Source organism: Pelosinus propionicus DSM 13327 (assembly GCF_900114615.1).
In the GTDB taxonomy this organism is placed as follows: Bacteria; Bacillota; Negativicutes; order DSM-13327; family DSM-13327; genus Pelosinus; species Pelosinus propionicus.
The window spans coordinates 57,672-109,970 of sequence record NZ_FOTS01000015.1 but is presented as its reverse complement, the minus strand read 5'-3'; the positions used below and the strand labels follow the sequence as shown (position 1 = coordinate 109,970).

The window sequence follows — 52,299 nt, the reverse complement described above, 5'->3', positions numbered from 1 at the left end:
TTCATCCTGAGGTAATCCTTCATTCAGATCAGGGCTTTCACTATACACATCCAGACTTTCAACTTTCCTTAAAAGACTTACATATCAAGCAGTCTATGTCCCGAAAGGGAAACTGTTTAGACAATGCATCCATGGAATCTTTCTTTGGTCATATGAAGGATGAAGTCGATATTAAAAGCTGTCAAACTTTTAACGACCTTAAAGAAACCATTTATAATTATATTGAATACTATAACTGTCATCGCTATCAATGGGGATTTAAAAAAAATGACCCCGATTCAATATCGGGATCATCTCATTGTGGCTTAATTTAGGCTTTTTTCTATAATGTCCTATTTCTAGGTACCAGTTCATTATATCAGCAAAGGTCTTTAATATTATAAAATCTATATTTTTACTCAGCAAATTCCTTAATAACTACCTTATCAGCTTCATCAACAGGCATTAATTGTACTCCAACCACTTCTTTACTAGAAGTAGGCACATTCTTCCCTACATAATCTGCACGAATAGGAAGTTCACGATGACCGCGATCCACAAGGACGGCTAATTGAATGACCTTAGGCCGTCCAATATCAATAATCGCATCAAGAGCAGCACGTACAGTACGCCCAGTGTATAATACATCATCAATAAGCACAATTGTTTTACCACTAATATCAATAGGTATTTGTGTTTCATGTACGATTGGCTGATAACTAAGCGTAGATAAATCGTCACGATATAATGTAATATCTAAAATTCCTACTGGCAGCTCTGCACCTTCAATGCGCTTTATTTCAGCGGCTAACCGTTCTGCTAAAGGGACACCACGGGTTCTTATTCCTACTAAAATTAAGTCCTTAATTCCCTTATTATTCTCAATAATCTCATGAGCAATACGAATGAGTCCCCGTCTTATAGCTTGCTCATCCATAATTACAGTTTTCTCTACTAAAGTACTCATATCCCTACTCCTTCCTAATTCTATGTATTTTTTTGTCGTAATACTTTTAAAATCATTTCCATATCTTCCGGTAATGGTGCTGTAAATCTCATAATCTCTTCCGTAACAGGATGAGAGATTCTAAGTTCAGCGGAATGTAAAGCTTGCCCTATAATAGAAAAAGGCATACGACCAGGCCCATATTTGGGATCGCCAACAACAGAATGACCAATATAGGTCATATGCACCCTAATTTGATGCGTACGTCCAGTAAGCAACTTACATTCTACTAAGGTATAATCACCAAATCGCTCCATCACACGAAATTTTGTAGTTGCTTCCTTACTATTAGTAAAGGTTACTGCCATTTTTTTGCGATCACTAGAATGACGCCCAATTGGCGCCTTAATAACACCATGATCTTCCTTAATATTTCCATATACAATTGCCAAATAACGCCGACTGGCCGTACGATCCTTAATTTGCTTAGCCAGGCTGACATGTGCTCTATCACTCTTGGCAACCACCATAACACCTGAAGTATCTTTATCTAAACGATGAACAATCCCTGGACGAGCGACACCATTGATGCCTGACAAATCTTCACAATGTTCTAATAAAGCATTTACTAATGTACCATTATAATTCCCTGCAGCAGGATGTACAACCATGCCCCGGGATTTATTAATAATTATAATATCTTTATCTTCATATAAAATGGTCAGTGGTATTTCTTCCGCTGTTAATTCTAACGTTTTAATCTCAGGTATATTTACTTGAATATCATCTAGCTCTTGCACCTTATAATTGGCTTTTGCTACTTTTTTATTGACTGCAACGTCTCCACTGCTGATAAGCCTTTGTACTGCAGAACGAGATGTATCAGGCATCTGCTTGGTTAAAAAAACATCTAAACGCTCTCCTGCTTGTGATTCACTTATATGATAACAATACACTTCATTGCCCATTCGCTTCATCCTCTTTATGTAAATAAACCATAGTAAAAATAATACAACCTACGCCACATACAATGGCCGCATCAGCAATATTAAAAACAGGCCAAATACGAAAATCAAAAAAATCAATTACATAGCCTGTTTTTATACGATCAATCACATTACCAATTGCTCCTCCTACCAATAAACCAGTACCAAAGCGCAGTAAACTATACGTCTTTGGTATCCGCGGATAAAAATAAATCGCAGCTGATACTAAGCTAACTGCCACTATTAAAAAAAACAAAGTTTGATGTTCAAACAACCCAAAAGCAGCTCCCGGATTTAAAACATAGGTAATATGAAAAATATCATCAATCACAGGTATAGACATCCCCAGAGTCATATGTGATTGAATATAAAATTTGGATAACTGATCCATTATTACCACGAATACTACTATTAATATAGGCACTAATCTTCTCTCCTATCCTATAAATAACATATTTCTTGCATATAAATAGATTTCATCACCAATTATTATCGCACATTATAAACTTACTATATATAATAAACAAAAATTGGTCAAAGGTAAAGTTTTTACTTACGTATCTTTACCTCCGGCCAATTAGTGGTTGAACTTTTGTCAAAAAGAAAAGCTCAGAAAATCTGAGCTTTTCTAGTGAAATCATTTTTAAATTTCACTCAAAAAATGACTAAGGCTTGGTGCCTATGTCTATGACTCATATACTCAAGTCATTTACTTTTATTATGTTACTTATTCTGGGCTAATTGCGCCCACTGGACAGGTTGCAGCACAAGAACCACAGTCAATACATTTTTCATCAATAACATATTGAGCATCACCTTCAGAAATAGCTTCAACTGGGCAAACAGAAGCACAAGCACCACATGAAATACAGCTACTATCAATTTTATACATGAATTTCACCTCCTATGTAGATCACTGTATACCATTATACTATATACTAGCAAGAAATCACATAACTAATATCATATTTAATATGATATTTTTACATTATACTTATACTCTCCTTCTAATAACTTATAAATTTTATTTTATAGGTCCTCATAGTTACTCTTTATCAGGGAAAAACCTTCGTTCTATATCGTCTCGGAAATAATGCCCCAAAGCACCAATCGCAATTAACAGGAAAGTAATAATAACCGCAGCACGAAGATTATAGGTAAGATTTTGACCAATAACAGAATATATGAGAATTGCAGGTGCCTGCCCAATCGCTGTTGCTATTGTAAATTGACCAAAAGAAAGAGTCGTTAAGCCAACGCCATAGCTTATCACTTTAAAGGGGATAATAGGTGTCAAACGAGTAATGAAAACAGCAGCTATACCATGCCTACGAAGAAATTCATCTGTTACCTTTAAATACTTGTTATTTATAAAGTTTTCAACAATAGGTCGTCCATACCATCTTGCAATAGCAAAATCTAAACATGCTCCCAATAATGCGCCTAGCCATGAATAGACAGCTCCATACTGCCAGCCAAAAACCCAAGCATTAGTTATGGTAATTGCTAATCCTGGAACAAAAGGGATTAGTGACTGCAGCGTCATTAGCAGGATACTGCACAAAGGTGCCCAAAAGCCATAGGACAAAATAAATTGGCGTAATCCGTCAAAGTCCCTGTCCCATAATAAGGAAAGCCCACTTTCAAAAAATCCTTGTATGCCAGGCAAATAAAAATATCCAATTACAGCAATAACCAATACCCCAAGTCGATACATCATGCTTTTCGCTATCATCATTGGTGTTGCCATAAAAGCACCTCCTAGCAAAACTATCCCTTCACGATGGATTTATAACATATTACGCTACTATCTTTATACTTTAACACACGTAACTCCTGCTGCGAATTAAAAAACTGGGCTCTAAAATTATCGCCCAGTTTTTTAAAGTTATAATCTATGCCTTTACCGACTTCCATCTTTTTCTTTCTCTGGAATGGCATCTATCGGATCAACAATTCCCTGCTTTTCATCACTATTATTGAATAGTTTCTTGTAATTATGGCTTCCAGGAATGTCCTGAGGTGTATCAGAGCTACCATAACGCATGACCGCTTGTAAGGCATCCTCACCATCAAAACCAATAAATTCATTTTTATCATGATCTAAAAAGTTTTGTTGAAAAGGCCGCGTTAGCACCTCCTCTTCTAAAGGCCTCGGAGAAGAATCTACAACATCGTATTGCTCCTGACACCGTATGCATTCATTTGCCCAAGGGATAGCCTCTAACCTGGCCACAGGTATTTCTTTGCCACAGGTACTACAATATTCATAGTTTCCATTATCCATTTTTTTAAGAGCTTTCTCCACACGCGACAGTAGAACCCGGGCGTTATCTTTTAAAGCAATATCTTTGCTGCGTTCAAATAATTCATCACCAATATCAGCAGGATGATTATCACAGACCGATAACTCTCCCGTTGAATAGGATAAACTTGTTTCTGATCCTGATTCTTCCAAAGAAGTAATTTGCTTTAGTAACTCCTGCTTCTCTTTGTCTAATCGCTTTGCTAATTCTTTATATATTACAGCATCCAAATTACCCTCTCCTAATGAATAATCTTTGTTACTTCACCGATTCTAAGTCTTTCTTTGATAGACTTATCGGTTTCGTTGCTATACCCTAAACATAGAATAGCTACTGCTCGAAGTCTAGGAGGGGCCTCCACTGCTTGCTGGATTTTGATTTCATCAAAAGCACCAATCCAGCAGGTAGAAATCCCCAGTCCATAAGCCGCTAATATCATATTTTCCGCGGCAACCGCAGTATCTTGCAAACAATATAATTGAGCACCACGCTCACCATATTTCTCATTAGAGCGAGCTGGATCAGCTAATATAACAATACTGACTGGAGAACTTTCAATTTGATTTTGCTCAAAGCAAGCTTCAGCCATTTTTCTTTTAATTTCTTGATTCTTTATTACATAAAAATACCATGGCTGCAAATTTCCTGCGCTAGGGGCCCAACAACCCGCCTCTAAGATTCTCGTTAGGGTAGGTTCAGGTATATCTTGCTGCACAAAATTTCTAACGCTATGACTTTCCCTCATACAATCAAAAACATCTTTCGTCATGCATAAACACCCCTATTTCTTTAATATTTAATATTTTCCATTTTTCATCTCTACAATGTGTATAATATCTGCTACGAAATTTCCAATACCCGGTATGTTGAGTAAAATAAGTTGATGTAATAAGTTTAAAACCATGGCAAAAAATACAGATGCACCAATAGCAATGCCTAATCCTCGCGCGATTCCGGCAATAAAATTGATAAGTATCAGCTTTCCTGGTCGTTCGAGAAGTTCCATATATTCAGCAATACGCATTGACTCTAAATGACATATCAATCTTTTTAATTGTACTGTAATTACATCTTGCTTTCCTTGCTGCTCCACTTAACATACCTCCAATTCTATTATCTCCATCTTATAAAAAAAAAACCGGAAATAAGTTCCGGTTTTTTACGTTCATTATAATTTCACGACTACATCATTGCAACGACTGCAAAGTGTTTCGTGCTTCTCCATCTTTCCTACAGTATCACTATAAATCCAGCAGCGTTCACATTTTTGACCTTCTGCTTGAGATACGACAATTGACAATGCCATGTCCTCTACTTGATATGCATTATCTGGTGCTTTTTCAGTATCTTCTACAACATGAATCTTTGATACAATCAAAATATTTGCCCACTCTTTTTCCATAGTTGATAATTGAGTAAAAACCTTCTCATTTGCATACAGCGTAACGTCTGCATCCAAAGAATGTCCGATCACTTTATTACGCCTAGCAGTTTCTAAAGCTTTTGTAATTTCACTGCGCATTGCCAATATAGAAGCCCATTTTGCTTCTAAGTCAGCATTGAGATATTCATCATGGGCTATTGGCCAATCAGCCAACTGCACACTTTCTGGCATATTCTGTTCTTGTTTCATATGCTGCCACACTTCTTCAGCAGTAAAGGTAAGAACAGGTGAAATAAGACGTACCAAAGTATTTACGATTTCATACATAACAGTTTGTGCTGCACGCCGCTCTCTGGAAGCAGGCAATGCCGTGTATACGCGATCCTTTAATATGTCTAAGTAAATTGAGCTTAAATCAACAGTACAAAAATTATGTACCGTATGATAGATTAAATGAAACTCATACTCTTCATACGCTTTTGTAACTTTTTCACGAACTTGTTCTAATCGTAAAAGTGCCCACCGATCGATCTCTAATAACTCATTATAACCCACTTTATCTGTATCTGGGTTAAAATCATGAATACTGCCTAGAATGTAACGGAAGGTGTTGCGTATTTTTCGATATACTTCAGACAACTGTTTCAAGATATCGTTCGAAACACGAACATCCGCCTGATAGTCAGCAGAGGCTACCCATAAACGCAAGATGTCAGCCCCATATTTTTTAATAACATCTTGGGGAAAAATAACATTACCAACGGATTTAGACATTTTACGACCATCACCATCTACCACAAAACCATGAGTAAGAACCGCTTTATAAGGAGCAATTCCCTTTGTTGCCACCGATGTTAATAAAGATGACTGAAACCAACCGCGATGCTGATCACTTCCCTCTAAGTATAAGTCAGCTGGCCATGCAAGTTCAACATGCTGCTCTAGTACAGCTGCGTGACTTGATCCGCTATCAAACCAAACATCCATAATATCCGTTTCTTTGCGAAAATTATCGTGACCACAATGAGAACAAGTAAAGCCCTCTGGTAATATTTCACTTGAATCTTTGGCCCACCATGCATCAGAACCTTCTTGACGAAATAAATTCTTAACAGCTGTAATCGTTATATCATTGATGACATGTTCATTACATTGTGTACAATAAAAAATGGGAATTGGAACTCCCCAAACTCTTTGACGGGAAATACACCAGTCATGACGATCCGCCACCATATTATGTATTCGATCTTCACCCCAGGCAGGAATCCATTGTACATCTTTAATCGCTTGCAGCGCTTGTTCCCTAAACCCATCCACGGATGCAAACCACTGTTCCGTTGCTCGGTAAATAACAGGATTCTTACAACGCCAGCAATGAGCATATTGGTGTTTGATTTTGCCCTTGCCCAATAGCATACCGCGTGCTGCTAATTCTTTGATCACAGGGACATCAGCATCATGTATTAACATGCCTTCAAATATACCACCTTCAGCCGTAAAGCGCCCTGCATGGTCCACAGGATTAATGATTGGCAATCCGTGCCTTATACCCGTTTCAAAATCGTCTGGGCCGTGTCCTGGAGCCGTATGTACGCAGCCAGTACCTTGTTCTAGGGTAACATAGTCGGCCAAAACAATGATAGACTCCCGATCGATAAAGGGATGGGAGAAAACCACACCTTCAAGATCAGCCCCCTTTAAAGTGGACAATATCGTATAATTTTCTAGTTTATTATCTTTTGCTACCGCTTCAATTAATTCTACTGCTAAAAGATATATTTCACCTTGGGATTCCACCCATGCGTATTCTAATTCCGGATGAACAGCAATGGCAACATTGGCCGGCATTGTCCAAGGCGTGGTTGTCCAAATGACACCAAATACATTTTCAGCATTTATTCCTACAGGCAAAGTCTTTTTATCATCCACTAAAGGAAATTTAACATAAATGGTATGAGATTTTTTTTCTGCATATTCAATTTCAGCTTCTGCCAAAGCAGTCTCACATGAAGTACACCAATACACCGATTTTAAACCTTTATAAATATGACCTTTCTTAGCCATTTCCCCAAAGACCTCAATCTGCTTCGCTTCATAGGCAGGCCGCAATGTTACATATGGATTGTCCCAATCAGCACCAATACCTAAACGTTTGAAGTCTTGACGCTGGGTATCAACAAATTTCAAAGCATAATCTTTACATTCACGACGTAAATCCAATGGTTTTAGTTCATGCCTATTTAGACCGAGTATTTTTATGGCAGCATGTTCAATCGGTAGACCATGCGTATCCCAACCAGGTACATAAGGAGTATTAAATCCGCGTAATGATTTATATTTCAAAATCATATCTTTTAAAATTTTATTTAAAGCATGACCAATATGAATATCACCATTCGCATAAGGAGGCCCATCATGTAAGATAAATTTCGGCTTTTCCACCTGCGTTGTACGTTTCTCATAAATCTTTTGCTGTTTCCAGTAATTGAGCATTTCAGGCTCTCTTTCTGGTAAATTTCCTCGCATTGGAAATTCAGTTTGCGGTAAATTAAGGGTTTTACTATAATCCAACAATAACACCTCCAAAAAAATAAAACCTCTTCATCCCTAAAGGGACGAGAGGTTGTTTCCCGTGGTACCACCCTAATGACTTTCCAGCCACTTTAGTAACGATATAACGCTCGTTAAACGGCAAATCTTACTGTATTTCAGTTTGCAGTTCAGGAGTGATCTTCACTAAACTTGATTATTAGGCTCCCACTATTCCCAACTCGCTGTAAAATCAGTTTTTTAGCTACTGTCTCCATCATCACTTGTATTCATATTAACATTCCACAATAAAACTGATTATAACCAATAAAAGGTACATTGTCAAATTACGCTATTCATCCTCACCAGATTCACCTAATATCTCCAACTGTGCTTGTACAAGGGTACGCATACGAACACGATATACGTCCACCTGTTTTTTCAAATCCTGATATTCACTAGCCATGCGGCGCACTTTGTTGGCAGCTTCCTCTGCGAGTTTCTGAGCGTTGATCTCTGCTTCTTTTATCATTAGCTCTGTTGTCTTTTTAGCATTTAGCTTTACCTCTTCTGCTGTCTCCTGAGCAACAATTAATGTATTATGCAAAGTATTTTCCATATGTTGAAAATGTTCTAATTTACCATTAAGTCGGTCCATATTCTCTTTCAACTCAATATTTTCCCGATATAATAACTCATAATCTTTTATGACTCGATCAAGGAATTCATCAACATCTTCTTCGTTATATCCTCTAAAACTTCTTTTAAATTCTTTATTATGAATATCCAATGGGGTTAGCATGAATACACCTCCTTTTATCTACATAAAACGTTTTAATACAATACTCATTCGTCCTTTTCTGGTTTGCCCCAGTACTTCACAAACTTCGACTCTCCCCCGTCCCCGCATTGAAATAACATCATTTTCTTTAATGGATTGAGCACTATTTTTAGCCTCCTGCCAGTTTACTTTTAGTTTTCCAGCCACGATTTCTTCCGACATTCGGCTACGCGAAGTACCAAAACCAGCTGCTGCTATAACGTCCAATCGAAGAGAGGCCACAGTCGTTTTGATTTCCTTTACTTTTTCTTCCCGAGGAGCAATATCTGCGATCTCCAATTGCGTAATACTAATAGGCGCCGCACCAATCTTGCTTAAATTTTGCATAAGAAAATTTAAAAAAGATGAATCGATAATAATTTGGCATCCATGCCCGCACATAATGAGATCACCAATAATTTCTCGCTTAATCCCAAGTGCCATCAATGCTCCCAACACATCTCGATGAGTAATTTGATAATATCTTTCATCCCATGTTACAGAGACAGCCTCTACTGCAGCATCAGAGGTACCTCGAAACTCTTCATTTATAAAAACAGCCTTGACTCGCTCTGCCCCCTCATAGCCGCCGCTGGATACTAGCTTTAAACGATCATAATGTGCACTGATCGTTTCTGCAATACTATAACCGTAAGGATCCAGAAACTCTGTTACTTTATACTTTCGGTTACGCAATGCTGCTTCAGCTAAATCCAATAATTTAGCTGCTAATTCACCTTCACCGCTAGCCTGATAATATCGTATAATTTTTTCTCGGTCACCCATGTGATTTTTTCCCCATCTCCTGTGAACGTTTCGTAGCTGCTTGTACTGCATCAATTAAAGCTGCTCTTACACCTTTTTGTTCTAATACATGTATACCCGCAATAGCAGTTCCACCTGGGGAAGTTACCATATCCCTTAATTTTGCGGGATGTTCCCCTGTTTCCAGAACCATCTTAGCTGCTCCTAATAAGGTCTGCGCTGCCATAACTAATGAATTTTGCCTGGACAAACCAACTCGGACACCTGCATCCGTTAATGCATCAATAAGTACAAAGACATATCCAGGACCACTACCCGACAATCCCGTAACTGCATCCATAGCATTTTCATCCATAATAATAGCTCTACCTACAGAAGAAAAAATAGTTAATACTAATTCGCCATTTTCTTCACCTGCATAATGCCCCAAAGCAAGAACAGACATCCCTTCCCCTACTGCCACCGGAGTGTTTGGCATAACTCTTACAATTGGAATCCGTACCAATTTACTCTCAAGTATTCCAATTGTAATTCCTGCTGCAATTGATACGACTAAGGTTGTAGGTGAAAGCAGCGGTGCAATAGCATCCAATACACCATTAATAATTTGAGGCTTTACAGTTAAAAATAAGATATCTGCTGCTTTTACAGTATCCTTTATACTCAACGTCGTAAGTACACCAAATTTCCCAGTCATATGGTCTAGACGATTTTGAGAGATATCATTCACTATAATCTGACTCGGCGTAACTAAATTAGCTTTTAATATTCCATCAATTAAGGCTTCAGCCATAGCTCCGCTACCGATAAAACCAATTTTTTTATTCTTCAACATCTGGTAATCCCCCGTATTTCAACTCTTTATTTATTCCATGGTAAGAATTCTTTATCACTGCCTTCTTCATGAGGACTATAAGTAACATCTACATTATTTGGAGCACAGAGAAATATATTGTTACCAATTTTTTGAATGCTCCCAGCTAAAGCATAGGTTGTCCCACTAATAAAGTCAATCATGCGCTTAGCAACTTCTTTATCACAATTCTCAAAATTCACAACAACAGGTTTTCGATTTTTTAAATGATCAGCTACATGTTGAGCATCATCAAAAGAGAATGGCTCCACCACCATAACTTTCATTTGTTTCTGAGCAGTGGGTAAATTTACTAGGTTATTATTTTTTTTCCCTTTCCCTACTTCTAATTCTTCTACTTTTTGCTTTGGATCTTCCTCAGCCTCTACAGGTTCAAATAAGCCTAAGCTTCCCCAGACTTTTTCCATAAACTTCATGTTCCTTTATACCTCCCTTTAATATTGACGCTGTCCAAATATCCCAGTACCAATACGTACTAAATTTGCTCCCTCTTCAACACCTACAATATAATCATTTGTCATTCCCATAGATAGCCACTCTATTTTTGTATTCGCCAAATTCATATCTTTTAGTTCCATAAACAATTGATACATATTGCGAAATAGAGGTCTGGCCTGCTCTGCATTGTCATAAAAAGGTGCGATCGTCATCGCTCCGCATAATCGGACATGTTCTAGATTACTAATACACTTTGCTAATGTTAAAGTATCTTTGGAAGCAATCCCAAATTTGGTATCTTCATCAGCCATATTAACCTGGATCAGAATATCTTGCCTTTTCCCTAAGGTACCGGCGATACGATCAATTTCCAGAGCTACTTTTTTACTATCTACAGAATGAATCAGGTCAAACAGCTGGACTGCTTGACGAACCTTATTGGTCTGCAAATGACCGATAAGATGCCATTCCACTTGCTTCTGAATTATTTGCGCTTTTTTAGCGGCTTCTTGTATTCTATTTTCACCAATTGCCAGCACGCCAGCAGCAACCGCTTCTTGAATGGCTGCTACATCATGATTCTTTGTTACAGCTACCAATTTAACATATTTAGATTCATTGATTAATGTCTTACTTCTCTTATGTACAGCATTATGAATATTTTCTATAACTTGGGTTAGGTTTGTTTGAATAGACATGGTAAACCCTCCATTATATGCATTATTCGCGAATAAACATTAATTTCCTCTTAAGTATCTCCTAAACATTAAAAATATATTGACATTACAATAATAAGAAAAATGCTCCGGCTCCTTTAAAACATATAAATTCTAAAAAAAATCTTGTAAGCATTCGCTTACAAGACAATAACAGCTCCGATTCTTCCAGTAGCCCCATTTTCTTTTCGATAAGAAAAAAATAATTCATGATTACAAGCAGTACATACACCACTGGTTACCACATTGCTTCCTTTCACACCTATTTCTTTCAATTGATGAACGTTGGCTTTCCACAAATCAAAATACCATTTGTCTTTTTCTTCGGTTTTTTCTATTAATTCTTCCCAATTATTGAATTGTTTTTTCAGTTTATTGATTACGATTTCATCAACAACATAACAGCAAGGACCAATAGAAGGAGCTATCCCAACTAAGCAATCTTCAGGCTTCGTGCCAAAATTAGATTGCATAGATAGAATTGTCTTTTGCGCAATCCTTTCCACCGTTCCTCTCCAACCTGCATGAACTGCGCCAATGGCTCGCTGTACTGGATCTACAATTAGAACAGGGACACAATCAGCAAAAAATAACATTAAAGGAATTCCCGGAACATTGGTTATTAAAGCATCTGTATTGGGGATTGCATCCTCATAGCTGCCTGCTCCTCTTCCTTCTTCTTCCTGGGTTACCACTGCAATATGATCCGTATGAAGCTGTTGAGCAGTCACAATATGTTTTGAATGAATCCCGATCCCTTGGCAAAAAAGCTGCCGATTTATAATAACACTCTCATCACAATCACCTGTATGCAGCGCTACATTCAAGGAACGAAATGGTGGCTTACTTACCCCACCAAATCGACTCGATATACCATGTTTAATAGCTAATGCACTGAAATGGGTAAACGTTCCATACCACTGCCCGCTAGTTCCATAGTTTAAAATAAATCGCTCCAACACTATACACTCCCATCAGCCTTTTTTACATATTCCACACCGAGTACAGCCTTGCGCACATGGAGCCGTAAATTCTTCTTTTTTAGCTTCTTCTAATTCTCGTTCTAAGTACAATGAATCCAGCCCCATATCCAGCACTTTCCAAGGCAAAATCTCACTTCCTGGCTCCCGCTGACGATATAAGTAATCTTCCTCACGAAGCATGTTCTTTTTCATCGCCTGCTTGAAACCTTTACTGCCGCCCTTCTTGTGAGCATCTAGCAATACAGCAGACAACCGCCGATCTCCTCTAGCTAAAACACCTTGAATATAGGCTTCTTTTGGCGATTCAACCAATACTTCTATTCCTCTTTGTTGTCGCAAACTAGAATTGATATACTTTAATCTTTTTTCTACTACTGAAATCTGAGTCATAGGCATCCACTGAAAAGGTGTAAAAGGCTTCGGAATAAAAGGGTTAACGCTTAAGGTTAACCTTCCTTTACTCCCCAAAGATTCCATATATGCTTTGATATTTTTTGCCATAGTAACGATTTCTTCAATGTCTTCATCTTCCTCATAAGGTAAGCCAATCATAATATAGAGTCGAATATGGGGTATACCTGCGTTAACCGCCATTTTTATGGAATTAAATAGATGCTCATCTGTAATGGTTTTATTAATCACTTTGCGCAATCGGATACTTGCTGCTTCCGGAGCTAAAGTAATGGTACGATGCTTGCTAACAGCCAACGCATTGACTAAATCCAAAGTAAGAGTATCGGCTCTTAAAGAGGCCACAGACATATGCATTCCTTGTTCTAAAATAATATTACATAACGAATCAATTTCAGGATAATCAGAAATTGCAGCCCCCATTAATCCAACCTTACTGCGATATTCTTTTGCCTTTACAACAGCCGCTTCTAATGTCTTTAGCGATCTTACTCGAGGGTTTCGATAGCAATACCCTGCCATACAAAAGCGGCAATGGCGGCCACAGCCACGTGCTACCTCAATCAAAAACATATCTTTAAACTCAGTATTTGGAGTTACAACCACCGTCTGTGCCTCATATTGATCCAACTCTTGAATCCAGCGCCGCTGTACATGCTGGGGCACTCCCCCAGAACAAGATACTTTTTTAATCGTACCATCTGCTTTATATTCCACTTGATAAAAACAAGGCACATATGCACCAGAAATTTGTGCTATTTGGAATAAAATTTCCTGCCTAGAGATATTATTGTCACGTGCCTGGTAATAGACATCTAATATTTCGTGTATGATTTCTTCGCCTTCACCAATGATAAATACATCAAATAAATCAGCTAAAGGTTCTGGATTAAAGGTCGCACACGGACCGCCTGCAATAACCAAAGGATCTCCTTCTCCCCGATCAGCAGCTAATACAGGGACCTTTCCAAGCTGTAAAATACTTACTACATTAAAATAATCCATTTCAAATGTTAGAGCAAAGCCAATTAAAGAAAATCCATATAATGGACGCTGCGTTTCAATTGTCATTAACGGTGTATTCGTACGAATATATTCAGGCTCTGTTTTTCTGTCAGGTAAAAATAACCTTTCACAGGCTGTATCTCCCCTAGAATTGACTTGTTGATAAATAATTTGAAATCCTAAATTGGACATTCCTACATGATAGGTATTTGGATACACTAATGCAAAGCCTTGACGTGAACCAGGAGGAAAAACCATTGCCCCCTGCTCTTCAGCCAAAGTTTTCTGTAACTTTTCTTTTAATTGCCAAGTCAAAACTTATCACTCCATCTTAAATACGATACATTCCTTGTAACCATCTTATTACAGATGTGCTACACGCTGCTCTAATTCTTCATGCTTTGCATCATTAAAGCGATCAATGGTACTCAGGTAACCAGTGATGCGTCGTACTCTTTTGATGTCTGACATAGAACATACAGGACATACATCTCCACCAATTACACCGAGATAACCACAACTCTCACAAAAATCTACGGGAAAATTAATGCCTGCATATCCAATATCACATTGCTGCATATAACGAATCACATCTTCGACTGCCTTAAGGTTATTTACAGGAGGTGCTGTAAACTCCACATAACTAATATGACCTGCATTTGTATATTTATGATAAATCGCTTCTATTTTTATTTTATCATATACACTAATAGAATAATTGACAGGAATATGAAAAGAATTAGTGTAATATTCTTTATCTGTTACGCCAGGAATTAAGCCATACTCACGGCAATCCATTTTGACGAAACGTCCTGCTAACCCTTCTGCTGGTGTTGCCAGTAATGTATAATTCAACATGTATTTATCCGTAGCCTTATCAACTTTGTTGCGCATGAATGCCACTATCTCTTCACCTAATATTTGGGATTCCTCCCCTTCGCCATGGTGATAACCCGTTAAAGCAATCAAGGCTTCAGCTAAACCAATAAAACCTACCGATAACGTGCCGTGCTTGATCACATTTGCAATTGTGTCATTTGCAGCTAATTTATCTGAATCCAAATATAAGCCTTGCCCCATTAAAAATGGCATATCCTTTACTCTTAATTTTCCTTGCACCTGATAACGATGTAATAACTGTTCACAAGTTAGATCAATGAGATCAGATAAACTCTGATAGAACTTCATTAAATTTCGTTCTGCCTTAATCGCAAGCCTTGGTAAATTGACTGTAGTAAAACTAAGATTTCCCCGCCCGTCCGTTACTTCCGATCCACATTTATTAGACATAACTCTAGTACGGCATCCCATATAACCAACCTGATCACCATAAGGTTTATTAAATGAAGCATCCATGAAGCTAAAGGTAGGATTCAATCGCTGAGATGCTACACGGATTGCCAGCTTAAATAAATCATAATTAGGGTCTTTCTTATTAAAGTTAATTCCATCCTTTACACGAAAAATAATATTGGGGAAAATAGGATTTTCTCCATGACCTAATCCTTTCTCATATGCCAATAAAAGATTTTTAGTTACTCTTCGTCCTGCCGGTGTAATATCTGTACCGATATTCAGACTAGAAAAAGGAACTTGTGCTCCTGCCCTGCTATGCATAGAATTGAGATTATAAATAAATGCTTCCATAGCCTGATAAACTTCTTCTTCTTTTACGCCTTCCATAAAAGGAGCCATATCTGAATCAAAAAAAGCAAAAGACTGACCACCATGCATATCATTTTGCGAACTTTGCAAAATAATAGCAGCTAAAGCCGCTGCAGATGCTGGGCGCTTCGGTGGCCGAATATAGCCATGCCCGTTATTAAAACCATTCTTTAATAATTTACCAAGAGGAATCTGTACGCAAGTTAATGTTTTGCCATAAAAGTCTAAATCATGAATATGGATGTCGCCTTTGATATGAGCATTCGCCATGTGTTCAGGAAGTAAGCGATTCAAATAATAAGATTTGCTGGCAGCGCTGGCAATCTGCAGCATTTTCGCTGAAGGAGAATTGGAAATATTAGCATTTTCCCGATTCGTTTCTACTAGAATGTCTGCAACAGCATCCATCAAATAGGATTGCCCATCCCGCATGCGAGTTCGTTTATCCCGATACAAAATATAAGCTTTTGCCGTCTTGGCATGTCCTTTTTCAATTAATATTTTTTCTACAGCGTCCTGGACCTCTTCAACACCAAAAGCCCCCCCATTATATTCTTGTTTTAAAAAGCGCAAAACATCTAATGTTAATTCCATTGCTAATTGCTTATCCGCTCCACCTACAGCCTTAGCAGCTTTAAAAATAGCTTCTGTAATTTTATTTTCATCAAAGGAGACTTCACGGCCATCTCGCTTTTTAATTTTCATAATGATACCTATTCCTCACTTTATATAGCTTATACTGTAAATTATTGTTTATTTTTCATTAATGCTTGCAATTCTTCCATAAAATTATCAATATCTGCAAATTGCCGGTACACTGAAGCAAAACGAACATATGCGACTTGATCAAGATCTTTTAAATGTTTCATTACAATTTCGCCAATTTGCTGTGTAGAGATTTCTCTTTCCATCGTATTGCGAATATCTCGCTCTACTCGTTCACCTAACGCTTCAATTTCATTAATCGGTATATAACGTTTCTCACAAGCCCTTACAATCCCATTTAATAATTTACTTTGTTCAAAGATCACACGACGACCATCTTTTTTTATTACTATTAAGGGGGACTGTTCAATCATTTCATATGTAGTAAAGCGGCGCATACATTCCAAACACTCACGCCTACGCCGAATGGTACTCCCCTCTTCTGCTGCTCGCGAATCAATCACTCGACTTTCAACACAACCACAAAATGGACAACGCATAGGAATTCCCCCTTTTGATAATCATTCAATAGGCCTTATAAAGCAATAGCCTTCTCTTGATGTATTCTCACGATATTTTAAATGAGCTACACCTATCAGCTCACTACAAAATTTTACTGCTCATTATCTCACTAGATATTGTGCCCTATTATTTACTTTACGCCATATATTGTGCTTCTCCTGCTTGGCTTTTAAATAAAAATTAATTTAAATAAAAACAATAAAAGAAAACGACTGCCAACTTCATAAAAAAGCTGCAATCGTTATCATTATAACATATGTACGTGACATATTTACTATAATCCTTATTTATCCAGGTGTTTGATTTCGGCAAAAGCAGAAGCCTCTACTAAAATAACATCAAACCCTATTTTATTAATTTTATCCCAAGGAATTACAACATCCTCGCTACGGCCAAACAGACCTAGAAATCTGCCATTTCCCGGAACTACGATGGCTGTTAATCTTCCACTTTCCACATCAATTTCAATATCTGTAATCGCACCTAACCTTTTACCATCAACAATATTGATTACTTCTTTAAGTTTAAGATCTGATACGCAATTGGTAATGCCTTTCATGTTATCCACACCCCCAATACATTCTATGAGGGACAAGAAGATTTATGATAACCCATTTCAATAAAATTAATCTAAGCTTACTATTTCCTTTATTCTATTTTTCCTTGCTCTGCTTTGCAGCATATGCTAAACATTCCTGCCCAGAAGCCTCCCGAACCACCTCTGAAGGCGATGAAGCACTTTTAATCCTCATTGCCCTACATCCATAGGGAAAGTTTCGATCCCAAGTTGTATAAAGATGCACACACTTACTACATATGGGTTTTTGCATAGTCTTTTTATCACCTCTAAGGCAGACGCTTCATACACGCAAAAGCAATATATTCATTTAAACTTTATAGTCTACTGTTACGCCGACTCGCCCAGCTGCATGGCTCGCTCGATTAACAACCCCATCTTTTTTTTCTTCTTTATCTTCTTTTTTCTTTAAAGATTGATTGTTCGCCTTTTCTTTGGGCATATATTCAGGTCTTTTAAATAGTTGTATACGTCCAATAGGCTTCACTCGCAATGCTTTTTCAACTGCTTCAATTGGTGGAATTCGTTCATCTCTTTTCATACCAATCACCGCCCAATATACTTCTATAATCTTAATTAAAACATGCTCCGCTATACCTGTCAATGATTCCTCTTTAAGCCCTAGAGTATTCTTTAATATTATTCATTATTTATCGGAATTTCCATATATTTTTCCATTTTCTCTCTACTATCGAACTGACAGATATCTGCCTGAATAAAAGCATTTGCAACATCTCTTTCAAGAACTACTAGTTCAGGTCTATCACTTTGTTCTATATACTCAATAACTTTGCATTCACCATTTTTAATAGCAGGATATGGTCCACTATTCTGATTCGTCCTGCCAATAATTAAACCACGAAATATGCCTTTACATGGCTTTCTCTCACGTGGCATATTGATCACCTCATCTAAATCTATGTGAGACTACTACCAATGATACCTTTGTCAATGATAAAGAAGAGAACACGAACCTAACGGTTCGCATTCTCTTCTGTAAGACAGCAATTTAAAATTTGTATGCAACTGCGGCACGGAAAGAAGTATTATCAGCATCGGTGTCAATTGCAGAATTGCTTTTATATAATAAGTTCAGTGAAGTAGTTTTATCAAATTTGTGGTTATAAATATAGTATGCACCTTTTTCTCCACGATCCCAATCAGTATAAATATCTGCATTAGTATCAGTTCTGTGGGAATAAGCGGATAAGTTGTTTTTATCATCAAAGGCATACGTTACCCCAAGGACGAGAGCATCATTTTTAGTATCAGCATCAGATTTAAGATAATCCGCTACAAAGCTGGCTTTACCCGTAGTATATTGAACATCAGTTCCCCAGAAAGTTCTATCACTACCTGCATTAGGATTAGCTTTTGCAATAGTGCCTCCAACAGTCCAATCTTTTGCAGGGTTATAAGAAGCATGAACGGAGTAAACTTTGTCCTTAGTATCAGTATCACCTTTACCAGCAACAAACTGTAAGGAAGTCACTCCAGATTTCCCAGTAGCAACTACGCCATCAAAAAGTCCATGTTTCTCTCCGATATATCCCTCACTGCTATAGAGCAAGGCTGTCGGACTAATAGATAGCCCCTGGCGTCCTACTTTATATTGAAAGTCTTTGTCCTTTACGATAATTCCATATTGATCAATAACAGCTACGCTATTACCATATTTAGCTTTGGAAAAATCCGGACCAATTTTATCTCCGCTAAGAGATTGTGCTGCAAAGCGGGCAAATAAGTCAACATTATTGCTTAAGGCCGTTTTGGCATTTAAGCGAAAACTATATATGCCGCCTTGAGTATCAGGACTACCATCAGCAGTATTAGAACGGTATTGTACTTTAACTTGACCATCAAATTCTACGGGAGCAGCAAAAGTAGCTCCTGTAGTTAAAACCATAGCGGCAGCAAGAGCAGTAGTAATTATTTTCTTCATCATATTTCCCCCAATATTATTGTTCCCCTATGGCTTCTTCGGTACTGATAGATATCCAGCGTGTATTTGGCTCCCCACCGACTAGCCAGCTTGCAGCTCTATCTAGATGTTATATCTATCCACCTCCAAGTACATCTAAGACTATACTTACAAAATTTTAGGATTATCGTTAATTCGTCGAACAAATCATAAAATCCTGCTGGAAATAAAAACAAATGTTTTTTATTTTCAGCACATTCATTGATATTATTTATCAATGAATTTTCATAGCGCACTTATGTCTCTTCCGGTAATGCATTTATATATTTTTTTACATTTGGACTAGTTAAAAAGGCATGGTATAATAGACTTATCTCTTACCAGATGCAACAATCGAGCAAAGGAGGAATGCACTGTGGATTTACAGGCTCTATTACTTGATAAAAAGAAAAAAGCAACCGAAAATAATAAATCATTCTTAAAGGCGGCTAAAGGGAAAGCTAACAATACCAGCCATCAAATGCCAATGAGGAAAGCTGGCAGAGGAAAATAAGTTTCAAATAAAGAAGACTCAGATTTAGATGGAACACTAACACCCATCTTGAATCTGAGTCACCCTTTTATGCAGGACTTAGCCATTCTTAACCCTACTGGAATCTTGGGTCGTTTTAGTCATTAGAAAATCTCTTTTAAAATACCAGAACATACGTTCTGGTATTTTTCTTTTATCCTCACATAAAATAGATAACACTCAATAATAATGGAGGATTTTATGAATGCGCTATATGTGAGGGTGTCAACAGATGACCAAGCCCGCAAGGGGTATTCTTTAAAAGACCAAATTGCTGCCTGTCGCAATCATTTATTAGCGATCGATCACACTGGGATAAAAGAATATGTTGACGATGGTTATAGCGGAGAATATTTAGAGCGCCCTGCCCTAGATAAACTACGAAATGATTTACAAAATGGGATCATAAAAATCGTAGCTATTTATGATCCCGATCGTCTTTCCCGTAATCTTACCAATCAATTGATTATAGCTGAAGAAATAGAAAAGACAGGTGCCAAAATTACTTTTGTTACTGGCGATTATGATTCCTCACCAGAAGGCCGCTTATTCTTCAGTATGAAAGGCGCTATTTCGGCTTATGAAAAATCCAAAATTCGTGAAAGAACTTCCCGCGGTCGCCGAGCAAAAGCACATCAAGGAAAAATCATTTCCAATGCCCACCCCTTTGGTTATGACTGGGACAAAAAGAATAGTATGTATGTTATCAACGAAGAGGAAAGTAAAACCATTCAATTCATTTATCATTTATGCATTCATCAGGGCTATGGTTCAAGGAGGATTTCCTTAGAGTTAGCACGCCTTGGTATTGTAGGCAAAAATAATCGTCCTCTCTCGATCTGCACTGTCTCACGCATTCTTACTAAAGAAATGTATTATGGACAGCACTACCTTTTTAAGCAACGAACTTGTAAAACTGGTCAAAATAGCCGCGAAGTTAAAGATAATCCTCCTGAATCTTGGATTCCCGTTATAATTCCTGCTATAGTCACTCGTGAAATGTGGGAATCTGCCCAATTGCAGATCCAACAAAATAAGAAATTGGCAACACGCAATAATAAACATAATTATCTTTTACGAGGACTGTTACACTGTGCTCTCTGCGGACGTTCCATGACAGCCTATTCTCGTCCTGCTAAACGAAAAAATGGTAGTGATAAAATTTACTATTATTATTCCTGTATTTCCAAAGAATCAAATACTTATACTGCCAATGGCACCTCTTGCCAGTGCCGTCGAATACCCGTAGAAGATTTAGAACAGGCTGTCTGGCAATGCCTCGTAACGCTGGCAACTTCTAAAGATCATTTACAAGAATACATACGAACCAACGCCAACATTAGCTATTCAGAACAAATAACAAATTTACATACTCGCCAAATTAAGCTACAAAAGAAGAAAAATAATACCCTGCGTTGGTACCAGGAGAATTTGATTGATAGCGAAACAGTAGAAAGAGAATTGCGGAATCTAAATAAAGAACTAGCTACTATTCGACTTGATATATCTGAGCTGACAACTATCCAAGAAAAAACAAATCAGCTGGCAACATCACCAACTGATTTAATCACAGTTAAAACCTTTGCAGAAAAACGCAATGTATTACTTAAACTATCTTATCGCATTTTTGCAGTAAGACTTAATGATTCTTTCGAATTTTACCTTGAAAAATAAATTATATTTATGAAATAACTTGCCGAAATCTTTTTTATCAGTGATTAAAGGCTATGTTTGCTTTTACCATTTGAATATCTGACTTGTTAAGATCTGAAGTCTTTATCATATTTTTCCCCCCTACACCTCTGCTTGTTCCATATAGTATATGACAGTAAAGAATAAAGGTGTCAAGAGATGCAACAGACAAATAAAATTCACTTTAGCCCATCTTTCCAAAGTTCAGCTAATTTCCAGCGAAATTCAACTTTTTCGTCCTTCTGCGCTGCATCGCTATTAACTTCTTTAGGCGTCAGTGCAGTCGCGTTAGTAATGTCAATAAAACAAAGAGGAGGAAATAATACGCACCACCAATTTTTACCTTCTGCCTTCCCGATAAGTACTCGCACCGCTTCATATTTTCCAGCCGGCAATACCAAATTACCATATGACTTTATAGGAAAGTCAAACATACCTAACTCTATCTCTACCGACTCATGAGATCCATTCATTGCTACGACCTTTTCCGCCACAGCAGTAAGTTCGTTCTGGTGCTCCAATACAACCTGCTTTGCCATTTCTTTATCAATCGCAGTTTCCAAGTACGGTGCTAGATAGGCAATAACAGCATCACGCACTTTTAACTTTAACTGCTGATCAGATTCACTATCACTATTTGCTAACACATGTAGACGTATTAGATTTTCTTTGCCGAGGGAAACGGGTAAATTCTCTTGACCATAATAAAGCAAGAATCCCCAACCAACAGCAACCAAAAGTACAATCAGTAAACTTCTTCCCCATAACTTATTGTATTTCACAATCAAATTCCCCTCTATTCCTTTATATATATTTGCGCATATGGCTAAGAGCCGCTTTTTCTAATCGTGAAACTTGTGCCTGAGAAATGCCAATCTCGTCAGCTACTTCCATTTGTGTTTTTCCTTCAAAGAAGCGCAAGTTAAGTATATGTTTTTCCCTATCGCTTAATCTATGCATTGCTTCTTTGATTGCCACCCCTTCAAGCCAATTGAAATCTAATTGCTTATCATCACTAATCTGATCCATGACAAAAATAGGATCTCCACCATCATGATAAATTGGCTCAAATAAAGATATTGGTTCTTGAATTGCATCAAGGGCAAAAATAATTTCTTCTCGTTGAATCTTCAATTCATCAGCAATTTCTTTGATAGACGGCTCACGTGAATGCCTGTTGACAAGAGAATCTCTTACCTGCAAAGCCTTATAAGCAATATCTCGCATCGAGCGACTAACGCGAATTGGATTATTATCTCGTAAATACCGGCGTATCTCACCAATAATCATAGGTACGGCATAAGTAGAAAATTTTACATTTTGGGAAAGATCAAAATTATCAATTGCTTTCATCAAACCGATACAACCTACCTGAAATAAGTCATCTACATACTCGCCGCGATTATTAAATCGTTGAATAACACTCAATACCAACCGTAAATTACCATATATTAATTGTTCTCTTACAGACAACTCTCCATTTTGAAGCACTACAAATAACTCGCGCATCTTAGTGGCGGAAAGCACCGGGAGTTTCGCTGTGTTTACGCCACAAATTTCTACTTTATTAATAATCATTTTATTCCCCCCATTGGTTTCCATAGTCCATTTGAATTATTACCATACATGAGCATTATTGCCATGGATAGTTAGTTTTATTCATCCTTGCTACAATGGATAAAACGAATGTCCTAGAAACCAACAAGCTCTTACCGAAATAATCCTTGCAGCTATATTTCTCATAAAAAATAAAAATACACCTCATCTGAGGTGCATTAGATAAGATTCAACTTATATATGTTGAAATAAATCTTCTACATGACAATCGTCAGGGATGGAATATAGGGGTGAGCGGCGTTACGTAGAAGCAAGCGAATCCCTATATTCCATCCCTGACAGACTAACAATCTATATTCAAGTTTCTCAATGCAGTGTATATAGACTAAATCTTTGCTTTATCGTTATTCCATACGCATAATTTCTTTACGCAATCGTTTAATAATTCTTTTTTCCAATCTAGAAATATAGGATTGGGATATTCCCAACATATCAGCAACTTCTTTTTGAGTACGTTCCGCCCCGTCATCATGCAAGCCAAATCGCAATTCCATGATACGCCTTTCTCGCCCACATAGTTTATTCATAGCAGTATGCAGCAGCGTCTTATCCACTTCTTCTTCAACGGATTTATAAATAATATCGTTTTCTGTACCTAGCACATCTGATAAAAGCAACTCATTACCATCCCAGTCGATGTTCAAAGGTTCATCAAAAGATACTTCCGCTCTGGTTTTGCTATTACGTCTCAGATACATCAAAATCTCATTTTCAATGCATCTCGATGCATATGTCGCTAACTTTATGCGTTTTACAGGATCAAAAGTATTTACAGCCTTAATCAAACCAATTGTCCCTATACTAACAAGATCTTCTATTCCCACCCCTGTATTTTCAAACTTGCGGGCAATGTACACGACTAGACGTAAATTTCTTTCAATAAAAATACTTTTAACCCCTAAGTCGCCTTTTTGCAAGCGCGTTAATAAAAATACTTCTTCGTCATTACTTAAAGGGGGAGGCAATACTTCAGTACTACCAACATAAAAAACCTCATCAGCTGCCAATAATCCTAGTTTTTGCAACAAACAGATCACTTTTAGTTTCGTCACTATTTTAATGATAGACCATGTTATGCGCATATACTTGCCCCCTCTTTTTTGTATAACTCATTGATGATCTGAGGATGTAATAAGCCAGCATATGTTCCATCCTCTGATAAAGCCCCGCTATAAATTCCAATTACCACATCCTGAATCCTTATTTCAGCTGTACCCGTTAGGGATACAAGTAAGGCATCAGCTCTAAATGCTAACAACATACTACGGCTCCCTATGCCATGATAAGGAATGATCTGCGTACGCGATAACCATTTATCATCAATACAACGGGATAAATTTACCAACCACATTTCTGGTACATTTTCTCGTAAAAAAGTTACCACATCCTCACTTAAAATTGGCTCTACACTATATTGACTAACTAGAACTACTGGTTTATGACCTATCGTAGTATATAGGCTGTTACCGGTATCAAGCATGGCAGTTAATTCAGCCACCTGCCCATTATATTCAATTTTCACACGATATAGGCTCTGATTTCGAGTTGTACTTGATACCATGCGTCGAATTATACTTACAATCAATATAGCCCCTAAACAACTTCCCCATAATATACTTTTCCAAGATAAATTTGTAAAAATTTTGTTCAAAGCATGAGAGTAATAATTCTCTTGCCAAAAATAAACCCATCCAACAATAGAACCACCTAAAATAAAAGATATAACATAAAAGGACGCCAACAATAAAAAGGACTTACGTTTAGACGTATAACCAAAAGCTATATAAATGAGCAGCCATGATATCACGAATTTAGCGAGAACAGTGTGACACAATTCCATGTTAGGCAACATGCCAAGTAAAACATAGCAACCCCCCACTACTGCAGCCAATAGAATTCGCCAAAATTTATATGCAACCCCCACTGTCCAAGCCGTTAACATTAAAACCATACTATTCATCATTATATTAATAATAAAAAGCACATCAGCATAGATATACATCGATAACCGTCCTATCATCATAAACGTTATAGAATATACATTTTAATAATAATCTATTGTTTCATTGCATAAGTTATTCTTATTATAACAAGAAGGTCTTTATTTTTTTGTAGAAATATGGTTTTTTTTTCCAACTATTTTTTTCTACAACTGAATGGTAAAGTGAATTTCGCTACTTTTATATCAAACAAAAAAGCATACAAAATTAAATTTCGCATGCTTTTTCTGTACAATATTCATTTATATTCTCGCCTGACCATACGAGAAAAAATCTAACGTCTCATCCATGTTGGTATATCTAAATCACGGACTTTAAATGGTTCTATCGTTGTGCTCTCCAATTTTCCCTTTACCACACTAAGAGGCTTGCCATCAAACCCTGTAGCAATTACAGTCACACGAACTTCATCCTGAAAATTTTCATCGATAACTGCGCCAAAGATAATATTTGCCTCAGGATCAACTGCATCAGAAATAATGGCTGCAGCCTCATTTACTTCCAATAAACCTAGACTTGGTCCGCCCGTAATGTTCAAAAGAACTCCTCTAGCCCCTTCAATTGAAGTTTCTAGCAGCGGACTCTTTATAGCAGCTTCCGCTGCAGCTACTGCTCGATTGTCACCAGAACCATATCCAATACCCATTAAGGCTGAACCTGTATCAGTCATAATGGTCTTCACATCTGCAAAATCCAAATTAATAAGCCCTGGTACAGCAATTAAATCTGAAATACCTTGCACCCCTTGGCGTAATACATCATCAGCAATACGAAAAGCGTCGATCATAGAAGTACGTTTATCAGCCACTTGCAGTAAGCGATCATTCGGTATGGTAATCAGAGTATCTACTTTTTCTTTTAGCTTTGCCGTTCCACTTTCAGCTTGCGCCTGACGTCTTCGGCCTTCAAAAGAAAAGGGTTTTGTGACAACACCAACCGTTAATGCTCCTACCTCTTTAGCACACTCAGCAACAACAGGAGCTGCACCAGTACCCGTACCGCCTCCCATTCCTGCAGTTACAAAAACCATATCAGCACCACGTAATGCCTTTATAATTTCTTCACGGCTCTCTTGAGCAGCTTTTTCACCAATATCCGGATTAGCACCCGCTCCAAGTCCTTTGGTAAGTTTCTCTCCAATTTGTATTCGATAAGCTGCCTGAGAATGCATTAACGCTTGTGCATCTGTATTTACTGTAATAAATTCTACGCCATGTAGACCAGCAGCAATCATTCGATTTACAGCATTATTTCCACCACCACCAACACCAATTACTTTAATTGCAGCAAATTGATCTAAATCCATATCTAATTCAAGCATGGAATTTCCCCCTTATAGTCACAAGATTTAGTTTTTAAAAAAGCTTCTACACTTACTCAACAATGACCGCCAAAGATTACTCTCCTGAGCAACTTGGGGTTCTGGCAAATTCTTTCCTGCATATTTTAATATCCCATAACAAGCTGCATTCTCAGGAGCACGATACTCTAAAGACAATTCCTGAAGAGCAACAACTTCAACCGGTATACCAAAAGTTGCTTCTACGCTTTGAACAAAACCAGGCATAGTCCCACAACCACCAGTAAGAAAAACCTTCTCAATTTTATTTTCTGCTAAAAATATTTTACTATGCTCATGCATTAAATAAACAAGTTCACAGATACGACTCTCAATAATTTTATATAAAAAGTCATAAGAAACATGCTTGTCAGTAGTACCATAGGCATTACAATCTAAAATGACCTCCTGCCCTTTTAGTTGCTTATTTAGTTTTGCATAATATTTTTTTATCTCCTCAGCATGTTCCCAGGAAATATCTAACCCTTGCATAATGTCACTTGTAATATAATTTCCACCTAAAGACAATGCTGTAGTGAAATAGAGTTGTCCCTCCTGACACAAGATTAACTCGGTACTTCCCGCCCCTATATCTATTACCAAAAAGGTTTCATCTGGTACTGGAATTGTAGCCTCTGTAATAGCAACAGCATTAGCAATTACACCAACAACATGTATACCTAATGTTTCAATTTCCTCGATCAGATTTTTGAGTGTCAACTTAGATATACTTATGACATGAGCTTCGACTTCTAAGTGAGCCCCCTTTTCCTGTAGAGGTAATCCAATGCTTCTTTGTTTATCAACAAATATCTTTTGTGGAAAGATATGTAACATTTCATGATCATCAGGAATTGCAACCAATGCAGCAGCACGATACACACGATTCACGTCATCAATTGTAATGTTACTAGGAATTGAAGGAGCAATGCTACCAATGCTATTCACTGCTTTAAGTTCCATACCACCGATAGCGATGTAAGCATTCTTAACAGAAATATTCGTCGCCATCACTGCACAGTCTACAGCTTGCTCTATCGATTTGACCAGCTGATTAGAATTGGAAATTACCCCTTTTTCCAAACCATTTGTTGTCATCTGTCCACTACCGACTATTGTTACATGCCCATCTAGAGCAATTTCTCCAACAAATATTTTAATATTGCTTGTACCGATATCAATTCCTAAGATATATTTACCATCCATGGCTAACCTCATTCGAAGTATTTCTACACCATAATCCTATTTCAACACAAATACCAAATTTCCTTTTTTTATTGTAATAAAGAGACAATTATCCTACTAATATTTTTTGAAAAGTTCTATCGCAAATTCATAATTTAAATTGTGACTTTAAAAAACACACTATTTATGGTCTTAATCAATGAACACTAATATGCTTCATTCTCTGTAGATATCGTCCTCTCCCTAAAAGTATATTCATATTAGTGATATAAAAAAGACTTGGTCTAAACCAAGTCTTTTTTATTATTTCCTTAAAAAATATCGTCGAATAATTGCCAAGTTTTGAAATATCCGTAAACCAAACGCTAACAGCGCAACATAATATAAATCAATACCCAATCCTTCGCCGATGTATACTAATCCCGCAGCCATTAAAGCATTCGTAAAAAATCCTGTAATAAATACAGTATTATCAAATTTTTCTTCCGCTCCCGCACGTAATCCACCAAATACAGAGTCCAAAGAAGCTAACAAAGCAACTGACATGAATTTTGCATATTCAACAGGTATAGTAAGAGGGAAAAAAATACCTAAACTAATACCAATAATAAGTCCAGCCAATGGTAAAGCCATTATTTACCACCATCCTTTATTGGCTTGGCATATTCAAAGCGAAATGCACCTTTATATGCAGGAATATCTACGATATCTTGTTTTTTTAGACTAACTTGAATTCCCCAAAACTGTAATGTCTCTATTACTCCGCCTCTCATTTTAAGAGAATTTTCCAAGGTTTGCGGTTCACCAATGACCAATATTTCATATGGCGGCGAATAACGTGTGTTATTTACTGACAGTGTTGGTCCTGCACAACGCACTTCTGATGTAGCAATTAGCCTCTGCCCATTAATAGAGATCGCCTCCGCACCAGCTGCCCACAGTTCATTAATTACCTTTAACATGTCTTCATCATGAATTAAATATAAGTTCGGATTTTCTCCTGGTTTCGATAATCTTTTACTATCGTCAATTGTTATACTAAGACCTGTTCCTCTTACAGCCACTACACCAGCGCCCATTTTAATATTTTCACTTTCTTTCGTCGCCGATTCAGCTCCTGTCGTCTGCCTTAATTCATATACTTGTTTTAGTAGTACATCCCGTTCTTTTTCAGTTTGACTTAAACGTTGTGATAAATCTTCGATACGCTGAAAAGGAATACTTGATCGGATATCCTGGGCCGTACGAAATTGTACCGCTAACATAAACCCTAGCACCACACATACCAAGGCAATAGCAGCTTGTCCTTGTCTAAGCTTCAGCAATTTCTCGCTCTCCTTTTGTTTTAACTATATTTTATGTTCTTGAAATCCCTCCCCCTCTTAAGGTTTTAATTTAATAAAAGGTGAGGCATAGGTAAGATCAATATATTCTACACTCATTTTTTTATCACTAATTTCATGCAAAATAGTATTTGTTAATTTAACTTTATCAGCTAATCTCTCACTACTTCCTAAACGTATTTGTACGGATGCAACTGTATAAGCACTAATTTGCTCTGGCGATCTTACATTTACCTCAGAGATTTGATTCAATACTGGTTCATCCAGCAGCGATAAATAACAAACAACACTTTGAATCGTTGGATTTTCAATTTTATCGCTGACATATTCGTTATCTAATCGAATTCCTGTTATCATGGGCACATTCATATTTTTTAAATTTTTAAAAGCAGCTAATACAATCCCTTTCGCATCCAATTCTAAGAACCCATAACTGCTAGTGATATATACGATTGGCTTCCGTTCCTTTATATGAATAACTATGGTTCCTGGAAAGCGTCGCGAAACCTCAACATCTGCTATTCTTAAGTCATTAAGTAATCGATTTTTTATATCCACTGTATTTAAATTAAATATATTCAATTTCTCAGGAATCTCAGCAATATGGTACACATCTTCCGCAGTTATATAATTATTTCCTTCAACTACTACTTCCCCGATAGTAAAATACGACGATTTGATAAATAATAGCCCAGCAATCAATATAACCAGTACTAAAATTAATCCAATAAACCCCTGATTCGGCCTAAGGCTTTTATCTTTCGGTGTATATTGCAATGATTCTAGATCCCCCATATAATCGCTCCTTGAAATAACGTTAATATCTATAAGTATAGAAGTAATGATACAACAATTTCAAGCATAATACAATTATAAAAAAGCAGACAGTATATTGACATGGTCTCCAATAATTACCGATTCAGCTAGCTCCGAAAAGAGGTATCTCTTCAGCACTAATTGAACAGTATCGATTCCATACAAATACTGTCTTATAACTACAAGGATTTAGTATTTTTATGTTACTTATTTTCTACTAAACATAGTAATTCCTCACATAATGCACTAAATGATATTCCCGCAGCAGCAGCAGCTTTTGGTACTAAACTAGTACTTGTCATTCCAGGTATTGTATTTACTTCTAACACATAAGGATTATTATCATCATCAAGCATTATATCCACTCTCGCAATACCAGAACATCTTAATGCTTGAAAAGCCTCTAAAGCAACTTTTTGCACAAGTACAGTGATTTCCTCTGATATTCGAGCTGGCACTATATATTCAGTAGTCCCTTTTGTATATTTAGAATGATAATCATACCTTCCTGAAAAAGGTACGATTTCAATTACAGGCAATGCTTTTAGTTCGTTATTACCTAAGATTGCAACGGTAAGTTCTCTACCTTTTATAAATTCTTCAACTAAGATCGTATCGCTATATTGAAAAGCCTGCTCAATTGCCTGGGATAAGTCTTTACTGTTCTCAACAATGACAACACCTATACTAGATCCTTGAGATGAAGATTTTACTACCACAGGTATACTAAAACCAGCAATAATTTCTGATACTAAATTACGACTTAAGTCAGATTTTGTAAATAAAAGAGAACGAGGTGTCGGAATGGAAGCGGATAAAAAAATTCTTTTAGAAATGCCTTTATCCATTGCCATAGCACTAGCTAACACTCCTGACCCAGTGTAAGGGATCCCTAATAATTCAAGAACTCCTTGTAATACTCCGTCTTCACCATATTGACCATGTATCGCATTAAAAACAACTTCAATTTTTTCTTCAGCTAACTGCTCCACAAAACGTGCAGGCTCAAGATCAATGCCTACTGCACCTTTGTATCCGCTTTCCTGAAGTGCTGTTAATATAGCTTTGCCTGTATTTAAAGAAACCTCTCTCTCTGCTGATGGTCCCCCCATTACCACTGCAATTCGTCTGCTCTTCATGCTAATATCCCCCTAGTCCTTTTTGTAGCGTAAAATATTTGCTCCTAAACTTCTAAGTTTTTCTTCTAAGGCTTCATATCCCCGATCGATATGATATACATTTTCTATTTCAGAAACGCCTTCGGCTGCCAAAGCTGCAAGAACCAATGCTCCACCAGCCCTAAGATCATGTGCAGCGACGATAGCTCCTGTTAATCTGGGTATGCCGCGTATAATAGCAGTACGACCCTCTACCTTAATTTTAGCTCCCATACGCATTAATTCATCTACATGTTTAAAACGATTTTCAAAAATTGTTTCTGTTATAATACTCGTTCCCTTAGCATTTGTTACTAATGATAACATCGGGGCTTGTAAATCAGTGGGGAATCCTGGATATGGTAATGTTTTAATATCAACACCACGCAGCTCTCCCCCTCTTACCCGAATTGAATTTTTTCCAGTTGTAATTTTCACACCAATATCTTTTAGCTTATCTATCACAGAAAAAACGTGTTCAGATAATATATTCTCCACAACTACGTCACCATGGGTAATAGCTGCTGCAATCAGAAACGTACCAGCCTGAATGCGATCAGACATGACAATATGTTCAGCTGGTGTAAGTTTTTTTATTCCGTCAATTCTAATCGTATCAGTACCTGCTCCAATTACTCTAGCGCCCATCTTATTAAGAAATACCTGCAAATCATATATCTCCGGTTCACGAGCCGCATTTCGAATAATAGTTTCACCATTAGCTAGTACTGCCGCCATCATAGCATTTTCCGTGGCACCTACACTGGGATAATCAAAGTTAATTTCTCCACCAGTCAGACAAGCGGCTTGTGCTTCAATAAATCCAAAGTTTTCTTTGACTGATGCTCCAATTTTTTCCAGTGCTTTTATATGTAGATCAATGAGTCTTGGACCAATTGCACAGCCTCCAGGATAAGAAAGTTTTACTTTATGAAACCGCCCTAACAATGGCCCCATCAAAAAGATAGATGCCCTCATCTCTCTCATCAAATGTTCTGGGATATCCGCGTCTTGTATATTAGATGTATCGATTAATAACGTATTTTTTTCTCTAATAATTCTAGCACCAAATAAGGTTAGAATATCTTGCATAACTTTAATATCTCGTAAGTAAGGAACATCATGAATAATGCTCACACCAGAACATAAGAGTGTCGCTGCCATAATCGGCAATATTGCATTCTTAGCTCCACTTATCCTAATCGTTCCATTTAACTGTACTTCCCCCTTGACGATAAATTTCTCCACCGTCTTCCCCCTCCTAGAAAAGTACAACCACCCTATAACTCAATTATAAACTTGACTTATGCCAAGTATCATCATCAATTTAAATCATTTAATTATGTAAGTAAATGCTACTATCCGAACCCACTTCTTATAGAAACAAATGCCTCCCAAAAGGGGAGACAATTTCTATAGCTACTGTTTTTGTACTAAAGTCTCAATAAGTTCTTCCCCTACACAATAAACATTCCCAGCCCCCATGGTAATAACCAAATCACCAGGCTCAACAATTTGACTGAGGTACCTAGCTATTTTATCTTTATCCGCAATATAAATCACTTTCTTGCTCGTTTGGCTTTCAACCTCCTCTTTCAAAACCTCACCTGTAATCCCTGGAATGGGTGCCTCTCCTGCTGAATACACATCGGTAAGAACTAATATATCACTTGACTGAAAAGCAGAGCCAAATTCATTGCGTAAAAATGCGGTCCGTGAATAACGATGAGGTTGAAATACACAAATTAAGCGATTCGGTTCTGTCTGACGTGCGGCCAATAATGTAGTTGCGATTTCAGTAGGATGATGAGCATAATCATCAATAATCCAAACTCCATTAATTCTAGCCTTTGTTTGAAAGCGGCGTTTGGCGCCTTGAAAATGAGCCAAACCTTCTGCAATTTCCTGAAAAGTAAGACCAATATTTAAGCCGACAATAACAGCTGCTAAAGAATTCGCTACATTATGCTTTCCTGGAACATTTATTTTGATAGACCCTAATAGCTGTTCGTTATGAAACACATCATAAGTAGTCATCGCGCCTTGAGTAGACAGATTACGCGCCATATATTGGGCAGCATGATCAATTCCGTAAGATATATAGGAACGCTCTACTTCATTTACTAATTTTCTAATATTCTCATTATCAAAGCATACAATACCTAATCCAATATTCAGCGGCAATTTATGTAAGAATTTTTTAAAAGTATCTAATACATTCTCCATTGTTTTATAAAAGTCCATATGGTCATTCTCAATGTTCGTAACTACGGCAATATGGGGCGAAAATTTCAGAAAAGACCCATCGCTCTCATCCGCCTCAGCAACTAAATATTGACCAGATCCTAATTTAGCATTGCCATTTAAGTAATCAACTTCACCACCAATGATTATAGTTGGATCTACTCCTGCATGTTCAAGCATAACAGCAATCATCGATGTTGTTGTCGTCTTTCCATGAGCACCAGCTACAGCAATTCCCTTATATTGCAACATTAAATATGCCACAATATCTGCACGATGAAAAACCGGAATTTTCTTTTCCCTTGCCAATTTGACCTCAGGATTGGTTTCAGGAATAGCTGTTGATATTACAATTGCTTGAGAATCTTGAAGATTCTCTTCGTTGTGTCCTAAAAATATATGAGCACCTATTTTTTCTAGTTTAGCAGTAGTCTCAGATTTAGTAAGGTCAGACCCTGAAACAATATATCCCATTTGTAGTAAGACTTTGGCAATAGCACTCATACCAGCACCACCTATGCCAACAAAATGAATTTTTCTTATATCTTTTAGCAAAAAATGTCTCCCCTTTCTTGGGCACCCTTACCTATCAGCTCTTATGCGTGTTTTATAGTATGCAGATCATCACAAGGGTGTTACAGCGTAATATTTAATGTTATTTAATTAGATTGAGAGCCATCTGGGCAATACTCTCTGCAGCCTTAGGGCGACCTATTTTTTTGCTTGCCCGAGACATCTTATCTAATTTTTGCGGATTATTTATTAATTCACTAATGTTTTTAATTAGTATATCGTAATTGAGTTCTTTGTCATGAATAAAAATGGCCGCTCCTTGCTGCTCCATCGCCCTAGCGTTATACTCTTGATGGTTTTCTGCAGCATATGGATAGGGGACTAATATCGACGGAGTTCCTCTTGCTGCTAATTCAGCTAGTCCAAGAGCGCCAGCCCTAAAGATCGCAAGATCAGCTACGGCTAATGCCTGAGGCATATTGTATAAATATGGTTTGATGATAATATTACCAGCAGTTGTTATATCTATACCACATTGCGTAATTTTTCCAACTATGCCATTATACTCGCTTTGGCCAGTAACATGCAATAGTTGTATCTCTTTGCTGCCTGCAAAATACTGATGAACCTTTATCATTGCCTGATTAATGCTGCGAGCGCCTCTGCTGCCACCCGATATTAATATCGTACGTTTGGTGGGATCAAGACCAAAAGCCGCTACGCTTTCTTCTCGGTTGGCAGATATAACTTCTTGCCGTATGGGATTACCAGTAAAAAACAGTTTATTTTGATTTGGAAAATTTTCACTTGCTTCTGTAAACCCTAAAGCAATTTTATCGACAAAACGAGATAAAATCTTATTCGTAATACCAGGAATTACATTTTGTTCCTGAATCATTGTTGGAATTTTAAGCAGGCTGGCTGCTAATAAAACAGGACCACAAACATAACCGCCTGTCCCAATAACAATATCGGGCTTAAACTGCCGAATAATTTTCTGCGACTGCCAAATACTTCCTATTGTTTTAGCTATCGTTTGTATATTCTTTACCGACAAACGCCTCTCAAATCCTGCTACATCTATAAACTGAATCGTAAATCCTTCTTTAGGTATAATGTCAGCTTCTAAACCACTTTGGGTACCTATAAACAATACTTCGCAGTATTTAACTTTCTCTCGTAACGCCTTAGCGATAGTAATGGCGGGGTAGATGTGGCCACCTGTTCCCCCGCCAGACATAATAATCCGCATATCGGACTTGCCCCCTTAACTCTAAAAACTTTAATTATTTTATCAGAAATTCTTACCACCCGCCACCTTATTTATCATGAATATACCTTGATACATTTAACAATATTCCTACCCCGAACAAAGTAAAAATTAATGCAGAGCCACCAAAGCTAATAAACGGTAAGGGGATTCCTGTTACCGGCATAGAAGCTGTAACCACAGCTATATTCATCAGAGCTTGCATAATAATCATTGTAGTTAAACCAGCAGCTAGTAGACTTCCATAAATATCAGGTGCAGAAATAGCTATTTTAAATCCACGCCAAGCAAATAAAAAGAACAATAAAATTACTGTTACCGTACCAATGAAACCAAGCTCCTCACCTAGAATCGCAAAAATAAAATCGGTATGAGGCTCTGGTAGATATAAAAATTTTTCTCTACTGCGTCCAAGTCCCACACCAAACAAACCACCTGAACCAAGAGCATAAAGAGATTGGATAATATGGTAACCCGTATTGAGAGGATCAGCCCAAGGATCATTAAAGGCCAGTAACCGTTTTAAACGATAAGGCTCTAAAAGAATGGCTGCAATAATTCCAGTAACCCCAACAAGACCTAGGGAGGTTAGGTGCGATAATCTTGCACCTGCAGTAAACAACAATATAAAAACAGTCCCACCAATTGCTAATGCTGTCCCAAGATCAGGTTCTTTCAGAATTAATCCAAAAATAACTAATAGGATAAGTAGTTGAGGTACGACCCCTTTGATAAATGAGCTTATTTTTTCTTGATTACGAGCTAAGCTAGCGGAAGAATATAAAACCATGCTTAGTTTAGCAATTTCCGATGGTTGTAAGTATAAAGACCCAAATCCAAGCCACCTGCGCGCTCCATTTACAACTTTACCAAATCCAGGTACAAGTACCAAAATTAAAAGTACTATTGTTAATAGTAATGTAGGTTTTGCAAATTTGCGCCATACATGATAATCCACGTTTAGAGTTACCAGCATTACCGTAATCCCCAAAGTTACCCAAATAAGCTGTCTCTTTAGAAAATAATAACTATCATCAAAGTTGACATAGGCTGAGACTGCGCTCGAACTATATACCATTACAACACCAACACTTAACAATGCAATAACAGCAAAAAAAAGAATAAAATCCGGCGACTTAGGTCTAACCGCCAAAGGAATTCCCTCCCATCATTGAATGCCACTCACATTCAACTCAACAAAATTATCAAAAAATTATTTTCTATAATTCATAAACTAATTTTTTGAACACTTTTCCCCTTTCTTCATAACTCGTAAACATATCGTAACTAGCACATGCCGGAGATAATAACACGACTTGCGGTTCCTTTGCCAGGTGATTTGCTAATTGCACAGCTTCAGTCAAACTATTTACATTATGGATTTGCGATACATCATTCTGAAGTGCTGCTGCTTCAAAACGCTCCCGAGCCTCACCTAATAAAATTAAATGCTCTACCTTTTCCTTGATCAATTCCATAAACACAGTTAAATCTGTATTTTTATCCCGTCCGCCTGCAATTAATATGATAGGTTCTTCAAAAGCCTCTAAAGCTTTAATTGATGACTCAGGATTCGTTGCTTTCGAGTCATTATAATACGGCACACCGTTAACCACTGCTACTTTTTCAATTCGATGCTCAACACCTGTAAATTTAAATAAGGTCTGCACCATAGAAATTAAAGTAACACCTGCAAAAAAGGCAATGCCGCAAGCGGCGAGAACATTTTCAATATTATGTCCGCCTCTAAGTTGTATCTTACTAATTGGACATACAACATATGTTTTTTCTTGCCACTTGATAATTATCATTCCATCTTTAACAAATATTCCTGAATCTAATTCTACCTTCCTACTAAAAAAGAAAACCTTAGAAGGGACTTTTTTTGCCATTTCTCGTACAGTTAAATCATCATAATTTAAAACGATATAATCATCTTTTGTTTGATTTGCAAAAATACGTTCTTTCATCGCAATATAATTCTCTAATGAATGATGTCGATCTAAATGATCTGGAGTTATATTTAAAATAGCAGCCACGCGAGGCCTAAACTGCAGACTACCTTCTAATTGAAAACTGGATATTTCAGCTACAACTATACCATTTTCACCAACTTCAGCCACTTCTTGTGATAATGCTAAACCAATATTTCCTCCTACAACAACATTGCGATCTGTTGTTTTTACCATTTCACCAACCAATGTTGTTGTTGTTGTCTTACCATTTGTACCTGTAATAGCCACAATAGGTGCTGTACACAATTGATATGCTACTTCAATTTCACTCATGACTGTAATATTTTTAGCTTTAGCAAATTGTACTAATGGAATTTCAATTGATATCCCAGGAGACAGTACGATATAGTCTATATCCCGAAGTAAGCCCTCTCCCTGTTGCCCCAACGCAAGATTTACTCCACATTGATGTATCGCCGATAAATCCTTATTCTTTAATAATTCTGCTGATTTAGAATCGCTTAATGTTACCTGCGCTCCACGATTTTGTAAAACACAGGCAACAGAGATACCGCTAATACCAGCACCAAGTACTAAGATCTTTGTTCCCTTAAATTGCATTTTATATTCCTCCAGTTTGACTAGCGACTAGAATAATTAAAGCGATAAGACTACAAATAACACCTGCTAACCAAAATACCGTAACTACTTTTTTTTCAGACCAACCTGCCAATTCGAAATGATGATGTATGGGACTCATACGAAATACTCGCTTGCCTGTTAACTTAAATGACACCACTTGAATAATTACAGAACAGGCTTCAAGTACAAAAACCCCTCCAACAATAACAAGTAATAATTCCGTTTTGGTCATCACTGCTACAGCAGCCAGGGCTCCCCCTAAAGCCAATGAACCAGTATCCCCCATAAATACTTTGGCAGGATTTGCATTATATTTCAAAAAACCAAGGCTTGCACCAGCTAATGCTACACAAAAAATAGCCAAATCAGGTTTTGCAAAACTCATAGCAATTACCGCATATGCTACTGCTGCTACCGTAGTCGTTCCAGCAGCCAAACCATCAAGCCCATCTGTAAGATTCACTGCATTGGTAGTACCTATTAACACTAAAAAAATTAACACATAGTACAATGGACCAAAATCAACAGTAAAGCCCGCTAAAGGCACCCATACATCAGTGCCCCGTCCCATATAAGTAGTAACAATATACGCCAAGGCAACAGCCATAAAAATTTGCCCTAATAGTTTTTGCCTTGCTTTTAACCCTAATGAACGTTTTAAGACAACTTTAATAAAATCATCTAAAAAACCAATTAGTCCATGCCCAATGGTTACAAATAAGGCTAACCAAATTTCCGGACTCTTACCACCATAGATAAGAACGGGAATAATAAGAGCAATTAAGATAATAATACCGCCCATTGTTGGTGTACCAGCTTTAGCATAATGACTTTCAGGACCTTCTTGTCTAATACTTTGCCCAAACTTCAACCTGCTAAGTACAGGAATTATCAGGGGTCCGATAATTAAAGCTATGATAAATGCCATCGCTGAAGCATATAACAACTCCTGCATATTCAACCTCCAAACCCTTCAGTTCCTGTTTTAAAAACATTTTTATTAGACGCTTAGCATCTTTGCATTTTTAAAACAGTTTTTATAAGAACATATTAATAATTTTTTCCATCTTCATTCCTCTTGATCCTTTTATCAAGATCGTGTCACCAGGTACAAGCAGCTTCTTTAATTCTGCTTGCGCTTGCTCATGATTAGAGCAGCTCACAACATGACTTATACCGCAGAAACTTGCTTTATTAGCAATGCTGACCGCTAACTCTCCGACTGTTACAACAATTTCAATCCCACATTGAGCTAGTTTTTCCCCGATGGCTTCATGAGCAGATACTGCAATCGATCCTAATTCTAACATATCGCCAAGCACAACCACTTTTCGGCCTTTTGCAACTTCAAGCATTGTATCAATAGCGGCTACCATAGACATAGGACTCGCATTATATGCATCATTCACAACCAAGTAGTCACCAATTCTTTCAATGTGTAACCTCATAGGACTAGCATTAAACCCTCTAAATCCTGAAACGATACTATCAGTATTCATTCCTAATTCCATGCCTACGGCAATTGCAGCTAAAGCATTATAAATATTATGTTTACCGGTCGTTGGTATGTCTACTGTAAAAGCAGCATTATTCGTGGAGCGGCACACAAAATCTACACTCTGGGATTTTATATGAATATTATCAGCTTTAATATCACCTTTTTGCAGCCCAAAAAATACTATACGACTCTTTGCTTGTTTAGCCTTTTCCCGCACATATATATTGTCACCATTTAATATCGATAGACCATTTTCTGGTATTACTTCCAGTAATTCCGCTTTAGCAGCAGCAATCTCTTCTATGGATCCCAGTAGTTCAAGATGGGTCTCACCAACATTTGTTATGATAGCAATTGTGGGTAATGCAATATTGGCTAATTGGCGGATTTGCCCTTTGCCCCGCATTCCCATTTCCACCACTGCGACCTCATGTTCCTGAGTAAGCTGCAGCAGCGTCAATGGCAGCCCAATTTCATTATTATAATTTGCCTCTGTTTTTAATACATGAAAATGATTGGATAATACAGCTGCAGCCATATCTTTTGTCGTGGTTTTACCATTAGATCCGGTAATCGCTACGACCGGTATGGTAAAACGCTGACGATGAAAACATGCCAAATCTTGCAGCGCTAACAAGGTATCGTCAACAAATATAGCTGTAATGTGCTGTGGCAGCAATATGTCTTTATGGCTAAAAATAACACCACGTGCACCCTTTTCTATCGCTTGTTGAATAAACTCATGCCCGTCAAAATTTTCACCAATTAGCGGAATAAACAAGTCACCTTTTTGCACCGTACGCGTATCTGTAGAAACGCCTGTAAATCCCTTTGGTTGGGTAGAAACAATTAGAGTTCCTTTTGTAGCAAGACAAACTTCTTCAACTGTAAATTCTGCCATTATTTCATCTCCTGGATGATAGTTTTTACAACTTCTTTATCATCAAATGAAATCGTTCTATCTTTTAGAATTTGATAATTCTCATGCCCTTTACCAGCAATGATTACAATATCATCCATTTCTGCCACATGCAAAGCACGTTCAATAGCTTGGCGTCTATCACTAATTTTCTCATAGATTTTCCCTGGTATTAACAATTCTCGAATTCCCGCTTCGATTTCATTTAGAATCGTCTCAGGATCTTCTGTCCGAGGATTATCAGAGGTTGCAATTACAACATTGCCATATTGTACAGCTAATCTCCCCATAATTGGCCTTTTCGTCTTATCACGATCGCCGCCACAACCAAAAACAACAATAATACGTTTTTTTGCAATCTGCTGAGCAGTCTTTAAAATATTCTCTAATCCATCCGGCGTATGCGCGTAATCAACAATAACACTAAAAGGCTGCCCCTCATCTACCAGCTCAAATCTGCCTGATACGCTTTGAAACTTTTCCAGTGCAGCTTTAATTATAGAAGCATCAATCCCTTCAGCTAAAGCTGCGCCTACTGCCGCTAACACATTATACACGTTGAATAATCCAGTTATTTTAAGTTGTAATGGCATGATACCAAAAGAACCAGCAATATCAATTTTTGTGCCTTTAGCCTGTATATTTGCATTCTGAGCCTGTAGATCTGCATGTTTTTCAATACCATATGTAATCGTTTTGCATTCAGTACGTTCTAAAATAAATGCAGCCGCCTTATCATCTGTATTAAGTATAGCAGTCTTGCCCTTTTTCTGGTTCTCCGTACTGCTAAGTAATTGAAATAATCTTGTTTTTGCTTCTAAATACCGTTCAAAAGTTACATGAAAATCTAAATGATCACGAGTCATATTCGTAAAGATACCGACATCAAATTCACAACCAGCCACTCGATTAAGAGCTAGAGCATGAGAAGAAACTTCCATAACTACATAATCCATATTAGCTTCTGCCATCTGGGCTAGCAGTCTTTGTAAATCAATAACATCAGGTGTAGTATTTTGAGTAGGTACTATTTTATCACCAATACTATTTTGAATGGTTCCGATTACTCCTACTTGAAAACCAGCCTGTTGTAATATACTTCTTATTAAATAAGTGGTGGTGGTTTTCCCATTTGTCCCCGTAACTCCAATCATACGTAATTTGCAACTTGGAAATTCGAAGAAAAATGGAGCAATCTTCATCATCGCTTCCCGTGTATTCGCTACTTTTATGACGATTAACCCCTGAGGGATGATATCAATATCTTTTTCAACCAAAACGGCTACTGCACCTTGGTGATAGGCCTGCACAATATAGTCGTGACCATCTGTTTTAGCACCAGATAAGCAAACAAATAAAGTACCTGGTGTAATTTTACGAGAATCTTGTGCTAAATCTGTAATTATTGTTTCTGTAACTTCTTTATTTCCTTCTATTATCGCCTTTGGTAATAAATCTATTAAGTCTTGTAATTTTTTTTTCATGAAAATACCTCCTACATGTCAACTATTATTACCATTGTTACCAATATTATCATAACCATGTGCAGATTACCATATCAGTACACTTTCAAATTCTTAAATTTACTTATCTTATTTAATTACAATTTTTTTATTTTAAAAAACTATTCAAAATACATTGTAATTTCACTTCCTGGCAATGCCTTGCTGCCTGCTAAAGGTTCCTGTCTTATTGATTTTATTCCCACCCCTATAGGTTTTATACGCAATCCTACTTCGGCTAATGTATCTGCTGCCTCACGCAGCGACTGCCCAGTACAATCAGGAACAGTAATCTCGCCAGCTCCGTATCTTGGAGTCATAGTATATAATAATACACTCGAATCTTTTGGTATGCGACTGCCTGGTTTTGGTATCTGATCCGCCACGCGTTCACCTGCCTCCTCAACTCTTACAGATAAACCAGATTTTTTCAGTTCCTGCGTTGCTTCTGCAACTAATAAGTTTATCACACTTGGCACAATTACATGAGTCTCTTTAGTTGTACTTGTTTCTGCTTCTGTAATTTTGGGTGCAATCTTTAAATATTGTAAAACATCATTCATTATGCCCGTAAAAACAGGAGCTGCTATTTGACCACCATAATATAAGCCTACAGGTTCATCAATGATGACAACCATTACAATCTGCGGCTTATCAGCTGGTGCAAATCCAACAAAAGAAGCGACATATTTTCCTGGCATATAACCTCCAGCCCCGACTTTCTGAGCCGTACCAGTCTTACCTGCAATACGAAATCCTTCGATATAAGCATTTTTCCCTGTACCATTTGCTACAACGCTTTCTAATACCTTTTTAACTTCCTGAGCAGTTTCCACATCAACAACTTGATTGATAATATCGGGAGTGAAACCACGAATGATTTCGCCATCTTTCCCTCTTACCTCTCGAACAATTTGGGGTCTAAGCCTTTGCCCGTCGTTAGCTACCGCTGCTACTGCTGTTACTAACTGCAACGGGGTTACCGCTATACTTTGCCCCATAGACATGGTTGCAATATTAATCGGCTTAACTTGTGATTGCTCAATAATGATCCCTTTTGCTTCCCCTGGCAGATCAACATTCGTATGTTTACCTAAACCAAAAGCAGTAAAATATTTATAAAAAGACTCAACGCCTAATCGAAGGCCAACATTTACGAAACCAACATTACAAGAGTTTTCAACTACCTCTTGGAAGGTTTGACTTCCATGCCCGCCATCTTTCCAGCAATGAATAGTTCGCCCTTGAACTTCTACAGATCCTGGATCAAAAAAACGTTCATTAAGACTCACGACTTTCTCTCCTAATGCTGCTGTTGTAGTAAGAATCTTAAAGGTAGATCCTGGCTCATAAGCATTAGAAACAGCAATATTTCTCCATAATTTAGGTGAAAATTCTGCAAAACTATTTGGATTATAGTCCGGTCGATTCGCTAAGGCTAATATTTCCCCAGTGCTAGGCTCTATAGCAATAATCGTAGCTGCTTGCGCCTTCGTATCTTGCATTACTTTTTCAAGCTCACGTTCAATGATTTGTTGAATTACGATATCAATGGTTAAATAAATATTATGCCCTTCTACAGGCTTTATAAATTGATGAGATGCATAAGGTATCTCCTGGCCTCGAGCATCATATTCCACCACAATACTTCCGCTGCGTCCTTTCAAATAGCTGTCAAAAGTTAACTCTACTCCATCTAGCCCCTGACTATCAATCCCGGTAAACCCCAGTATATGAGCTGCTAAATTGTCATTAGGGTAATAACGCTGATTTTCCTGGGTCAATCCAATTCCCGGTAAATTAAGCATATGTATTTCTTTGGCGATTTCTCTATCTACTTTACGCTTCACCCATGTAAACGCTTGACGTCTTTTCAATTTTGCCGCTAATTTATCCCTGTCTAACGTCAAAATAGCAGCCAATCTGGCTGCCGTTCCTTCTACATCTACTATTTCTGCTGGTATTGCGTATACAGATTCAGTGCTTATACTCACACCAAGCTCTCTCCCGTTACGATCAAAAATTGTGCCACGTTTTGCCTCTACAGGAATATCTCTCACTCGCTGGTCTAGAGCATTTTCGGTTAACCAATTGCTTTTGTAAAATTGGAGATACATTAGACGAAAACCAAGTCCTGACATAATTACCGCAATCAGAAGAAAAAGACAGGCCACCCTTTTCCTAATGGTAACATGTGATGATGACGCCAATGGGCACTCCCCCAATTTTTAATTATTGACTCTTACGATTTAGTAACATACTTACTATGCTTTTTTCTCCTTCAGCATTCAAATTATGAGCTTTAGAAGAACTTTCCGCACAATACACATTTTGCGGCATTACCATACCTAGCTCAGCTGTAGCTATCTTTTGAATACGCTGTGGTGATTTTAATTTCGCAATATCCAATTGCAATAATTCATTTTCCTTTTCTAATTTAATTACTTCTATCTTCATTTGTACTAACTCATAACCAGAGCGTATAATTACTTCGCTTGATGCAGTAAAAAACATGGCTGCTACTATAATCATCATAACTGTTGCTAAGCATTTCACTCGTAGCGCAATATCAGGTTTTACTAAGTATTTTTTTTTAATGGATGGGACTTCTGGTTGTTGATAAATATCCCAATCTTGTTTTTTATTTACTAACATGTATATTCCCCTTCCTTAAAATTAGAACAATTGTAGTCCCATGATATTACACTAAATTTTATAAATTTATTTTTTCCGCTATACGCAACTTCGCACTCCGCGCCCGTGGATTCTCTTCTAATTCATTCACCGAAGGAGCAATCGGCTTACCTATGATTTTAATCTGTGGTTTATTATTGCACATACATATCGGCAACGCTTTTGGACAAATACATCCTTTTGCAAGCAGTTGTAAAGTCTGCTTCGCAATACGGTCTTCCAATGAATGAAAAGTAATAATACACAATCTCCCACCCAAATTAAGTCTCTCTATGGAAGTCGTAAAAGCATCTTTTAAAATCCCTAACTCATTATTTACTTCAATACGTATAGCCTGAAATGTTCTTTTCGCTGGATGTGGACCCTCGCGCCTTGCTGCTGATGGAATCGCTCTTTTTATGATATCTACTAATTCTCCAGTAGTTTCGATCGCTTTACCACTTCGAAATTCAACGATAAACTTCGCAATTCTCTTGGCCCAGCGTTCTTCTCCATAAGTAATAATCATATCAGCCAATTGACTTTCCGAATACTTATTCACAACATCATAAGCAGAAAAATCGCTATTTGGATTCATGCGCATGTCTAAAGGTGCATCTTGCATATAAGAAAATCCTCTTTCAGCGATATCCAGCTGATGGGACGATACCCCTAAGTCAAATAATACGCCGTCGACCTTATTTACTTTTAATTCATCTAAGACAAGTCCAATATTTTGAAAATTATTTTGCACGATATCAACTTTGCACTTAGCACTGGATAACTTGACTTTACCTGTTTGTATCGCAGCTGGATCCTGATCAATGCCAATAAATCGCCCCGATGCTCCCAATTGTTTGACAACATGTTCAGCATGTCCACTTCCACCTAATGTACAATCAACATAAATACCTTCAGGATTCGTTACTAATGCAGATACACTTTCTTTTAATAACACACTAACATGATGAAATTCCACAGCAGTCACTCACCCCATTTAAATTCATAAGCACTATATTTTCACACTATATTCAACTTTATATACCTAAATCAACTAAGCTTTCAGCAATCTGAGCTACCGTAGGAGCAATTTTTTCATTATAAGCATCCCAACTGCTACGATCCCAAATTTCAATGCGATTTGAAACGCCAATCACTATGACATCTTTATCAAGCTGGGCATATTCCCTAAGAGTGTTAGGTAGTAATATTCGCCCTTGTTTATCACAAGAAATCTCCGCTCCACCAGAAAAAAAGAATCGTACGAAAGCTCTGGCTTCAGGTTTTGCTAGCGGTAATTGCTTTAGCTTGCTTGCCAAAATATCCCATTCTTTTTTTTCATATATAAACAAACAATTATCAAGGCCTTTGGTAACAATAAAATTTTCCCCCAACTCCTCCCGGAACTTGGCAGGTAAAATGAGTCTTCCCTTATCATCAATCGTATGAAGGTACTCACCCATTAACATAATTTTACCACCACCATTTTGATTCCCCTACCACTTTTCACCACAATTACCCACTTTTAGTGTTCTATCTTTATAAAATAAAATCCTTCTTGCTACTTAAAGAATTCTTCATCATTTAAAAATAAAAGACAAAAGACCCATCATAAAAGTCTTTTGTCCTAGTTTATATCTAAAATATTCAATTTTTTATAATGCCCAATTCTTCTAAGACAGGTGCGCCATTTAAGCGAATGAAGAAACTTCGAAACGTTTTTTGCCCTTTAAAAATAGGGATCCTCGGTAAAAGAAATATATCGCTATCAGCACCAACCTGCCCATATTCAATGGTAAATGCAGCCTTATATCCAGTTTTTCTCACCATGTCTTCAATTTCCCCGCTATAAGTGCCGGTTGGGTAGGCAAAATACTTAGGAGGCTTACCTAATTGTCGTGCTATTTCATCACGAGATTGATTAAGTTCGTCTAGAGCTTGTTCTTTAGTAAGACTTGTAAGGGACTTATGATTTGCAGTATGAGAACCAAAGATCATACCATTTTGCTGCATTTCTTTTATTTGCTCCCAAGTCATAAACCGTTCATCTTTACTAATAAAATTGGTAACAATAAAAATAGTTCCTGTAAAGCCGTATTTTTTCATGATAGGATATGCATTTGTATAATTATCAAGATAACCATCATCAAAGGTAATCAAAATTGGCTTATCTGGCAGCGATTTACCTGATTTTAAATAAGCCATCAGTTGATCAGGAGTAATCGTATGATAACCATTTTGATACAAATACTCCATTTGCTCTTCAAATTCTCGTGGAGAAACAGATAGAGCATGATTTAATATATCCACTTTATGATAATTTAATATGGGTACTTCTTGAAGATTAATAGGGTTGCTCTTATTAAAGCTCGCTACTACTGACTGAGTACCAAATTTAGAAAGGACAATCAAGAAAAAAATAATAACTAAGCTTATTATAATATTGATTTGCCCCTTTTTTATATTCAATTTTTGCCACCGCCCTTTATCATATAACCTCATTTTATCTTTATCTACAATATTCTACCTCTCTTTTGCAAAAAATACTAGTCTCTAGTTCGTATAAAAGTTTCTCGTTTGATAAAACTATGTATTAATAATTATGTGAATTAGGAGGCCGCTATATGCTTATAAACGAAAAAATGAGAATTTCAAAAGTTGTTGAAACAATAGCCTCAAACTATTGCTTTTTTTCGCGATCATGGTATCAGCATAATAACGTTAATCAATGCTTTAAATAAAGCAATAGAAAATAATAATTCTGACTGATTAAGCTTAGTACAATCCAAGTCTTTTTTAATTATAGGACAACAATAATATTTTTTGCTATTTCATAATCTAAAGCAATTTGTGTGTATCCTATTTTTAATACATAGACAGGATATGTTTGCAAAATTTCTATTTTTACCCCAGGCAACAACCCAAAAGCTGTTAGTTTGCGCAGATTCTCTCCACTTGTTAATAATAGACGTACAACATGTACAGTCGTATTCTTTTTGCATCTAACAATTGGCATCAGGTGAGCCATACTTTTCACTCCCTTTATGACATTCATGAATATTTCTATAGATACAAATTAAGAATAGGCAATAATTTCGAAAGCAATAAACCTCCCACAAAAGCAAAGACAATTATACTACATAATATTACCATTGAGATGAATATCCCTCGTTCTTTTATCATTACGGCTACTTGTGCAACACATGGTACAAATAAGGTCAGTGTTGCACTTGCAATTAAAAGTTGCTCTTTACTTAAACTTTGATTTGCAGCCATTTCATACAATCCAGCAGCACCATAATCTCTACGAAAGAAGCCTAACAGAAATGGCTGGGCTGTTTCTATTGGCAAACCCAGCAGACTCATGGTCGGTTGTAGAGAATATATAATATCACTTAAAATACCAGTTCGATCACCAAGCCACAAAATAACACTCGTCATTATAAAAATCGGCAGGATTTCTATAAAATACCACCACATCCGAATAAAAGCCTTCTGTAATACATTTGATAAAATTGGCAGGCGCAAAGGTGGTATTTCCATATAAAATGAACTAGAGTTGCCAGGAAGAAAACTTCCTGACAACCTTCCAATGATTCCAAAAATGAGAAGGATATAACAGCCCCATATCGTTAGAGATAAAAATGAATCCGACAATAACGCCAAGATAACACCAAGCTGTGCCGAACAAGGTATGGTCAAAGACAATAAGAACGTAGCTAATATTCTTTCGCGGCGTGTTTCCAATGTTCGCGTTACCACACGTAACATACAAAATATATTTAATATCATAACGAAACCTTTACTCTCCACTACCTACTACTTGTCCATTTATAACATATCAGCCGATATTACTCGGCTTGATTCAGTTGCAGAAAAGGCTCTAAAACATCTAGTAAATCATTAATGAGCTTTGGTGGTGGATTATCTTCCGGATACTCAATACCATCGAATTCATATTCAAAAACAACCTCCATTTTCATTCCCCCCCTAGGGTATATGCTCTCTCCTTGTCTAATATTAATAATTTGTGAAAACATTATAAATGTAGTCTAAAAAATTAAGACTTATGTTGAAAAGGAAGAGACAGTTCTTGTAGCTGTCTCTTCCTTTTCAACATAAGTCTTACAAGTATATTTAATCACACAATCTAATATATATTTGTTGTGACAATAAAATTCTTACTAATGTATTGCTTTTTTCTTTACTCTACCGCCCATCGCATCATGTACATCTGTTATTGTAATGAAAGCATTTTCGTCCTTTTCCTTTACAATCGCTTTAAGCTTAGCAATTTCAAGCCGAGTAAGAACAGAGTAAAGAATTTTTTTATAATCACCTGAATATCCGCCTTCACCATGAAGAATGGTCACGCCCCTCCCTAAACGAGCCATTAGCGCGTCAGCTATTTCATCTGGATTATCCGAAACAATCAGGATACCTTTTGACTCATCTAATCCTTCAATGGTTATGTCTATAACCTTAAAAGCAATGAAATAGGCCACCAAAGAGTACATTGCTTTATCCCAGCTAAAAATAAACCCTGCACTAGCTAAAATAAAAATATTAAAAAACATGACGATTTCACCTATAGAAAACCCGGTCTTCTTATCTAAAATAATAGCAACAATTTCAGTACCATCTAAAGATCCACCATATCGAATGATTAAGCCAACGCCAATTCCAATAATAATTCCACCAAAAACAGCTGATAAAAATGGATCTCTTGTAACTTCTGATATAGGATGAAAAATGGAAACCCAATAGGCCAAAGAAAATATGGAAAAAATAGTTGATATAGCAAATGTCTTTCCAATTTGTGTATAGCCTAAATATATAAAAGGTAAGTTTAGCAGTACTAAAAATACACTTAAAGGCATCGAAGTTAAATGACTTGCCATAATTGATATGCCAACAATACCACCATCAATGATTTGATTGGGAACCAAGAATTCTTCTAGTCCTACAGCGGTAAAGATAGATCCGATAAAAAGCATGATATACTTCTTAAGTTTGTCTATTAATAATTTTCTTTTTTTTAACATAAAACGCTCCTCCCATATGTATATTTTCTTATTCCCACAAAAATATAACTTATAGAGTAATAACTATCAACTTTATGCAAGAATAATGCTTTACTTAACGATATCACTATTAATTATTTTCTATTTTAATTTATGATTTCCTTTTATGCCCTACAAAAAAATACAAATTCCTTTAACCTCATAAGATATTTTTATAAATTTTTTTCTTCGGGAGGCTGCAATGAATGCGATTTACTGCCGTGTAAGCACAGAGCTTCAAGCGGAAATAGGTTATTCAATTAGTGACCAAATTCGCACTTGCCATGAGCATGCTGCCAAACTAGGCTTGGAAACCTCAAGCTGCTCAGAATATATTGATGATGGCTATAGCGGTGAGTATTTAGAAAGGCCCGCCCTTGACCGTTTAAGAGATGATCTGCATAATAAAAAAATTACGAATGTCATTGTTTATGATCCCGATCGCCTTAGCCGCAACCTAACAAATCAATTACTATTGGCTGATGAAATTGAAAAATTGAATACAAAACTATATTTTGTAACTGGCAGCTACGATGCTTCACCAGAAGGACGCTTATTCTTTTCGATCCGTGGTGCGATCAGTGCTTTTGAAAAAGCTAAAATTCGTGAACGTACTCTACGTGGTAAACGTGCCAAAGCACGAAGTGGTAAGATGATCCAGAAAACTCGCGCCTATGGTTACGACTGGGATGATGTAAATAGTACGTATAGTATCAACCAAACTGAAGCTGCAGTCGTACATATGATTTATGAATTGTATCTTAGTAAAAAAGTTACAATTAAAGAAATCGCGATTTTTCTTCGTCAACAAAATATTACGAACCAGCAGGGTAAACCCTTTACTCTATCAATGATTTATCGAATCTTAACAGATGAAAAATATGCTGGCACTAAATGGTCTTTTAATAAATATGAAAAAAAGATCAGTCAATATAAACGTAAAAGGATAGCGCGACCAAAAGAAGATTGGATTCCAATCCCTATTTCTCCGATTGTAACAATTGATCAATTTCAAAAAGTAAGACAAATCTTAACTGAAAACAAACGTAAAAGCCCTCGTAACACAAAACATGAATATCTACTGCGCAACTTCCTTAAATGTTCAGTCTGCGGTTATAGCTTGTCAGCTCATTCTAAGAAACATTCTTCAGGTAAAGAATATACTTGGTATAAATGTAACTCAGGAGGTAGTGATCTATCGCTAGCCCCATGTGGCAACCCATCGATCTCATCACTTGAGATCGATGAAATCGTATGGAAACATCTCTGTGCAATTATAAAGAATAATAAACAACAATGTTTAATTTCCTTTCCAAATGAAGCTACGTCTAAGACTGATAAAATAAAAGTTATTCAAAATCATCAAAGTGAATTAAAAAAGAAGCGGACAACAATCCTTCGGTGGTTTAATGAAGGAATGCTAACTTCTAAGGATGCAGAAAAAGAGCTTAATCGTTTAAAAGAAGATCTTCAAAGAATATCCGATTCTCTTACCAAACTCTCTTCTAATCCTACTACACAAATAGATCTTGAAGCTTTTTTTGCCGCAAGGTCTTTTATTGAACGGCGAACTATTATTGAAAAGCTGGGTTGGAAATTCTACATTGATCATCGCATGATACCAATGAAGATCAGCATTAAAATATAAACTTCTATAGACGTTTTATCTTTTACTTCTCACCATAACTGCCATTGTGCCACACCCTAATCCCAAAGCAAAAGGAATAACAGCTCTACCATTTAGTCCAATTCTTTTAAATATACAATCCATTAACATGGCTAATCGAGGTAAATATCCACTATCTTCTAAAATCGCAAACATAAAGAAAAAAGTGCTAACGATTGGTAAAATAATAATAAATGCATAACGAAACCCTAAAGTGAAAACTCCATATTTGCCCATTATCAATGATTGCAACCAATCCCAGGGTATATGTTGATACACATAGTATCCGATTAAAGGGTTCGCATAAGGAAGAAAGAAATTAATATCTAAATACTCAACTAAAAACCCTGCTCCAAATTTACCTACAAATTGATAGATTCCAAAAAATATTACTAAACATAAAATAGGTATTCCAGTTATTGGTTCCCTAGTTAAGCGACTTAAAGTTTCACCCATTCCTCCCGAATGTAGATTTCTTTCTTCCAGAACGGAGTCACAAATATGATCAATCGCCCGCTGCCGTTCTACAGCCATAATGTATTCCATATCATTTTGATAACTAGATTTAAGTTCATTTACTTTTGCTAAAATTTTAGAAAATGCATGTTCCTTCCGGCTTGCCAATGCACACAGTCGTTTATCACCTTGTATAAGCAAAAAAGCTGCCATGCGGGGCGATAAACCATAATCTTCGTTTATTTTTTCACTGATAAAATGAATGGCTTGTTCTATATCAGGAGAATATAGTAAAGAAAAACGAGGTTTTATAAAGGAATATTCCTGAACTTCTTCTTTAATCTTTTCGAGACCAAGACCTTTTGTGGCAATGGTAGCAATAACTGGAATTCCCAATATGTCAGATAAACACTCTAGCCTTAAAAAAATACCATTTTTCTTTGCTTCATCTATCAAATTTACAACTAATACGACCGGGAAATTCATATCAATTAGCTGCAGCGTAAGATGCAGCATTCTACGAATATTTTTAGCATCAATTACATTTAGTACAATATCCGGCTGCTCCTGACACAATAACATTCGTGACACTCGCTCTTCCTCTGTAAGGGGGATAAGTGAGTACATACCAGGAGTATCAATAATT

The 52,299-nt window shown here is 37.0% G+C and carries 53 protein-coding genes, 1 pseudogene and 1 other annotated feature (1 of these 55 cut by a window edge); of the genes and pseudogenes, 4 read left to right on the top strand and 50 right to left on the bottom strand.

Translation table 11 applies throughout. The annotated features are described in order from the left end of the window. Positions 1 to 309: pseudogene (locus BMZ99_RS10210) on the top strand (IS3 family transposase); the annotation flags it as partial. Positions 310 to 394: 85 nt separating this feature from the next. Here BMZ99_RS10210 and pyrR read toward each other — a convergent pair. The 22 genes from pyrR to BMZ99_RS10095 all read right to left on the bottom strand — a co-directional run bounded on the left by pyrR (position 395) and on the right by BMZ99_RS10095 (position 19,556). After that, positions 395 to 946, bottom strand: coding sequence for a bifunctional pyr operon transcriptional regulator/uracil phosphoribosyltransferase PyrR (pyrR, locus tag BMZ99_RS10205; protein ID WP_090936259.1), 552 nt, complete (start codon positions 944 to 946; stop codon positions 395 to 397). A 20-nt stretch (positions 947 to 966) separates the two neighbouring features. Continuing rightward, a complete protein-coding gene (locus tag BMZ99_RS10200) occupies positions 967 to 1,893 on the bottom strand; it encodes an RluA family pseudouridine synthase (RefSeq protein WP_090936256.1) in 927 nt (308 codons plus the stop codon). Next, positions 1,883 to 2,335 carry a signal peptidase II gene (gene lspA, locus BMZ99_RS10195; RefSeq protein ID WP_090936253.1) on the bottom strand — a complete coding sequence of 151 codons (453 nt, stop codon included), beginning with the start codon at positions 2,333 to 2,335 and terminating at the stop codon, positions 1,883 to 1,885. The genes BMZ99_RS10200 and lspA overlap by 11 nt, the downstream gene beginning before the upstream one ends. A 303-nt stretch (positions 2,336 to 2,638) precedes the next feature. Next, the gene (locus BMZ99_RS10190) at positions 2,639 to 2,803 is read right to left on the bottom strand and encodes a DUF362 domain-containing protein (protein WP_007953067.1); all 165 of its coding nucleotides are present in this window, start codon (positions 2,801 to 2,803) and stop codon (positions 2,639 to 2,641) included. A 153-nt stretch (positions 2,804 to 2,956) separates the two neighbouring features. Next, on the bottom strand, positions 2,957 to 3,661 hold the full coding sequence (locus BMZ99_RS10185) for a TVP38/TMEM64 family protein (protein ID WP_090936250.1): 705 nt from the start codon (positions 3,659 to 3,661) through the stop codon (positions 2,957 to 2,959). Positions 3,662 to 3,814: 153 nt separating this feature from the next. Further along, the gene (locus BMZ99_RS10180; protein ID WP_090936247.1) at positions 3,815 to 4,447 is read right to left on the bottom strand and encodes a TraR/DksA C4-type zinc finger protein; all 633 of its coding nucleotides are present in this window, start codon (positions 4,445 to 4,447) and stop codon (positions 3,815 to 3,817) included. A gap of 11 nt (positions 4,448 to 4,458) precedes the next feature. Beyond that, positions 4,459 to 4,986 carry a nitroreductase family protein gene (locus tag BMZ99_RS10175; protein ID WP_090936244.1) on the bottom strand — a complete coding sequence of 176 codons (528 nt, stop codon included), beginning with the start codon at positions 4,984 to 4,986 and terminating at the stop codon, positions 4,459 to 4,461. Between the two features lie 27 nt (positions 4,987 to 5,013). Beyond that, the gene (locus BMZ99_RS10170) at positions 5,014 to 5,310 is read right to left on the bottom strand and encodes a DUF5665 domain-containing protein (RefSeq protein WP_090936241.1); all 297 of its coding nucleotides are present in this window, start codon (positions 5,308 to 5,310) and stop codon (positions 5,014 to 5,016) included. A gap of 75 nt (positions 5,311 to 5,385) precedes the next feature. Further along, a complete protein-coding gene (ileS, locus tag BMZ99_RS10165; RefSeq protein WP_281246775.1) occupies positions 5,386 to 8,181 on the bottom strand; it encodes an isoleucine--tRNA ligase in 2,796 nt (931 codons plus the stop codon). Positions 8,182 to 8,209: 28 nt separating this feature from the next. After that, positions 8,210 to 8,420, bottom strand: a binding site (T-box leader). Between the two features lie 62 nt (positions 8,421 to 8,482). Continuing rightward, complete coding sequence (locus tag BMZ99_RS10160) at positions 8,483 to 8,932, bottom strand: DivIVA domain-containing protein (protein WP_090936235.1); 450 nt, start codon at positions 8,930 to 8,932, stop codon at positions 8,483 to 8,485. 18 nt (positions 8,933 to 8,950) lie between these two features. Beyond that, positions 8,951 to 9,736 (bottom strand): YlmH family RNA-binding protein, encoded by a 786-nt coding sequence (locus BMZ99_RS10155; protein ID WP_090936232.1) that lies wholly within the window; start codon positions 9,734 to 9,736, stop codon positions 8,951 to 8,953. Next, positions 9,729 to 10,550 (bottom strand): pyrroline-5-carboxylate reductase, encoded by an 822-nt coding sequence (gene proC, locus BMZ99_RS10150; protein WP_090936229.1) that lies wholly within the window; start codon positions 10,548 to 10,550, stop codon positions 9,729 to 9,731. The genes BMZ99_RS10155 and proC overlap by 8 nt, the downstream gene beginning before the upstream one ends. Before the next feature lie 26 nt (positions 10,551 to 10,576). Continuing rightward, complete coding sequence (locus BMZ99_RS10145) at positions 10,577 to 11,005, bottom strand: cell division protein SepF (protein WP_090936227.1); 429 nt, start codon at positions 11,003 to 11,005, stop codon at positions 10,577 to 10,579. 18 nt (positions 11,006 to 11,023) lie between these two features. Further along, positions 11,024 to 11,725 (bottom strand): YggS family pyridoxal phosphate-dependent enzyme, encoded by a 702-nt coding sequence (locus BMZ99_RS10140; protein ID WP_090936224.1) that lies wholly within the window; start codon positions 11,723 to 11,725, stop codon positions 11,024 to 11,026. Positions 11,726 to 11,883: 158 nt separating this feature from the next. Beyond that, the gene (pgeF, locus tag BMZ99_RS10135; protein WP_245754909.1) at positions 11,884 to 12,705 is read right to left on the bottom strand and encodes a peptidoglycan editing factor PgeF; all 822 of its coding nucleotides are present in this window, start codon (positions 12,703 to 12,705) and stop codon (positions 11,884 to 11,886) included. A gap of 12 nt (positions 12,706 to 12,717) precedes the next feature. After that, positions 12,718 to 14,457, bottom strand: coding sequence for a TIGR03960 family B12-binding radical SAM protein (locus BMZ99_RS10130; protein ID WP_090936221.1), 1,740 nt, complete (start codon positions 14,455 to 14,457; stop codon positions 12,718 to 12,720). A 48-nt stretch (positions 14,458 to 14,505) separates the two neighbouring features. Further along, positions 14,506 to 16,512: an anaerobic ribonucleoside-triphosphate reductase gene (nrdD, locus tag BMZ99_RS10125; protein ID WP_090936218.1), complete on the bottom strand. Its 2,007-nt coding sequence runs from the start codon at positions 16,510 to 16,512 to the stop codon at positions 14,506 to 14,508. Between the two features lie 41 nt (positions 16,513 to 16,553). Beyond that, positions 16,554 to 17,012, bottom strand: coding sequence for a transcriptional regulator NrdR (nrdR, locus tag BMZ99_RS10120; protein WP_090936215.1), 459 nt, complete (start codon positions 17,010 to 17,012; stop codon positions 16,554 to 16,556). Between the two features lie 305 nt (positions 17,013 to 17,317). Beyond that, positions 17,318 to 17,593, bottom strand: coding sequence for a YlmC/YmxH family sporulation protein (locus BMZ99_RS10115; protein WP_090936213.1), 276 nt, complete (start codon positions 17,591 to 17,593; stop codon positions 17,318 to 17,320). A 328-nt stretch (positions 17,594 to 17,921) separates the two neighbouring features. After that, positions 17,922 to 18,215, bottom strand: a complete 294-nt coding sequence (locus BMZ99_RS10105; protein WP_245754908.1) for a hypothetical protein — start codon at positions 18,213 to 18,215, stop codon at positions 17,922 to 17,924. Between the two features lie 35 nt (positions 18,216 to 18,250). Next, the gene (locus tag BMZ99_RS10100) at positions 18,251 to 18,508 is read right to left on the bottom strand and encodes a hypothetical protein (RefSeq protein ID WP_090936206.1); all 258 of its coding nucleotides are present in this window, start codon (positions 18,506 to 18,508) and stop codon (positions 18,251 to 18,253) included. Between the two features lie 112 nt (positions 18,509 to 18,620). Next, positions 18,621 to 19,556 carry a porin gene (locus BMZ99_RS10095; protein WP_245754907.1) on the bottom strand — a complete coding sequence of 312 codons (936 nt, stop codon included), beginning with the start codon at positions 19,554 to 19,556 and terminating at the stop codon, positions 18,621 to 18,623. 391 nt (positions 19,557 to 19,947) lie between these two features. On the opposite strand from BMZ99_RS10095, the gene BMZ99_RS26290 reads away from it, so the two are divergent. Together BMZ99_RS26290 and BMZ99_RS10090 are read left to right on the top strand one after the other, a co-directional pair. Then, positions 19,948 to 20,085 carry a hypothetical protein gene (locus BMZ99_RS26290; RefSeq protein WP_175490523.1) on the top strand — a complete coding sequence of 46 codons (138 nt, stop codon included), beginning with the start codon at positions 19,948 to 19,950 and terminating at the stop codon, positions 20,083 to 20,085. A 219-nt stretch (positions 20,086 to 20,304) separates the two neighbouring features. Beyond that, the gene (locus BMZ99_RS10090) at positions 20,305 to 21,777 is read left to right on the top strand and encodes a recombinase family protein (protein WP_090936200.1); all 1,473 of its coding nucleotides are present in this window, start codon (positions 20,305 to 20,307) and stop codon (positions 21,775 to 21,777) included. Between the two features lie 197 nt (positions 21,778 to 21,974). On the opposite strand, the gene spoIIR is transcribed toward BMZ99_RS10090, so the two are convergent. The 27 genes from spoIIR to BMZ99_RS09960 all read right to left on the bottom strand — a co-directional run bounded on the left by spoIIR (position 21,975) and on the right by BMZ99_RS09960 (position 49,513). After that, entirely contained in the window at positions 21,975 to 22,577 is a 603-nt protein-coding gene (gene spoIIR, locus BMZ99_RS10085; RefSeq protein WP_090936197.1) for a stage II sporulation protein R, read from the bottom strand. Positions 22,578 to 22,599: 22 nt separating this feature from the next. Then, entirely contained in the window at positions 22,600 to 23,373 is a 774-nt protein-coding gene (gene sigG / locus BMZ99_RS10080) for an RNA polymerase sporulation sigma factor SigG (protein ID WP_007934732.1), read from the bottom strand. 383 nt (positions 23,374 to 23,756) lie between these two features. Further along, entirely contained in the window at positions 23,757 to 24,494 is a 738-nt protein-coding gene (gene sigE, locus BMZ99_RS10075) for an RNA polymerase sporulation sigma factor SigE (protein ID WP_090936194.1), read from the bottom strand. Continuing rightward, positions 24,485 to 25,435 carry a sigma-E processing peptidase SpoIIGA gene (spoIIGA, locus tag BMZ99_RS10070; protein ID WP_245754906.1) on the bottom strand — a complete coding sequence of 317 codons (951 nt, stop codon included), beginning with the start codon at positions 25,433 to 25,435 and terminating at the stop codon, positions 24,485 to 24,487. Before spoIIGA ends, sigE begins: the two co-directional genes overlap by 10 nt. Before the next feature lie 251 nt (positions 25,436 to 25,686). Continuing rightward, positions 25,687 to 26,733 carry a cell division protein FtsZ gene (gene ftsZ / locus BMZ99_RS10065; protein WP_007934738.1) on the bottom strand — a complete coding sequence of 349 codons (1,047 nt, stop codon included), beginning with the start codon at positions 26,731 to 26,733 and terminating at the stop codon, positions 25,687 to 25,689. 27 nt (positions 26,734 to 26,760) lie between these two features. Further along, positions 26,761 to 27,957, bottom strand: a complete 1,197-nt coding sequence (ftsA, locus tag BMZ99_RS10060) for a cell division protein FtsA (RefSeq protein ID WP_090936188.1) — start codon at positions 27,955 to 27,957, stop codon at positions 26,761 to 26,763. 282 nt (positions 27,958 to 28,239) lie between these two features. Next, positions 28,240 to 28,569, bottom strand: a complete 330-nt coding sequence (locus BMZ99_RS10055; protein ID WP_090936185.1) for a small basic family protein — start codon at positions 28,567 to 28,569, stop codon at positions 28,240 to 28,242. After that, complete coding sequence (locus tag BMZ99_RS10050) at positions 28,569 to 29,261, bottom strand: DUF881 domain-containing protein (protein ID WP_090936182.1); 693 nt, start codon at positions 29,259 to 29,261, stop codon at positions 28,569 to 28,571. Before BMZ99_RS10050 ends, BMZ99_RS10055 begins: the two co-directional genes overlap by 1 nt. Positions 29,262 to 29,318: 57 nt before the next feature. Beyond that, positions 29,319 to 30,074 carry a cell division protein FtsQ/DivIB gene (locus tag BMZ99_RS10045; protein WP_090936178.1) on the bottom strand — a complete coding sequence of 252 codons (756 nt, stop codon included), beginning with the start codon at positions 30,072 to 30,074 and terminating at the stop codon, positions 29,319 to 29,321. A gap of 224 nt (positions 30,075 to 30,298) precedes the next feature. Continuing rightward, entirely contained in the window at positions 30,299 to 31,234 is a 936-nt protein-coding gene (locus BMZ99_RS10040; protein ID WP_090936175.1) for a D-alanine--D-alanine ligase, read from the bottom strand. Positions 31,235 to 31,246: 12 nt separating this feature from the next. Continuing rightward, positions 31,247 to 32,500 (bottom strand): UDP-N-acetylglucosamine 1-carboxyvinyltransferase, encoded by a 1,254-nt coding sequence (gene murA / locus BMZ99_RS10035; protein ID WP_090936172.1) that lies wholly within the window; start codon positions 32,498 to 32,500, stop codon positions 31,247 to 31,249. Positions 32,501 to 32,671: 171 nt separating this feature from the next. Beyond that, complete coding sequence (gene murC, locus BMZ99_RS10030) at positions 32,672 to 34,051, bottom strand: UDP-N-acetylmuramate--L-alanine ligase (RefSeq protein WP_090936169.1); 1,380 nt, start codon at positions 34,049 to 34,051, stop codon at positions 32,672 to 32,674. Between the two features lie 100 nt (positions 34,052 to 34,151). Continuing rightward, positions 34,152 to 35,261, bottom strand: coding sequence for an undecaprenyldiphospho-muramoylpentapeptide beta-N-acetylglucosaminyltransferase (gene murG / locus BMZ99_RS10025; protein ID WP_090936166.1), 1,110 nt, complete (start codon positions 35,259 to 35,261; stop codon positions 34,152 to 34,154). 67 nt (positions 35,262 to 35,328) lie between these two features. Continuing rightward, positions 35,329 to 36,432: a stage V sporulation protein E gene (gene spoVE / locus BMZ99_RS10020; protein ID WP_090936163.1), complete on the bottom strand. Its 1,104-nt coding sequence runs from the start codon at positions 36,430 to 36,432 to the stop codon at positions 35,329 to 35,331. A gap of 67 nt (positions 36,433 to 36,499) precedes the next feature. Next, a complete protein-coding gene (gene murD / locus BMZ99_RS10015) occupies positions 36,500 to 37,855 on the bottom strand; it encodes a UDP-N-acetylmuramoyl-L-alanine--D-glutamate ligase (protein WP_090936160.1) in 1,356 nt (451 codons plus the stop codon). A gap of 1 nt (position 37,856) precedes the next feature. Continuing rightward, a complete protein-coding gene (gene mraY, locus BMZ99_RS10010) occupies positions 37,857 to 38,831 on the bottom strand; it encodes a phospho-N-acetylmuramoyl-pentapeptide-transferase (RefSeq protein WP_090936157.1) in 975 nt (324 codons plus the stop codon). Positions 38,832 to 38,913: 82 nt separating this feature from the next. Beyond that, positions 38,914 to 40,275, bottom strand: a complete 1,362-nt coding sequence (locus BMZ99_RS10005) for a UDP-N-acetylmuramoyl-tripeptide--D-alanyl-D-alanine ligase (protein ID WP_090936154.1) — start codon at positions 40,273 to 40,275, stop codon at positions 38,914 to 38,916. Beyond that, the gene (locus BMZ99_RS10000; RefSeq protein ID WP_090936151.1) at positions 40,275 to 41,777 is read right to left on the bottom strand and encodes a UDP-N-acetylmuramoyl-L-alanyl-D-glutamate--2,6-diaminopimelate ligase; all 1,503 of its coding nucleotides are present in this window, start codon (positions 41,775 to 41,777) and stop codon (positions 40,275 to 40,277) included. Before BMZ99_RS10000 ends, BMZ99_RS10005 begins: the two co-directional genes overlap by 1 nt. A gap of 140 nt (positions 41,778 to 41,917) precedes the next feature. Beyond that, entirely contained in the window at positions 41,918 to 44,005 is a 2,088-nt protein-coding gene (locus BMZ99_RS09995; RefSeq protein WP_090936148.1) for a stage V sporulation protein D, read from the bottom strand. Between the two features lie 22 nt (positions 44,006 to 44,027). Further along, positions 44,028 to 44,450 (bottom strand): septum formation initiator family protein, encoded by a 423-nt coding sequence (locus BMZ99_RS09990; protein ID WP_090936145.1) that lies wholly within the window; start codon positions 44,448 to 44,450, stop codon positions 44,028 to 44,030. A gap of 58 nt (positions 44,451 to 44,508) precedes the next feature. Then, on the bottom strand, positions 44,509 to 45,447 hold the full coding sequence (gene rsmH, locus BMZ99_RS09985; protein ID WP_090936142.1) for a 16S rRNA (cytosine(1402)-N(4))-methyltransferase RsmH: 939 nt from the start codon (positions 45,445 to 45,447) through the stop codon (positions 44,509 to 44,511). 58 nt (positions 45,448 to 45,505) lie between these two features. Further along, complete coding sequence (gene mraZ / locus BMZ99_RS09980) at positions 45,506 to 45,937, bottom strand: division/cell wall cluster transcriptional repressor MraZ (RefSeq protein WP_090936139.1); 432 nt, start codon at positions 45,935 to 45,937, stop codon at positions 45,506 to 45,508. 178 nt (positions 45,938 to 46,115) lie between these two features. Next, complete coding sequence (locus BMZ99_RS09975) at positions 46,116 to 46,937, bottom strand: polysaccharide deacetylase family protein (RefSeq protein WP_090936267.1); 822 nt, start codon at positions 46,935 to 46,937, stop codon at positions 46,116 to 46,118. A gap of 331 nt (positions 46,938 to 47,268) precedes the next feature. Further along, on the bottom strand, positions 47,269 to 47,496 hold the full coding sequence (locus BMZ99_RS09970) for a FeoA family protein (RefSeq protein ID WP_090936137.1): 228 nt from the start codon (positions 47,494 to 47,496) through the stop codon (positions 47,269 to 47,271). A gap of 35 nt (positions 47,497 to 47,531) precedes the next feature. Continuing rightward, positions 47,532 to 48,239, bottom strand: coding sequence for a nucleoside recognition domain-containing protein (locus BMZ99_RS09965; protein WP_090936264.1), 708 nt, complete (start codon positions 48,237 to 48,239; stop codon positions 47,532 to 47,534). Positions 48,240 to 48,319: 80 nt separating this feature from the next. Continuing rightward, on the bottom strand, positions 48,320 to 48,445 hold the full coding sequence (locus tag BMZ99_RS27350; protein WP_281246772.1) for a hypothetical protein: 126 nt from the start codon (positions 48,443 to 48,445) through the stop codon (positions 48,320 to 48,322). A 207-nt stretch (positions 48,446 to 48,652) separates the two neighbouring features. After that, positions 48,653 to 49,513, bottom strand: coding sequence for a YitT family protein (locus tag BMZ99_RS09960; protein WP_090936134.1), 861 nt, complete (start codon positions 49,511 to 49,513; stop codon positions 48,653 to 48,655). Positions 49,514 to 49,733: 220 nt separating this feature from the next. Here BMZ99_RS09960 and BMZ99_RS09955 point away from each other — a divergent pair, with 220 nt between their 5' ends. Next, positions 49,734 to 51,179, top strand: coding sequence for a recombinase family protein (locus tag BMZ99_RS09955; protein WP_090936131.1), 1,446 nt, complete (start codon positions 49,734 to 49,736; stop codon positions 51,177 to 51,179). Positions 51,180 to 51,194: 15 nt separating this feature from the next. Here BMZ99_RS09955 and BMZ99_RS09950 read toward each other — a convergent pair whose 3' ends face one another. After that, positions 51,195 to 52,299 carry the 3' portion of a ferrous iron transporter B gene (locus BMZ99_RS09950; protein WP_245754911.1) on the bottom strand. It continues 143 nt past the right edge of the window, so the window shows 1,105 of its 1,248 coding nt (coding positions 144-1,248); its start codon lies beyond the right edge, outside the window; it ends in the stop codon at positions 51,195 to 51,197.

Bases quoted from the DNA above. Each gene is read 5' to 3' on its own strand.
- BMZ99_RS09955 (WP_090936131.1), top strand. From the start codon at position 49,734: ATGAATGCGATTTACTGCCGTGTAAGCACAGAGCTTCAAGCGGAAATA.
- proC (WP_090936229.1), bottom strand. From the start codon at position 10,550: ATGTTGAAGAATAAAAAAATTGGTTTTATCGGTAGCGGAGCTATGGCT.
- nrdR (WP_090936215.1), bottom strand. From the start codon at position 17,012: ATGCGTTGTCCATTTTGTGGTTGTGTTGAAAGTCGAGTGATTGATTCG.
- BMZ99_RS10100 (WP_090936206.1), bottom strand. From the start codon at position 18,508: ATGCCACGTGAGAGAAAGCCATGTAAAGGCATATTTCGTGGTTTAATT.
- mraZ (WP_090936139.1), bottom strand. From the start codon at position 45,937: ATGTTAATGGGTGAGTACCTTCATACGATTGATGATAAGGGAAGACTC.
- BMZ99_RS10115 (WP_090936213.1), bottom strand. From the start codon at position 17,593: ATGAAAGGCATTACCAATTGCGTATCAGATCTTAAACTTAAAGAAGTA.
- pyrR (WP_090936259.1), bottom strand. From the start codon at position 946: ATGAGTACTTTAGTAGAGAAAACTGTAATTATGGATGAGCAAGCTATA.
- BMZ99_RS10145 (WP_090936227.1), bottom strand. From the start codon at position 11,005: ATGAAGTTTATGGAAAAAGTCTGGGGAAGCTTAGGCTTATTTGAACCT.
- BMZ99_RS10155 (WP_090936232.1), bottom strand. From the start codon at position 9,736: ATGGGTGACCGAGAAAAAATTATACGATATTATCAGGCTAGCGGTGAA.
- BMZ99_RS10160 (WP_090936235.1), bottom strand. From the start codon at position 8,932: ATGCTAACCCCATTGGATATTCATAATAAAGAATTTAAAAGAAGTTTT.
- BMZ99_RS10000 (WP_090936151.1), bottom strand. From the start codon at position 41,777: ATGAAAAAAAAATTACAAGACTTAATAGATTTATTACCAAAGGCGATA.
- BMZ99_RS10055 (WP_090936185.1), bottom strand. From the start codon at position 28,569: ATGGCTTTACCATTGGCTGGACTTATTATTGGTATTAGTTTAGGTATT.
- BMZ99_RS10090 (WP_090936200.1), top strand. From the start codon at position 20,305: ATGAATGCGCTATATGTGAGGGTGTCAACAGATGACCAAGCCCGCAAG.
- murG (WP_090936166.1), bottom strand. From the start codon at position 35,261: ATGCGGATTATTATGTCTGGCGGGGGAACAGGTGGCCACATCTACCCC.
- BMZ99_RS09965 (WP_090936264.1), bottom strand. From the start codon at position 48,239: ATGTTACGTGTGGTAACGCGAACATTGGAAACACGCCGCGAAAGAATA.
- ftsZ (WP_007934738.1), bottom strand. From the start codon at position 26,733: ATGCTTGAATTAGATATGGATTTAGATCAATTTGCTGCAATTAAAGTA.
- BMZ99_RS10045 (WP_090936178.1), bottom strand. From the start codon at position 30,074: ATGGGGGATCTAGAATCATTGCAATATACACCGAAAGATAAAAGCCTT.
- ftsA (WP_090936188.1), bottom strand. From the start codon at position 27,957: ATGGATGGTAAATATATCTTAGGAATTGATATCGGTACAAGCAATATT.
- BMZ99_RS10005 (WP_090936154.1), bottom strand. From the start codon at position 40,275: ATGGCAGAATTTACAGTTGAAGAAGTTTGTCTTGCTACAAAAGGAACT.
- mraY (WP_090936157.1), bottom strand. From the start codon at position 38,831: ATGCAGGAGTTGTTATATGCTTCAGCGATGGCATTTATCATAGCTTTA.
- BMZ99_RS10140 (WP_090936224.1), bottom strand. From the start codon at position 11,725: ATGTCTATTCAAACAAACCTAACCCAAGTTATAGAAAATATTCATAAT.
- BMZ99_RS10185 (WP_090936250.1), bottom strand. From the start codon at position 3,661: ATGGCAACACCAATGATGATAGCGAAAAGCATGATGTATCGACTTGGG.
- murD (WP_090936160.1), bottom strand. From the start codon at position 37,855: ATGCAATTTAAGGGAACAAAGATCTTAGTACTTGGTGCTGGTATTAGC.
- BMZ99_RS10200 (WP_090936256.1), bottom strand. From the start codon at position 1,893: ATGGGCAATGAAGTGTATTGTTATCATATAAGTGAATCACAAGCAGGA.
- BMZ99_RS10175 (WP_090936244.1), bottom strand. From the start codon at position 4,986: ATGACGAAAGATGTTTTTGATTGTATGAGGGAAAGTCATAGCGTTAGA.
- BMZ99_RS09960 (WP_090936134.1), bottom strand. From the start codon at position 49,513: ATGTTAAAAAAAAGAAAATTATTAATAGACAAACTTAAGAAGTATATC.
- sigE (WP_090936194.1), bottom strand. From the start codon at position 24,494: ATGCGCATAACATGGTCTATCATTAAAATAGTGACGAAACTAAAAGTG.
- BMZ99_RS10040 (WP_090936175.1), bottom strand. From the start codon at position 31,234: ATGAAGAGCAGACGAATTGCAGTGGTAATGGGGGGACCATCAGCAGAG.
- BMZ99_RS27350 (WP_281246772.1), bottom strand. From the start codon at position 48,445: ATGGAGGTTGTTTTTGAATATGAATTCGATGGTATTGAGTATCCGGAA.
- nrdD (WP_090936218.1), bottom strand. From the start codon at position 16,512: ATGAAAATTAAAAAGCGAGATGGCCGTGAAGTCTCCTTTGATGAAAAT.
- spoIIGA (WP_245754906.1), bottom strand. From the start codon at position 25,435: ATGATGATAGGACGGTTATCGATGTATATCTATGCTGATGTGCTTTTT.
- BMZ99_RS10095 (WP_245754907.1), bottom strand. From the start codon at position 19,556: ATGATGAAGAAAATAATTACTACTGCTCTTGCTGCCGCTATGGTTTTA.
- sigG (WP_007934732.1), bottom strand. From the start codon at position 23,373: ATGATTATTAATAAAGTAGAAATTTGTGGCGTAAACACAGCGAAACTC.
- BMZ99_RS10190 (WP_007953067.1), bottom strand. From the start codon at position 2,803: ATGTATAAAATTGATAGTAGCTGTATTTCATGTGGTGCTTGTGCTTCT.
- BMZ99_RS09990 (WP_090936145.1), bottom strand. From the start codon at position 44,450: ATGTTAGTAAATAAAAAACAAGATTGGGATATTTATCAACAACCAGAA.
- BMZ99_RS09970 (WP_090936137.1), bottom strand. From the start codon at position 47,496: ATGGCTCACCTGATGCCAATTGTTAGATGCAAAAAGAATACGACTGTA.